58 protein-coding genes and 4 riboswitches (2 of these 62 only partly in view) are annotated in these 57671 nt (G+C 38.4%); of the genes, 43 read left to right on the top strand and 15 right to left on the bottom strand.

Going from position 1 to position 57671, the window contains the following annotated elements; genetic code table 11:
* The 10 genes from ACFX4G_RS18015 to ACFX4G_RS17970 form a co-directional block, all read left to right on the top strand.
* Positions 1 to 285 carry the final stretch of a pyridoxal phosphate-dependent aminotransferase gene (locus tag ACFX4G_RS18015; protein ID WP_097824026.1) on the top strand. Its footprint begins 888 nt before the window's first position, so only the last 285 of its 1173 coding nucleotides appear in the window; its start codon lies beyond the left edge, outside the window; it ends in the stop codon at positions 283 to 285.
* A gap of 130 nt (positions 286 to 415) precedes the next feature.
* A riboswitch (SAM riboswitch) is annotated at positions 416 to 522 on the top strand.
* A gap of 80 nt (positions 523 to 602) precedes the next feature.
* Positions 603 to 1847: a 2,3-diketo-5-methylthiopentyl-1-phosphate enolase gene (gene mtnW / locus ACFX4G_RS18010; protein WP_097824025.1), complete on the top strand. Its 1245-nt coding sequence runs from the start codon at positions 603 to 605 to the stop codon at positions 1845 to 1847.
* Positions 1844 to 2509, top strand: coding sequence for a 2-hydroxy-3-keto-5-methylthiopentenyl-1-phosphate phosphatase (locus ACFX4G_RS18005; protein WP_028407890.1), 666 nt, complete (start codon positions 1844 to 1846; stop codon positions 2507 to 2509). The genes mtnW and ACFX4G_RS18005 overlap by 4 nt, the downstream gene beginning before the upstream one ends.
* On the top strand, positions 2506 to 3144 hold the full coding sequence (locus tag ACFX4G_RS18000) for a methylthioribulose 1-phosphate dehydratase (protein WP_013082222.1): 639 nt from the start codon (positions 2506 to 2508) through the stop codon (positions 3142 to 3144). The genes ACFX4G_RS18005 and ACFX4G_RS18000 overlap by 4 nt, the downstream gene beginning before the upstream one ends.
* A 15-nt stretch (positions 3145 to 3159) precedes the next feature.
* Positions 3160 to 3675 carry a 1,2-dihydroxy-3-keto-5-methylthiopentene dioxygenase gene (locus ACFX4G_RS17995; protein ID WP_013082223.1) on the top strand — a complete coding sequence of 172 codons (516 nt, stop codon included), beginning with the start codon at positions 3160 to 3162 and terminating at the stop codon, positions 3673 to 3675.
* 122 nt (positions 3676 to 3797) lie between these two features.
* Positions 3798 to 4874: a sugar ABC transporter substrate-binding protein gene (locus ACFX4G_RS17990; protein WP_097824024.1), complete on the top strand. Its 1077-nt coding sequence runs from the start codon at positions 3798 to 3800 to the stop codon at positions 4872 to 4874.
* 16 nt (positions 4875 to 4890) lie between these two features.
* Entirely contained in the window at positions 4891 to 6396 is a 1506-nt protein-coding gene (locus ACFX4G_RS17985; protein ID WP_097824023.1) for a sugar ABC transporter ATP-binding protein, read from the top strand.
* Positions 6393 to 7427 (top strand): ABC transporter permease, encoded by a 1035-nt coding sequence (locus ACFX4G_RS17980; RefSeq protein ID WP_025749439.1) that lies wholly within the window; start codon positions 6393 to 6395, stop codon positions 7425 to 7427. Before ACFX4G_RS17985 ends, ACFX4G_RS17980 begins: the two co-directional genes overlap by 4 nt.
* Before the next feature lie 86 nt (positions 7428 to 7513).
* Positions 7514 to 8854, top strand: a complete 1341-nt coding sequence (locus ACFX4G_RS17975) for a CoA-disulfide reductase (protein ID WP_097824022.1) — start codon at positions 7514 to 7516, stop codon at positions 8852 to 8854.
* A gap of 451 nt (positions 8855 to 9305) precedes the next feature.
* Positions 9306 to 9545, top strand: coding sequence for an aspartyl-phosphate phosphatase Spo0E family protein (locus ACFX4G_RS17970; RefSeq protein WP_016763388.1), 240 nt, complete (start codon positions 9306 to 9308; stop codon positions 9543 to 9545).
* 64 nt (positions 9546 to 9609) lie between these two features.
* Here the strand turns inward: ACFX4G_RS17970 and ACFX4G_RS17965 are convergent, their stop codons facing one another.
* Positions 9610 to 10341 (bottom strand): ZIP family metal transporter, encoded by a 732-nt coding sequence (locus ACFX4G_RS17965; RefSeq protein ID WP_016763389.1) that lies wholly within the window; start codon positions 10339 to 10341, stop codon positions 9610 to 9612.
* Between the two features lie 156 nt (positions 10342 to 10497).
* Positions 10498 to 11265 (bottom strand): DUF4931 domain-containing protein, encoded by a 768-nt coding sequence (locus tag ACFX4G_RS17960; RefSeq protein WP_097824021.1) that lies wholly within the window; start codon positions 11263 to 11265, stop codon positions 10498 to 10500.
* A 199-nt stretch (positions 11266 to 11464) separates the two neighbouring features.
* On the opposite strand from ACFX4G_RS17960, the gene ACFX4G_RS17955 reads away from it, so the two are divergent.
* On the top strand, positions 11465 to 11935 hold the full coding sequence (locus tag ACFX4G_RS17955; RefSeq protein WP_025749435.1) for a MarR family winged helix-turn-helix transcriptional regulator: 471 nt from the start codon (positions 11465 to 11467) through the stop codon (positions 11933 to 11935).
* Between the two features lie 171 nt (positions 11936 to 12106).
* Complete coding sequence (locus ACFX4G_RS17950; RefSeq protein WP_097824020.1) at positions 12107 to 13801, top strand: M3 family oligoendopeptidase; 1695 nt, start codon at positions 12107 to 12109, stop codon at positions 13799 to 13801.
* A 79-nt stretch (positions 13802 to 13880) separates the two neighbouring features.
* Here the strand turns inward: ACFX4G_RS17950 and ACFX4G_RS17945 are convergent, their stop codons facing one another.
* Together ACFX4G_RS17945 and ACFX4G_RS17940 are read right to left on the bottom strand one after the other, a co-directional pair.
* Positions 13881 to 14015 (bottom strand): hypothetical protein, encoded by a 135-nt coding sequence (locus ACFX4G_RS17945; RefSeq protein WP_255255728.1) that lies wholly within the window; start codon positions 14013 to 14015, stop codon positions 13881 to 13883.
* Positions 14016 to 14138: 123 nt separating this feature from the next.
* Positions 14139 to 15722, bottom strand: coding sequence for a PAS domain S-box protein (locus ACFX4G_RS17940; protein WP_097824019.1), 1584 nt, complete (start codon positions 15720 to 15722; stop codon positions 14139 to 14141).
* A gap of 340 nt (positions 15723 to 16062) precedes the next feature.
* Here ACFX4G_RS17940 and ACFX4G_RS17935 point away from each other — a divergent pair, with 340 nt between their 5' ends.
* Entirely contained in the window at positions 16063 to 16329 is a 267-nt protein-coding gene (locus tag ACFX4G_RS17935; protein ID WP_047931154.1) for a hypothetical protein, read from the top strand.
* A 51-nt stretch (positions 16330 to 16380) separates the two neighbouring features.
* On the opposite strand, the gene ACFX4G_RS17930 is transcribed toward ACFX4G_RS17935, so the two are convergent.
* Positions 16381 to 18495 (bottom strand): ATP-dependent Clp protease ATP-binding subunit, encoded by a 2115-nt coding sequence (locus ACFX4G_RS17930; RefSeq protein WP_377575970.1) that lies wholly within the window; start codon positions 18493 to 18495, stop codon positions 16381 to 16383.
* 419 nt (positions 18496 to 18914) lie between these two features.
* On the opposite strand from ACFX4G_RS17930, the gene nhaC reads away from it, so the two are divergent.
* The 3 genes from nhaC to ACFX4G_RS17915 all read left to right on the top strand — a co-directional run bounded on the left by nhaC (position 18915) and on the right by ACFX4G_RS17915 (position 21684).
* Positions 18915 to 20297, top strand: a complete 1383-nt coding sequence (gene nhaC, locus ACFX4G_RS17925) for a Na+/H+ antiporter NhaC (protein ID WP_097824017.1) — start codon at positions 18915 to 18917, stop codon at positions 20295 to 20297.
* A 292-nt stretch (positions 20298 to 20589) separates the two neighbouring features.
* Entirely contained in the window at positions 20590 to 21471 is an 882-nt protein-coding gene (locus tag ACFX4G_RS17920) for an alpha/beta hydrolase family protein (RefSeq protein ID WP_014461062.1), read from the top strand.
* An 87-nt stretch (positions 21472 to 21558) separates the two neighbouring features.
* Positions 21559 to 21684: a DUF6254 family protein gene (locus tag ACFX4G_RS17915; RefSeq protein WP_013082238.1), complete on the top strand. Its 126-nt coding sequence runs from the start codon at positions 21559 to 21561 to the stop codon at positions 21682 to 21684.
* Between the two features lie 65 nt (positions 21685 to 21749).
* Here ACFX4G_RS17915 and ACFX4G_RS17910 read toward each other — a convergent pair whose 3' ends face one another.
* On the bottom strand, positions 21750 to 22469 hold the full coding sequence (locus tag ACFX4G_RS17910) for a 3-ketoacyl-ACP reductase (RefSeq protein WP_013082239.1): 720 nt from the start codon (positions 22467 to 22469) through the stop codon (positions 21750 to 21752).
* A 207-nt stretch (positions 22470 to 22676) separates the two neighbouring features.
* Here ACFX4G_RS17910 and ACFX4G_RS17905 point away from each other — a divergent pair, with 207 nt between their 5' ends.
* The 9 genes from ACFX4G_RS17905 to ACFX4G_RS17865 all read left to right on the top strand — a co-directional run bounded on the left by ACFX4G_RS17905 (position 22677) and on the right by ACFX4G_RS17865 (position 30435).
* Positions 22677 to 24275: a spore germination protein gene (locus tag ACFX4G_RS17905; protein ID WP_043979632.1), complete on the top strand. Its 1599-nt coding sequence runs from the start codon at positions 22677 to 22679 to the stop codon at positions 24273 to 24275.
* A 24-nt stretch (positions 24276 to 24299) separates the two neighbouring features.
* Positions 24300 to 25499, top strand: coding sequence for a Ger(x)C family spore germination protein (locus ACFX4G_RS17900; protein WP_043979630.1), 1200 nt, complete (start codon positions 24300 to 24302; stop codon positions 25497 to 25499).
* 11 nt (positions 25500 to 25510) lie between these two features.
* Positions 25511 to 25747: a hypothetical protein gene (locus ACFX4G_RS17895; protein WP_162213843.1), complete on the top strand. Its 237-nt coding sequence runs from the start codon at positions 25511 to 25513 to the stop codon at positions 25745 to 25747.
* A gap of 26 nt (positions 25748 to 25773) precedes the next feature.
* Entirely contained in the window at positions 25774 to 26895 is a 1122-nt protein-coding gene (locus ACFX4G_RS17890) for a GerAB/ArcD/ProY family transporter (RefSeq protein ID WP_230184609.1), read from the top strand.
* Positions 26896 to 26965: 70 nt separating this feature from the next.
* Positions 26966 to 27009: riboswitch (PreQ1 riboswitch) on the top strand.
* 230 nt (positions 27010 to 27239) lie between these two features.
* Positions 27240 to 27905, top strand: a complete 666-nt coding sequence (gene queC, locus ACFX4G_RS17885) for a 7-cyano-7-deazaguanine synthase QueC (RefSeq protein ID WP_043979622.1) — start codon at positions 27240 to 27242, stop codon at positions 27903 to 27905.
* Positions 27905 to 28345: a 6-carboxytetrahydropterin synthase QueD gene (gene queD / locus ACFX4G_RS17880; RefSeq protein WP_013055983.1), complete on the top strand. Its 441-nt coding sequence runs from the start codon at positions 27905 to 27907 to the stop codon at positions 28343 to 28345. Before queC ends, queD begins: the two co-directional genes overlap by 1 nt.
* Complete coding sequence (gene queE / locus ACFX4G_RS17875) at positions 28338 to 29069, top strand: 7-carboxy-7-deazaguanine synthase QueE (protein ID WP_290368878.1); 732 nt, start codon at positions 28338 to 28340, stop codon at positions 29067 to 29069. Before queD ends, queE begins: the two co-directional genes overlap by 8 nt.
* Positions 29070 to 29167: 98 nt before the next feature.
* Positions 29168 to 29665: a preQ(1) synthase gene (gene queF / locus ACFX4G_RS17870; RefSeq protein ID WP_013082243.1), complete on the top strand. Its 498-nt coding sequence runs from the start codon at positions 29168 to 29170 to the stop codon at positions 29663 to 29665.
* Between the two features lie 68 nt (positions 29666 to 29733).
* The gene (locus tag ACFX4G_RS17865) at positions 29734 to 30435 is read left to right on the top strand and encodes an NAD(P)H-binding protein (RefSeq protein WP_013055986.1); all 702 of its coding nucleotides are present in this window, start codon (positions 29734 to 29736) and stop codon (positions 30433 to 30435) included.
* Positions 30436 to 30468: 33 nt separating this feature from the next.
* On the opposite strand, the gene ACFX4G_RS17860 is transcribed toward ACFX4G_RS17865, so the two are convergent.
* On the bottom strand, positions 30469 to 30702 hold the full coding sequence (locus ACFX4G_RS17860; protein ID WP_377575964.1) for a hypothetical protein: 234 nt from the start codon (positions 30700 to 30702) through the stop codon (positions 30469 to 30471).
* A gap of 316 nt (positions 30703 to 31018) precedes the next feature.
* The gene (locus ACFX4G_RS17855) at positions 31019 to 31204 is read right to left on the bottom strand and encodes a YkvS family protein (RefSeq protein ID WP_013082245.1); all 186 of its coding nucleotides are present in this window, start codon (positions 31202 to 31204) and stop codon (positions 31019 to 31021) included.
* Between the two features lie 307 nt (positions 31205 to 31511).
* On the opposite strand from ACFX4G_RS17855, the gene ACFX4G_RS17850 reads away from it, so the two are divergent.
* From ACFX4G_RS17850 to ACFX4G_RS17835, 4 genes are all read left to right on the top strand, one after another.
* A complete protein-coding gene (locus tag ACFX4G_RS17850) occupies positions 31512 to 32357 on the top strand; it encodes a patatin-like phospholipase family protein (RefSeq protein WP_097824012.1) in 846 nt (281 codons plus the stop codon).
* Positions 32358 to 32374: 17 nt separating this feature from the next.
* Positions 32375 to 32569, top strand: coding sequence for a hypothetical protein (locus tag ACFX4G_RS17845; protein WP_013055990.1), 195 nt, complete (start codon positions 32375 to 32377; stop codon positions 32567 to 32569).
* 147 nt (positions 32570 to 32716) lie between these two features.
* Complete coding sequence (locus ACFX4G_RS17840; protein WP_013082248.1) at positions 32717 to 33043, top strand: hypothetical protein; 327 nt, start codon at positions 32717 to 32719, stop codon at positions 33041 to 33043.
* Between the two features lie 312 nt (positions 33044 to 33355).
* Complete coding sequence (locus ACFX4G_RS17835; RefSeq protein WP_377575960.1) at positions 33356 to 34060, top strand: cell wall hydrolase; 705 nt, start codon at positions 33356 to 33358, stop codon at positions 34058 to 34060.
* Between the two features lie 26 nt (positions 34061 to 34086).
* On the opposite strand, the gene ACFX4G_RS17830 is transcribed toward ACFX4G_RS17835, so the two are convergent.
* A complete protein-coding gene (locus ACFX4G_RS17830) occupies positions 34087 to 34446 on the bottom strand; it encodes a YueI family protein (protein ID WP_013082250.1) in 360 nt (119 codons plus the stop codon).
* A gap of 675 nt (positions 34447 to 35121) precedes the next feature.
* Between ACFX4G_RS17830 and ACFX4G_RS17825 the strand changes: the two genes are divergently transcribed.
* From ACFX4G_RS17825 to ACFX4G_RS17805, 5 genes are all read left to right on the top strand, one after another.
* On the top strand, positions 35122 to 35409 hold the full coding sequence (locus ACFX4G_RS17825) for a hypothetical protein (RefSeq protein ID WP_013055995.1): 288 nt from the start codon (positions 35122 to 35124) through the stop codon (positions 35407 to 35409).
* A 230-nt stretch (positions 35410 to 35639) separates the two neighbouring features.
* On the top strand, positions 35640 to 36938 hold the full coding sequence (locus tag ACFX4G_RS17820; protein ID WP_013055996.1) for an NCS2 family permease: 1299 nt from the start codon (positions 35640 to 35642) through the stop codon (positions 36936 to 36938).
* A 173-nt stretch (positions 36939 to 37111) separates the two neighbouring features.
* Complete coding sequence (locus ACFX4G_RS17815; protein WP_377575957.1) at positions 37112 to 37486, top strand: cytochrome-c oxidase; 375 nt, start codon at positions 37112 to 37114, stop codon at positions 37484 to 37486.
* A 204-nt stretch (positions 37487 to 37690) separates the two neighbouring features.
* Entirely contained in the window at positions 37691 to 37954 is a 264-nt protein-coding gene (locus ACFX4G_RS17810) for a hypothetical protein (protein WP_013055998.1), read from the top strand.
* Between the two features lie 48 nt (positions 37955 to 38002).
* Positions 38003 to 38209: a hypothetical protein gene (locus ACFX4G_RS17805; RefSeq protein WP_013055999.1), complete on the top strand. Its 207-nt coding sequence runs from the start codon at positions 38003 to 38005 to the stop codon at positions 38207 to 38209.
* Between the two features lie 57 nt (positions 38210 to 38266).
* On the opposite strand, the gene ACFX4G_RS17800 is transcribed toward ACFX4G_RS17805, so the two are convergent.
* From ACFX4G_RS17800 to ACFX4G_RS17790, 3 genes are all read right to left on the bottom strand, one after another.
* Positions 38267 to 39064, bottom strand: a complete 798-nt coding sequence (locus ACFX4G_RS17800; protein ID WP_013082254.1) for a Cof-type HAD-IIB family hydrolase — start codon at positions 39062 to 39064, stop codon at positions 38267 to 38269.
* Positions 39065 to 39445: 381 nt separating this feature from the next.
* Positions 39446 to 42889, bottom strand: a complete 3444-nt coding sequence (gene metH, locus ACFX4G_RS17795) for a methionine synthase (protein WP_377575953.1) — start codon at positions 42887 to 42889, stop codon at positions 39446 to 39448.
* Complete coding sequence (locus ACFX4G_RS17790) at positions 42890 to 44728, bottom strand: bifunctional homocysteine S-methyltransferase/methylenetetrahydrofolate reductase (protein WP_013082256.1); 1839 nt, start codon at positions 44726 to 44728, stop codon at positions 42890 to 42892.
* A 107-nt stretch (positions 44729 to 44835) separates the two neighbouring features.
* A riboswitch (SAM riboswitch) is annotated at positions 44836 to 44942 on the bottom strand.
* Positions 44943 to 45281: 339 nt separating this feature from the next.
* Between ACFX4G_RS17790 and ACFX4G_RS17785 the strand changes: the two genes are divergently transcribed.
* The 9 genes from ACFX4G_RS17785 (at position 45282) to ptsP (ending at position 55911) form a co-directional block, all read left to right on the top strand.
* A complete protein-coding gene (locus ACFX4G_RS17785; protein ID WP_237074669.1) occupies positions 45282 to 46316 on the top strand; it encodes a YkvI family membrane protein in 1035 nt (344 codons plus the stop codon).
* Between the two features lie 107 nt (positions 46317 to 46423).
* Positions 46424 to 46574: riboswitch (FMN riboswitch) on the top strand.
* A 279-nt stretch (positions 46575 to 46853) separates the two neighbouring features.
* Positions 46854 to 47513 carry a riboflavin synthase gene (gene ribE / locus ACFX4G_RS17780; RefSeq protein WP_377575948.1) on the top strand — a complete coding sequence of 220 codons (660 nt, stop codon included), beginning with the start codon at positions 46854 to 46856 and terminating at the stop codon, positions 47511 to 47513.
* A 16-nt stretch (positions 47514 to 47529) separates the two neighbouring features.
* The gene (locus ACFX4G_RS17775) at positions 47530 to 48723 is read left to right on the top strand and encodes a bifunctional 3,4-dihydroxy-2-butanone-4-phosphate synthase/GTP cyclohydrolase II (protein WP_097824380.1); all 1194 of its coding nucleotides are present in this window, start codon (positions 47530 to 47532) and stop codon (positions 48721 to 48723) included.
* 91 nt (positions 48724 to 48814) lie between these two features.
* Positions 48815 to 49285 carry a 6,7-dimethyl-8-ribityllumazine synthase gene (gene ribH / locus ACFX4G_RS17770; protein WP_013056007.1) on the top strand — a complete coding sequence of 157 codons (471 nt, stop codon included), beginning with the start codon at positions 48815 to 48817 and terminating at the stop codon, positions 49283 to 49285.
* Between the two features lie 441 nt (positions 49286 to 49726).
* Positions 49727 to 50599 carry a hypothetical protein gene (locus ACFX4G_RS17765; protein ID WP_097824004.1) on the top strand — a complete coding sequence of 291 codons (873 nt, stop codon included), beginning with the start codon at positions 49727 to 49729 and terminating at the stop codon, positions 50597 to 50599.
* A gap of 131 nt (positions 50600 to 50730) precedes the next feature.
* A complete protein-coding gene (glcT, locus tag ACFX4G_RS17760; RefSeq protein ID WP_013056009.1) occupies positions 50731 to 51579 on the top strand; it encodes a glucose PTS transporter transcription antiterminator GlcT in 849 nt (282 codons plus the stop codon).
* A gap of 271 nt (positions 51580 to 51850) precedes the next feature.
* Positions 51851 to 53905 (top strand): glucose-specific PTS transporter subunit IIBC, encoded by a 2055-nt coding sequence (gene ptsG, locus ACFX4G_RS17755; protein WP_230184604.1) that lies wholly within the window; start codon positions 51851 to 51853, stop codon positions 53903 to 53905.
* Between the two features lie 18 nt (positions 53906 to 53923).
* Complete coding sequence (locus ACFX4G_RS17750) at positions 53924 to 54190, top strand: phosphocarrier protein HPr (protein ID WP_013056011.1); 267 nt, start codon at positions 53924 to 53926, stop codon at positions 54188 to 54190.
* Positions 54190 to 55911 (top strand): phosphoenolpyruvate--protein phosphotransferase, encoded by a 1722-nt coding sequence (ptsP, locus tag ACFX4G_RS17745; protein WP_377575944.1) that lies wholly within the window; start codon positions 54190 to 54192, stop codon positions 55909 to 55911. Before ACFX4G_RS17750 ends, ptsP begins: the two co-directional genes overlap by 1 nt.
* 41 nt (positions 55912 to 55952) lie before the next feature.
* On the opposite strand, the gene ACFX4G_RS17740 is transcribed toward ptsP, so the two are convergent.
* From ACFX4G_RS17740 to ACFX4G_RS17730, 3 genes are all read right to left on the bottom strand, one after another.
* Positions 55953 to 56639: an LrgB family protein gene (locus ACFX4G_RS17740; RefSeq protein ID WP_013056013.1), complete on the bottom strand. Its 687-nt coding sequence runs from the start codon at positions 56637 to 56639 to the stop codon at positions 55953 to 55955.
* The gene (locus tag ACFX4G_RS17735; protein ID WP_013082263.1) at positions 56636 to 57004 is read right to left on the bottom strand and encodes a CidA/LrgA family holin-like protein; all 369 of its coding nucleotides are present in this window, start codon (positions 57002 to 57004) and stop codon (positions 56636 to 56638) included. Before ACFX4G_RS17735 ends, ACFX4G_RS17740 begins: the two co-directional genes overlap by 4 nt.
* Before the next feature lie 484 nt (positions 57005 to 57488).
* Positions 57489 to 57671, bottom strand: the final stretch of a protein-coding gene (locus ACFX4G_RS17730) for a LysR family transcriptional regulator (RefSeq protein ID WP_043979592.1). Its footprint extends 693 nt past the window's final position; 183 of the gene's 876 nt are visible here — the last part of the coding sequence; the start codon falls outside the window, past its right edge; the stop codon is at positions 57489 to 57491.

The following is a 57671-nucleotide window of genomic DNA, read 5'->3' as shown; positions in this document are numbered from 1 at the left end:
GTTAAGCGCTATGAATCTAGACGCAATACCTTTATTCAAGGGCTTCGAGAAATTGGTTGGGATGTTACATCTCCAGCAGGCTCCTTTTTTGCATGGCTAAAAGTTCCTAAAGGATATACTTCCGAACAGTTTTCAGATTTACTCCTTGAAAAAGCCCACGTTGTAGTTGCTCCTGGTGTAGGCTTTGGAACATATGGGGAAGGCTATGTGCGCGTAGGACTGCTGACGGATGAAGAACGAATGAGAGAAGCTGTATCTCGAATAAAAAAATTAAATTTATTTTAAAAACGCATTGACAATCCTTTTTGAGTTGGCTTAATATGTAAGAAGTTAACGAGATTAATAACCGATAAATCCTAGCGGTATTTTTTATTTAGTATATAATCTACGAATTCAATTTAAATAAATAGCAACTTTCTTATTAAGAGTAGGTGGAGGGACTAGCCCGATGAAGCCCGGCAACCGACTTAACGCATGTTAAGCACGGTGCTAATTCTTGCAGCAGCAGCTGAGAGATAAGAAGAGCAACGAAAGCCTCTTCTTAATCACAGAAGAGGCTTTTTTTATTAACGATATTAAACAGCAAGGGAGTTTTTAGCATAATGAGCGAAATCGTTGCAAGCTACTTACTACATGATAATAAAGGAAATTTTCATAAAAAAGCGGAAGGAATTGCTTTAGGACTAACCGTCGGCTCATGGACAGATCTGCCGCTTTTAGATCAGCAACAGCTTCAAAAGCATAAAGGGCGCGTCGTGTCCGTAACTGAGCTTCAAGATTGCGAACGTGTAAACGGATATTTAGGCGGAGAAATTAAGCAGGCTATTGTCAAAATTGCTTATCCAACTGCCAACTTTTCAAGAGATTTACCGGCTATTTTAGTTACGGTTTTCGGAAAACTATCACTTGATGGAAAAGTGAAATTATTAGACTTGGATTTTCCTGATGAATTATTAGCTGAATTCCCAGGACCGCGCTTTGGAATAGAAGGTATCCGAGAGAAACTAGGCGTTTATGACCGTCCGCTTGTGATGAGTATTTTTAAAGGCGTGATTGGAAGAGGTATGACGTACTTAACAACTCAGCTGCGTGAGCAAGCGCTTGGCGGAGTGGATTTGGTTAAAGACGACGAGATTTTGTTTGATAGTGAACGAACACCTTTTGAAGCTCGCGTTACAGAAGGGAAAAAAGTACTGAATGAAGTATACGAAAAAACGGGACACCGCACGCTGTATGCTGTTAATTTAACGGGACGAACGTTTGAGTTAAAAGAAAAAGCGAGAAAAGCAGCTGAGCTAGGAGCCGATGCTCTTTTATTCAACGTATTTGCTTACGGGTTAGACGTACTGCAGGCACTTCGAGAAGACGATGAAATTAACTTGCCGATTATGGCACACCCAGCTGTTAGCGGAGCGCTTACGCCATCAGAGTTTTACGGTTTTTCAAATTCATTGCTGCTTGGAAAGCTATTGCGTTTAGCCGGAGCAGATTTCTCACTGTTTCCATCACCATACGGAAGCGTAGCGCTTTCTCTTGAAGATACGACAGGCATTGCCTACGAATTAACGCGTCCTGTATACAAATATAAGCAGTCTTTCCCGGTTCCTTCAGCAGGAATTCATCCTGGAATGGTACCGCAGCTTGTGAAGGACTTTGGAATCGACAGCATTATTAATGCAGGAGGCGGAGTTCACGGTCATCCAGACGGAGCTATCGGAGGAGGAAAAGCCTTCCGTGCGGCGATAGATGCAGTACTCTCTCATCAAACACTAGCCGAAAAAGCTGAAGAATCAAAAGAGTTGCAAAAAGCTTTGCAACTATGGGGAACAGTAGAGGTGAAAGCATGACATCGTTAAAAATCTTTTGTGACTTTGATGGAACAATTACAAATAGCGATAACATTATTGCTATTATGAAACAATTTGCTCCTCCGGAGTGGGAAAGTATTAAAGACGACGTGTTGGCACAGCGCGTCTCCATTCAAGAAGGAGTTGGGCAAATGTTTGCCTTGCTCCCAGTGGAATTAAAAGAAGATATTATTTCTTATATTTTAGAGACGTCTGCTATTCGAGATGGATTTGATGATTTTATTGCCTATACAAAAGAACACCATATTCCGCTTTATATTGTAAGCGGAGGAATTGACTTTTTTGTAAAACCACTTTTGGGAAATCGAGTTGCAGAGGAAATGCTCTACTGCAACGGATCTGATTTTTCCGGTGAGCATATTTCCATTACGTGGCCTCATACATGTGATAAACAGTGTACAAATGACTGCGGCTGCTGTAAGCCAACGATTATTCGCCATCTTGCAGATGAAAGAGATCATACGGTTGTTATTGGCGATTCCATTACGGATTTGCAGGCTGCCAAATTAGCTGATACGGTCATTGCACGTGACTTTTTAATTGAAAAATGTGAAGAGCTATCTCTACCGTATCGTCCTTTTTCTACTTTTTATGATGTCATTCACCATTTACAAGAATTAACAGAAGAGGTGAAAGCATGAGTATTATGGCTCAGCAACGATTACACGAGCTTGCAGATATAAAAGATGAGCTGGCAGAGCGCGATTGGTTCTTCGGTACGAGCGGAAACTTAGCGATTAAAGTGGATCAAAACCCGACAACTTTCTTTGTATCAGCAAGTGGAAAAGATAAAAGAAAACGCACAAATGAAGATTTTTTATTAGTTGATCAATATGGAAAGCCTGCAGAAGACACGCATTTAAAGCCTTCTGCTGAAACGCTTTTACACGTTAAGATTTACGATTTAACGAATGCTGGGTGCAGTCTTCATGTACATACAATCGACAACAACGTGATCTCTGAACTGTACGGAGATGAAGGCGTTATTTCATTCAAAGGTCAAGAAATTATTAAGGCGCTAGGCATTTGGGAAGAAGATGCGGAAATTACTGTTCCGATTATTCCGAATTACGCAGATATTCCGACACTAGCAGAAGAGTTTTCTCACCATATAAAAGGCGATCAAGGCGCGATTTTGATTCGTAATCACGGGATTACGGTATGGGGGAAAAATGCATTTGAAACAAAAAAAGCGCTAGAAGCCTATGAATTTCTATTTAGTTACCACGTCAAATTACTGTCACTTAAAGGCATTAAGCCAAAGGTGCATTTATAAAAGGAGGAAACAAAAATGGCGCACATTCGCTTACATGTAAACAATAAAAGAATTGAAACTCAAGAGGAAGTATCAGCTTTTCTGGCAAACAATGAAGTTATTTATGAAAACTGGGATATTACAAAACTTCCAGAAAATCTTCGTGAAAAATATGATTTAACTGATGAAGAAAAAACAGAAATTTTAAACGCTTTTGGTGAGGATATTAAAGATATTTCGGAACGCCGCGGCTATAAAGCTCAAGATGTTATCTCGTTATCGGAATCTACACCAAATATTGATGAATTGTTAAAAAACTTTCAGCGCAAGCATATTCATACAGATGACGAAGTTCGCTTTATTGTAAGCGGTCATGGAATCTTTGTTATTCAAGGAAAAGACGGCGAATTTTTTGATGTTGAATTAGAGCCGGGCGATTTAATTTCAGTACCAGAGAACATTCTTCATTACTTTACACTAATGGAAGATCGTAAAGTAGTCGCTGTCCGAATTTTCGTGACAACTGAAGGATGGGTACCTATTTACGCATAACAATTACTTGTAAAGCATAGGTCATTTTCACCCCGCTTTTACATCTAAAAGCGGGGTATTCTTTGGATTATTATAAAACTAACTATTTTTATATGAATAATAAGTTTAATGGGAGGAACACCATGAAAAAGAGTAAAAAAATGCTGTGGCCACTTACTTTGCTCGTGCTTCTAATCTTTGCACTGGCTGCCTGCACGAAAGAACAGCCAAGTCTAAACGAGAAAGCACAGGCAGCTCCAGCGCAGCAAGCGGCTTCTGCTAAGCCTGTACAGCAAGAAGGAAAAAAGGTTACGAAAGATACAAAAATTGCGCTTATTTCTGAATTTACGTCAGGCACTCACGCTGCTCAGTACATAACAGGTGTGACAAAAGCGGCTAAAAAAGCAGGGGTACAGCTATCCGTTTCTGATTCAAACAATGATCAATCCAAAATGGCTGCTTATTTAGACACGGCTATTAACCAAAATGTTGACGGTATTATGATTGACCACGGCCGGGCTGAAACCCTTGAACCTGGCGTGAAGCGCGCGATTGCAAAAGGAATTCCCGTTATTGCAACAGACGTAGAATTAAAAGTAGAAGGCGTTACAACAATTGACCAAGACGATTATATGCTTGCGCTGCAGGGTCTGAAACAAATGATGCAGGACATTAATGGAAAAGGAAACATTGTATATGCATTTGTTGGAGGGTTTGCGCCGATGGAAAAGCGCGACAGCATTTATAAAATTATGATGAATCGCTATCCAGATGTAAAACAAATTGCTACGTTTGGAAGCGCAACGGACAACACCTCATTAGACACACAAAATAAAATGGCAGCTGTGTTGAAGCAGTATCCAAATAAAGGAGACATCGCGGCCGTTTGGGCACCTTGGGACGAATTTGCAAAAGGAGTAACAAGAGCGATTAAAGAAGCAGGACGAGACGAGATTAAAGTGTACGGAGTAGACTTATCTGATGAAGATCTACAAATGATGCAGGCAAAAAACAGCCCGTGGAAAGCGTCAGCTGCCGTAAATCCAGCTTCAGTAGGAGAAAAGCAAGTTGATCTGCTTCTTAAAAAGATTTCCGGTCAAGAGATCCCTCGTTATTATTCCTTTGATCCGGTTTTAGTCAAACAAACAGACTTGCCTAATCAAACGATTAATATGGATCAGCTTAGTCAGTATGTAGAAGAATGGGGTAAAAAAGAATAGAAGTGGAGGGACAGATATGACGAACGAGCTTTCAATGAAGAACATAACAAAAAACTTTGGTTCTTTTCAAGCGCTGAACAAAGTTGATTTTACTGTTCGAAAAGGGGAAATCCATGCTTTATTGGGAGCCAATGGTGCCGGTAAAAGTACGCTGATGAAAATATTGTGCGGAGCTTACGACGAGTACGAAGGAAAAATCTGCAAAGACGGAGAAGAAATCTCCATTTCTTCTCCTAAAGAAGCTAAGCGCCAGGGCATCGGCATTGTGCATCAAGAAGTAGATGTAGCGCTGATTCCTTCGCTGTCAGTGGCTGAAAACATTGTGTTAGACGTGCAGACTTCTAATAAAAGTAAGACATTTGTAAACTGGAAATCTATTTATAAGAAAGCGGAAAAAGCTCTTTCTTTACTTGGCTCTTCTCTATCCGTTAAAAAAAATGTCGTTGACCTAACTCTATCAGAAAAACAGCAGGTGCTTATTGCACGTGCAATTGTACAGAATGTTGATTATTTAATTTTGGATGAACCAACCGCACCTCTTAGTGTGGAAGAGACGAAACAATTGTTTTCTGTGATGAGAGAGTTAAAGAAAAGCGGAGTAGGCATTATTTACATTTCACATCGCCTTCAAGAAGTGGTTGATATTTGCGACCGCTTAACGGTTTTAAAGGACGGACGCTATGTAGCTACAAAAGAAACTGCACATACATCAATTGAAGACGTGATTACGCTCATGTTAGGAACGTCTTCTGTAAAGCAGTGGATCAAAAAATCAGTAGAATTTGGAAACGAACTTTTACATGTAGAAGCATTATCTCTTCCAGGGCGCCTTTCTAATATCTCTTTTCATGTGAAAGAAGGAGAAGTAGTCGGTATTGCAGGGCTTGTCGGAGCGGGAAAAACGGAGCTTTGCCGAAGTCTATTTGGTTTAGAGCAATATGTGAGCGGCAGCGTGCGGTTAAAAGACAAGAAACTAAAGTTGAATAAACAGCCTTATTATTATATTGCACAAGGTCTTTCTCTTGTTCCTGAAGAACGAAGAAAAGAAGGGATTTTTGTTCATGAATCGATTGCCGATAACTTAGTTTTGCCAAGTCTGTCCCGCTTTACAAAGTATTCGTTTTTAAAGCGAGGAAAGATCAAAGAAAAAGCGCAGAAAACGACTGGGCAAGTTGGCGTAAAGTCTCATTCTATCGAGCAGTCAGTTGGAACGTTAAGCGGTGGAAATCAGCAGAAAGTAGCAATCGGAAAATGGCTTGTTACGGACTCTGACGTGCTGTTGTTTGATGAACCAACTAAAGGGGTTGATGTAGGCTCCAAGCGAGAAATATTTGATTTAATTACAAATCTTGTGTCGCAGCAAAAAGGGGTTGTTTATGCAACCTGTGAATTTGAGGAGCTGCTAGGGGTAGCGGATCGAATTTATGTTATGTACAACGGAAAAATCGTGAAAGAATTATCCAAAGAAGAAGCAACTAGTGAAAAATTATTTTATTATACAGCAGGAGGAGTAAAAGGATGAGTGCGGAGTATGTAACAGAACCTGTAGCGAAACCAAAGAGAAAAATAAGTGTTTTCGACTTTTTTTATAAATATGGGACAGTCTTAATGATTTTTGTTATTATGATTATCTTCTCCATTGCCACACCTAACTTTTTAACAGGAGAAAACATTAGTGATATCCTGCGCTCTATTTCCATTGTTACTTTAATAGCGCTTGGTGTAACGATATCGTTAACCGTCAACGGACTCGATTTATCTGTAGGGTCTACGGCGGGGTTAGCCACTATTTTATCAGCCTCTATGCTTGTTTTACACAGACAAGAAATTGCAGTCGCTATCATTGTTCCGATTATTGCATCGCTTCTTATCGGGTTAGTAAATGCTTTTTTAGTAGTGAAAGTAAAGATTCCTGATATTTTAGCAACTCTTTCAATGATGTTCATCGTACAGGGGATTTTATTAACGTATACAAAAGGCTCAGCTATTTATACCAATATGCCTTTACCAAGCGGAGACAGAGCTCCGGGAATTTTTATTCCATCTTTCCTTGCACTGGGGCAAGGTCATTTACTAGGTATTCCTGTCCCGGTTATCATTATGCTGCTGACTGTGCTGCTTGTTCATATCGTTTTTTCCTATACGAAGTTTGGGCGTTTTTTCTACGTAACAGGAGGGAACATAGAAGCAGCAAGACTTTCGGGTGTCCCGGTTAATCGTTACCGTATGTATGCCTATATGTTTTCAGGTTTGCTTGCTGGAATTGGAGGAGTCGTTTTAGCTGCCCGTATTGGAGTAGGAGAAGTGAACGCCGGCTCACCATTTTTAATGGATGCCGTAGCTGCTACATACATTGGCTTTTCCGTATTTGGAGCAGGGAAACCGAATGTATTCGGGACGCTGATTGGTTCTATTTTAATTGGTGTGCTGTTAAATGGGTTAACGATGCTAAATGTTCCGTATTATATGCAAGACATTATTAAAGGAGCTGTATTAGCAGGAGCCTTGGCTTTAACGTATTACCGCTCAAAACAAACATCTACGGCTGTGTAAACAGCCGTTTTTTTTCGTTTGAAATCGGGAAGAATAAGGAAAAACAATAGTATAGCCTATTATTTATGTAGAAAGAGGGAGTATAGATGAAACGTGTCGTCATTATAGGAGGAGTAGCCGCCGGAATGAGCGCAGCTTCACAGCTTCGTCGGATGAAAGAAAAAGAAGAAGTGGAAATCCTTGTGTTTGAAAAAGGTGGAGATATCTCTTACAGCGCATGTGGCATGCCTTACTATCTGTCAGGTGTTGTAAAAGAAAAAGATGATTTGGTTGCTCGGACGAAACAAGAGTTTGAAGAGCGAAACATCTCCGTCCATCTTTTTCACGAAGTAAAAGAAGTAAATCATACAAAAAAATACATAGTAGTGCAAAATGTAAAGACGCAAACGGAAAAAGAGGTAACATATGATGAACTCATCATTGCAACTGGAACAACAGCTGTTAAACCCAATTTTATGAGTGATAACATGCCGAATGTATGCACATTAAAATCATTAGCAGACAGCGAAAGAATCTATACATATCTACAAGCTCACTCCGTAGAGAAAGTCACCATTATCGGCGGAGGATATGTCGGAATGGAAGTAGCTGAAGCAATGAAGGCTTTGGGAAAAGAAGTACGGGTTATTGAACAGGGAAAGCAGATTCTATCTATTTTAGATCAAGAAATGGCAGAGCATTTGCAAAAGCAGCTAGATGACGATATTTTATTTCATTTCGAAGAAGAAGTGGAAGCATTGTTGCATTCAGATGGTTCCGTCACTCACGTTCAAACAAACCGCCAAACGTATCAAACAGATTTAGTGATTGTAAATGTAGGAGTTCGTCCGAATACGCAATTCTTAGAAAGAAACGGACTAAGGATGCTTGAAAATGGAGCTATTTTAGTAAACGAGAAGTTGGAAACCAACGTGCCTCATATCTACGCAGCAGGAGATTGTGCAACGAGCTATCACCGCGTATTAAAAAAAGATGTTCATATTGCTCTTGGAACCATTGCCAATAAGCAAGGAAGGGTTCTTGGTTACCGATTAGGGGGAGAAAAGCGAGAATTTCCGGGTGTTGTAGGTACAAGTATTGTCAAAGTGATGGACTATGAAATTGGAAAAACCGGCATTTCAGAAAGAGAAGCAAGAGAAAATTCTCTTTTATACAAAGCCATCACAGCAGAGGCTCCGAGTCATGCTTCTTACTATCCAGGAGCTGAAAAGATTGTGATAAAACTTGTTTATCATCCTGAAACAAAAGAGATTTTGGGGGTTCAAATGATTGGGAAAGAAGGAGTAGCAAAACGAATCGATGTATTTGCGACAGCTATTACTTGCCGCCTGACAACAGATGAAATAACCATGCTAGATCTTTCGTATGCCCCTCCTTTTGCTACGGTATGGGATGCTGTACAAATTGCTGCTCAGAAAGCTGAATAGAAAAAGATATAGAGACAAGAGTATGTTAGCTGAAGGAAGATCCGAACAAAGTGATTCTTGATTAAGAATCAACTTCGTTCGGATTTTTTTATGGTGAGGGCGAACGCAGGCTTCATATATTTAGCTGCTTCTAGCTGTTGACTCGAGGGCAAGGCGAAAATTCCTGCGGGACAAGCGGTTCGGCTCATGTATCCTATTTGTTCGTTTTTAGATTGTATTGATTTCGTTATGTTTCAATCTTTTTTCGATTCGACAAGCAGCATCTTTTGTCGAAAAACAAGTTGTAAAAAAAAGATAAATGGTATTCCTATAGTAATGTAAGCGCTTGTAAATTCCGACAAAATAATTTTTTTGCAAAAAAAATGTCTATTATTGCGACTCTATTTACATATTTAGTAGAATTTGTAATAATGCGTTATAAGCTAATTTCTTTGTCATAGGAGAGGATTTTGTGTTTGGAGTGAGAAATAGAACGAAATCAGAGAGATTATTAGTAGAAATCGTCCAAAAAAGACAAAAGATGGTGCAGCTCGGAGAAGAAAAAGGTTTGACTAATGAAGAAACCGTTACCTGTAGTCAAGAGCTTGATCAGCTCTTACTCGTTTATCAAAAGAAGCGTTTAAAAGAAGAGGAAGAAAAGACATCGTTTGCCACACTGATTAGCCGCTTTTTATCTTTTTCAAAGCTGTAATACAGGACAAGCATTCGGGATCGGGCAGTAAAACAATCATGCTGCCCGTGGCCTCTCTTCACCTTTAAAAAATGTTAATTAAAAAGATCATAAACAAAATACCAAAAATAAACGAATAAGTAGCAAATCTTTCGTTTCCATCGCCGTGACTTTCTGGAATCAACTCTTTATAAATAATAAAAAGCATGGCTCCAGCAGCAAAAGCTAATCCATATGAAACGAGAGAATCAACAAAATTAGTTAAATAAAACCCGAGTAAAGACGTTACAATCTCAACGGAGCCTGTAAGGGTAGCAATTAAAAATGCTTTTATTTTACTGATATTTTGCTGAGCTAAAAATAGCGCGACCAACAGTCCTTCAGGTGCATTTTGAAGACCGATTGCAAGGGCGATTAAGTTCCCTGTATTTTCAACATTTGAAGCGTAGCTAACACCAACAGACAGTCCTTCAGGAAGGTTATGCAAAGTAATAGCGGAAACAATTAAAAGTGCTTTTTCATCAAACTGAATGCCGGTTTTAGAATGCTCAAGATCAATGTGAGGAATATTCTGCTCCAAGAGTGTTAATGTTACAACTCCAAGCAGTAAGCCAATGGCTAAGGAAAAAAAACCGCCGCTTTGAAGAGATTCTGGAATCAAGCTCATAGTAGAAGCTGCTGTCATAATACCTGCAGTGAGCGCAAGAAGTATATCTTTCCAGCGATGAGTGAGTTCTTGATTCAAAAACAGAATAGGCAAAGCGCCTACTCCAGTCGATAGCGCAGAAAGAATGCTTCCAATTAGTACCTCAGTCATAAACCGTCTCCTTTTACGTATTCTTCTTTTTATCCTCAATTCACATCGTTCTTTTAGTGTATGTTTTTTTGGTTTCTATGAGCATGACTATTTTAAAAGTGAATAGCTTTATGCAATAACCTTACAAAAAAGTTGAACCAGTGAAGGTTCAACTTTTTAGGTAAAGTACAGCTCCTGAACTTGGTTAGCAATGTGCTCAAGCTTATTGGAAACTTGAGGAATGCCATATCCTACATACAAAGGAGATGTGGCAAAGCGAGGAATGATTTTCGCCGCAATTTTGCCGTTTTTAAGATTATAAAAAAATAAGTTGTAGCTCGTGCAGCTACGATGAAAATGATTTAATAAATAGTGAGCAGCCGTTTGAAGATAATCTGCAAATGCATGCATCTCTTTGTCAAGCTGATCCGTTATCACGTTAAATTCAAAAAAGCCCATTCTAGGTTTTGCAGATAAATTAAATGTGACGTGTTCATTTTGGGCAATTGTGACTCCTTCAAACTGCTCTAGCTTCACATTTTCATTTACATCCATCTCATTTAAACCAATAATTTGCATATGAGGATGTCGTAATGATCCTCCGGACATGGGGCCGTGGTTTTTAAAGAAAAGAACAGAAGCATATTCTCCGCTGTTTATCATAGATATCCATCGTTCAGTAGCGAAGCTCAGCAAGGTGTACAGATGTTCCTTTGGATAAATAGATAGTTCCGAAGAACATTCATCGGTCTCAATAATAACCGTCTGATAAGCATCTTGCAGAACGGGAAACTTATTTTTCAGCCAAATGATAGGTCCTTGTTTTTTAATAATGCCTGTAAGAGATTCTACGTCGCAAAAGGGACAGGGATTTTGCCGGTTAACGATTGTTTCAGGCTTTTGTGAACCAATCGCGGAATTAAATAATAAATGGGTTGGTTTCATAATCATTCACCTTTTTATGTAATGGTCATATGTTTATTGTATTAAAAGCATATGTATAAATCCACTTATATACATTTTTTATCAAAAAAATTGTACAAGCGGAGAGAATAACCGCTGAAATAAGCCTGCTTTGATTGACTTTGAAGGGAAATTTTAGTATTATCTTGATATCAAGATAATATTAAAGGAACTGATTAAAATGACGAATGATGTAACTAGAGAAGAGTTAGACCAATCTCTTAAATTATTTATTGTACTATCTCGTGCCAATCGTTCAATTAATGATCATGTGCATAAATTTATTCAACAGCATGGAATGAATCCAACCGAATTTGCTGTCCTAGAGTTATTGTACCACAAAGGCCAGCAGCCTCTGCAGCAAATTGGCGGAAAAATTCTACTCGCAAGCGGCAGTATTACGTATGTAGTAGACAAGCTTGAGAAAAAAGGCTTCTTAGAGCGCGTTGCTTGTCCGAACGATCGTCGCGTAACCTATGCAGCTATCACCAAGCAAGGTAAGGAAATGATTGAAAGCATGTTTCCGAGTCACGAAAAAAGAATTCATGATATTTTATCCGTCCTGTCTAGCGAAGAAAAGGAAGTTGCTATTTCGATGCTTAAGAAATTAGGACACTATGCAGATGAATTTTTGCCGGAATCGACTGATTAATTAAGGAAAGCTCGTTTGTTTCTGTTGAACAAACGAGTTTTTTTCTATGACTTCTTTCATAACCAATCGACATAAAAAATAAAAAGTGACAAAAAATTGAAATTAACAGGAATACAGCTGGATAAAAACGAATTAGGTTACATACAGACAATAGAGAAAGGGGTACAAATGATGAAATTTGAGAATTATACATATACGCGACCTGATATGAATGAAATTGAAAAGCAGTTTGAAAAGGCCATTACACACTTTACGGAAGCAGCGTCAGTCAGTCAGCAAAACGAGGCAATTCGTTTAGCAAATGATGCGTATTCCCAGTACAGCACAATGGGGAACATCTGCTATATTCGTCATTCTATCGACACAGCGAATGAATTTTATAAGGAAGAACAAGACTATTTTGATGAAACACAGCCGCTTTTAGAAGGATATGTAGAGAAATTTTACAAAGCGTTAATCTCTTCGCCTTTTAAACAGCAACTAGAAGAAAAGTGGGGCAAGCAGCTGTTCTCTCTTGCTGAAATGCAGTTAAAAACGTTCTCTCCGGAAATAGTAAAAGAGCTTCAGGAAGAAAATAAGCTATCGTCTCAATATACGAAACTAGTGGCGTCAGCTAAAATTGTATTTGAAGGAGAAGAAAGAACGTTAGCTCAGCTCGATCCGTTTATGGAGTCACCTGATCGAGAAATGAGAAAAAAAGCAGCAGAAGCGAAATTTCAATTTTTTACCGATCATGAAGAGGAATTTGATGATATTTATGACAAACTTGTAAAAGTGCGGACCAAGCTTGCTGAAAAATTAGGCTATAAAAATTTCGTAGAAGTGGGCTATGCTCGTATGTCTAGAATAGGCTACGATGCTGAAATGGTTGCTGCTTTTCGCAAACAAGTAAAAGAGTATATTGTTCCCCTTACTGAAAAACTAAAAAAGCGTCAGCAAGAAAGAATTCAAGTAGAGAGCTTAACTTATTATGATGAACCGTTTCAGTTTGAAACAGGAAACGCAGTGCCAAAAGGTGATGAAAAGTGGATTATTGAAAATGGACGGGTTATGTATAAAGAGCTTTCTAAAGAGACGGACGAATTTTTTTCATTTATGCTTGAAAATAATTTGATGGATTTAGTCGCTAAAAAGGGCAAAGCAGGCGGAGGCTACTGTACGTTTATTGAAGAATACAAAGCACCGTTTATTTTTTCGAATTTTAATGGAACATCAGGGGATATTGATGTGTTAACGCATGAAGCAGGGCATGCTTTTCAAGTGTATTCCAGCCGAGATATGGAAACCAATGAGTATCACTGGCCTACGCATGAAGGAGCTGAAATCCATTCGATGAGCATGGAGTATTTTACATGGCCTTGGATGGAGTTGTTCTTTAAAGAAGACAAAGATAAATACCAGTTTTCTCATTTAAGCTCAGGCTTAACTTTCTTGCCTTACGGGGTAGCGGTAGATGAATTTCAGCATGCTGTATACGAACGCCCTGAGATGACGCCTTCGGAACGAAAACAAACGTGGCGAGAAATTGAAAAGAAATATATGCCTTCTAAAAACTATGACGGCCATCACTATCTGGAAAGCGGGGGCTTCTGGCAGCGCCAGCTTCATATTTACACGTCTCCGTTTTATTATATTGATTACACGCTCGCTCAAATTTGTGCATTTCAATTTTGGAAAAAAGATCGAGAAAACCATGAACAAGCATGGCAAGATTACGTTCATTTGTGTAAGCTTGGCGGAAGTAAGCCGTTTTTAGAATTAGTAGAGGCAGCGAATTTGATCTCTCCATTCGAAGAGGGCTGCGTGCAGTCTGTAGTAGATGAAATTGAAAACTATTTAAATAGTATTGATGATAAAAAGCTATAAAAAAGAGATTGAGACACAACAAAATTAATCCAATGGAAAGACGAACAAATGGGATAAACAATCTAGTATGAATCGCTTGTTACACCGCCGTTGATTTCCGTGCAAGGCTTTGCTTTCCGCGGGCGGCCGGTGAGCCTCCTCGGCGCTGATACTCCTGCGGGGTCTTACCTATTCCGCTTTTCCCGCAGGAGTCTTCGCCTTGCCCTCCAATCAACAGCTAGAAGCACCTAAATTCACCCTCATAATAAAAAAATTCGAATGAGTTTGATTCTTAATCAAGAAACAAACTCGTTCGAATCTTTCTTCAACTAACATACTTTTGTTCCAGCCTCTTTTTTTAATGATTAATTTCTTGTTCCCATAAAGGAATCGTAAGGGAAACGCTGGTTCCTTCGCCAACAGTGCTTTTAATCTCAAATGTTCCTTTATGCTGATACAAAATGTTTTTAATCACAACAAGTCCAAGACCGGTACCTGAGGGCTTCGTGGTAAAAAAGGGCTTTTGAATGTGCATAAGCAAATGTGAAGGAATGCCGACTCCTGTATCTTTAATGAAAATAGTAAGATCTTTAGTATGCTGAGTAACGTTTAAATGAATTTCTCCTCCACTAGGCATAGCTTCGAGCGCATTTTTCAACAAATTAATGAGTACTTGCTTAATTTGATTTGCATCACAGCAGATGTATGTATGCGGGGCTTCCACCTGCGTTTTAACTACGACATTTTTTAATACACATTCTGATTCATACAAAAGAATAACGTCATTTAAAATAGTAGAGAATGCGTGCTTTTTCATAACCGTGTCATGAGGTTTAGCGAGCAATAAAAATTCTCCAACGATTGAGTTAATACGATTCAGTTCGCTCAGCATGATGGTTGTATAAGAATGATAGCGGCTGCTGTCTTCATGAATAAGCTGAATAAATCCATTTAAAGAAGTAAGTGGATTTCGAATTTCATGAGCGATTCCCGCTGCCATTTCGCCCGCTAAAGATAACTTATCGGTTTGGCGAAGAAATTTTTCTGTTTCCTTTTCTTCTGTAAGATCGCGTGAAATACCAAAAAGCGCAACGACCTGTTGATCACGATTAAAAATAGGTGAAACAGTGATTTCTACATCAATTATTTTTCCGTCTTTTCGCTTATCTTGGGTTTCAAAGGCTACCAGCTTTTCTCCTTTTTTAACCCTTTCTAATCGGCTTTCAGCGTCGCCTTTTAAGCCAGCAGGAATGAATGGAATGGCTTTTCCAACAATTTCTTCCGCTTTCCATCCGTATATTTGCTCAAAAGCATCGTTTACTTTAATCACTTTGCCGTCTAGACTGAACACGGAAATGGCGTCGCGATTGTATGTAAAAAAAGATTGCAAATACTCTTGAGCTGAGTACAGTTCATCTTCGGTTTTGTTCATTTTGACCGTCGTAATAGCAATCAATTTTTTAGAGAAATGAGCACAATACAATAAAATAATCATTGTGATCAGCGTAAACAAAATGAAATAAACGATATCTAATTTCACGAAAGTCACAGATGTAAAAAGAGTGTTGCTTACATAAAAGTACAAAACAATTATTATGGACATTAATGTAGAAGTTACAATAGCAATATAGCTATTGTAAATAAAGCTAACAATAATTCCAAGAAACAAAAACAAATAATTAATAACAGCAGGTTCAATAGATGCCATGTACGCAATATAGGCATAATAACATATAAAAAAAGAATACATAATGATGGCAGGGTGAAAACGAAAGTAGTACATAGCCGTCACTACCAATAATAAAATTCCTCCGCTTATAAAAACAATCATATGAGGATCAGCTGCAATAAAGTGGTATAACACAATGTGGACAAAATATAGCAGCCAAAAAATAAGTAAAAGAATAAAATTCCGTTTTTTTATGAGGTTGTGTGATTCCATAAAAAATCCCTTTCTTAAATGGTGAATAATTTTATAGGAGAATAACTTTATAGTCAGCTAGTCGCACGATGTAGTGATATATCACTCATATTAGCATAGTTACAACTGTGTGAATAGCCGAATTGAGCACTTAGACCAAGGAAGATAGATCTAGAATACAGCTAGTCATAAACTATTAAGGAAATATGAGGGGAATATGAACGAAATGAAGGGGATGTAAAGCTTTTGTGATAACCTTGTAAAAGTGAACTTTTTTCTAATTGGATAGGCTATACTGCCAGTAGAGCCATATGAATGGTGACTACATAGAGGCTCAGATGATTCGAAAGGAGACGGTAAAATGAACAAAAGTTTATTAGTCAAGTTATTTGGATCACTTCTAGCAATTATGTTAATCACAGCATGCAACTCACAAACGGATGAAAAAGATGCCACAGAACAGCAAACAGAACAGTCGGATGATACTCAAGCGGAGGACACAACTACAGATGATTCACAGGAAACAATGAAGCAAGACGAAGCAGATGATTCATCTGGGGATGAAGCATCTGATGATCAAGAAGAATCAACGGATAGTGCTGACGAAAAAACAGATGAAAGTAAATAAACGTAAGTATTTCTATAAAAAAAAGCGACTCAAGTAGAGTCGCTTTTTCTATTAGTTTTGTACGGTGATTTCGCTTGCTTCATTTAACGTTACGTTCACTGTTGATACGTCTGCGTCATCTAAAAGTAAGTCTGTAATTCGATCTTCAAGCTGTTCTTGAATTGCTCGGCGGAGCGGTCTAGCACCGAATGCAGGGTGATAGCCAAGTTCAGCTAGTTTTTCTTTTACCTCATCTGCTACGCTCAGCGTGATATTTTGTTCTTGTAATGTTTCTTTTAATTCAGCAAGCATAAGGTCCACAATTTTAATCAAGTTGTCTTTTTCAAGATGATTAAATTCAATGATTGTATCAAATCGGTTTAAAAACTCTGGTTTGAAATAAGATGAAAGTGAATCTAAAACGGATGCCTGTTTAAGTGCGTCATTTTCTGCGTCAAATCCAACCGTAATTTTCTTTTCACCTACACCAGCGTTACTTGTCATAATGATAACTGTGTCTTTAAAGCTTACTGTGCGACCTTGACTATCTGTTAGACGTCCGTCTTCTAGAATTTGTAGAAACATATGCTGAACGTCTGGATGAGCTTTTTCAATTTCATCTAGTAAGATGATGGAATAAGGATTACGGCGTACTTTCTCTGTTAATTGTCCTGCCTCTTCGTGACCTACGTAGCCAGGAGGTGAACCGATTAATTTAGACACCGCATGTTTTTCCATATATTCACTCATATCTAGACGAACCATAGCATCTTTTGAGCCGAATAGTTCTTCAGCTAATGTTTTGGTTAACTCTGTTTTACCGACACCTGTTGGGCCGACAAATAAGAATGAACCAATTGGGCGATGCTTCGCTTTTAATCCAGCACGAGAACGTCGAATCGCTTTTGCTACTTTTTCTACAGCTTCCTGCTGTCCGATTACTTTTTGAGCTAAGTGCTCTGCTAAATGCTTCATTTTTGCTGATTCATTTTCTTGAAGTTTACCAACAGGGATACCCGTTTTCTTTTCAATAATTGCTTGAATGTCAGCAATATCCACATTCATTTTTTGCTGTTCTTCGTTTAGTTGTTTTTCAAGAGCAGCTTCTTCATCGCGCAGTTTTGCCGCTACTTCATATTTTTCATCCTTTAGCGCCTGCTCTTTTTCTTTTGTAATTTCTTTTAAGCGAGCGGCCGCGTCGTCTTTATTTGTAATGCCTGCCTGCAAGTTCATTTTTGAACCTGCTTCATCTAGCAAGTCAATTGCTTTATCAGGCAAGAAGCGATCTTGAATGTAGCGGTGTGATAAATTTACACAAGCGCGGATCGCTTCATTTGTATAGCTAACGCCGTGATAATCTTCATATTTACTTTGGATTCCTTTTAGAATTTCAACGGCTTCTTCTACAGACGGTTCGTGAACCATAACCGGCTGGAAGCGTCGTTCAAGAGCCGCATCTTTTTCAATGGAACGGTACTCTTTTAAAGTTGTAGCTCCGACTACTTGAAGTTCGCCTCGTGCAAGAGCTGGCTTTAAAATATTGCTTGCGTCCATTGAACCTTCCGCTGAACCAGCTCCTACAAGAAGGTGAATTTCATCGATAAATAAAATCACGTTTTTTCGCTGTTGAAGCTCAGAAATTAACTGCTTCATGCGCTCTTCAAATTGACCGCGAACCCCGGTATTAGCTACGAGAGATGCTACATCTAACAGATATACATCTTTATTTAACAGCTTGGCAGGAACTTTTCCTTCCGCAATTTTTAAAGCTAATCCTTCAACAACAGCTGTTTTACCAACACCGGGTTCTCCGATTAGTACCGGGTTGTTTTTGTTTCTTCTATTTAAAATTTCAATGACACGCTCTACTTCTTCTTCTCGGCCAATAACAGGGTCAATTAATCCCGTTTTCGCAATTTGAGTTAAGTTTCGACCGAACTGGTCTAAAAAGCCTCCGCCGCCATTCCCTTGCTGTGGCTGTTCTGGTGCAGCTTGTTCGTGCGCCATTTGATTGAATAAATCATCGATGTTCATAAAGCCGCCACCTCCAAAACCTGATGGGATTTTATGTTCTTTCATTAGTGCTTGATAACATGTATGACATAAACGATATTGAGATTTTTGGTTATTTGTTTGTACATTTAATTGAATAGATGCTTCACGTTTATTACAGTTTTGACAAATCATTTAATTAGCCTCCCTAAATGATTTTAATCGAAGATCAGCAGGTGTTTGACCTTTCTTGACCTTTCGTAATTTCATTATACTTTGACCTTTTTTGACTTTCAAGTCTTTTGCTTAAAAAATTTTTGAAGGAAGTTCCTCGCTTATGTACAAAAGGTAGTACATTAAAAAAAGATGTGTTTTATGTGTACCCGTTCTATACATGTAAAAACATAAGAGGCATTTTGTACAATGATCTGCTTGGAGAGGGAATTAATATTAATAAGAAGAAAAGTGGAAAAATGAGTGCAGAGCTTACCTTTGGATAAAATAAGTTATTGACAGCAAGAAGGATAAAAATTATACTCAAGAAGGTTTGCACTTAACTGCGTAAAAGCATAAAAGCGTTTAAGTGAAAAAGAAAGATAGAAAGGGAATACCTCATGAAAAAAGAAATTTCATTTATACAATCAATAGCGGTGGTTTTGGTGCTATTAGCTATTATTTTTGTTTCATTATTTACGTTAAAGCTGCCGCCTCATATTCCGCTGATATTTGGTGTAGCATTTATTAGTGTGATTGGCTTTTTGTTGAAATATAAGTGGACAGAAATGGAGAAAGGGATTTTAGACGGTGTCAGACTGGGCATTAAGCCTATCCTTATTTTAATGCTGATCGGGATGCTTATTGCGATTTGGATGGTAGGAGGAACGATACCGACGATTTTATCCTACGGCTTCCACTGGATTTCACCCCAGTACTTTTTAATTAGTGCTTTAGTTATTACCGTATTAGTTTCAACATTCACAGGAAGTTCATTAACAACCGTCAGTACGGTAGGGGTCGCTTTATTTGGCGTAGGAACTGCTATTGGTGTACATCCAGGGCTAGCAGCGGGGATGATTGTTTCAGGAGCTGTGTTTGGAGATAAGATGTCTCCCTTGTCTGATACAACAAATTTTGCTTCTGGTATCGTTGAAGTCCCGCTTCCTAAACATATTCAGCACATTACGTGGACGACGGTTCCAAGTATTGTTATTACAGCAATCATTGCACTGGTAATCGGAATCAACGGAAATCAGGAAAGCGTCAATTACGGGGAAATTCAAGGAATTCAAGACGCATTAAAACATACGTTTAATTTACATGTGTTAACGTTGCTTTCTCCACTTTTAGTTCTTATTTTTTCGATGAGAAGAGTCGATGTACTGCCAACGTTAGTTTTAGGTATTGTAACGGCCATCATTACAGGAATGATTACACAGCATGAATTTACGCTGAGTCAATTGCTAGGCGTTCTTCAAAGCGGGCCGGCAGTAGAGTCAGGAAATAAAGTAGTGGATGCGATTGTGAATAAAGGCGGACTGCAGTCCATGATGTTTTCTATTTCCCTTATCATGATTGCCTTGTCGCTAGGTGGCTTGATGAGAGCTGTTGGAATTATTGATGCTTTGTTAGAAGGATTAGCAAAACAAATTCGCCGCAGCGGAGACGTTATTTTTGCTACGCTTCTATCTTCAATTGGAGTGAACGTTATTACAGGCGAACAGTATTTATCGATTCTCTTGCCTGGACAGACGTTTAAGCCGCTGTATGAAAAATGGAATTTAGATCCAAAAAACTTATCACGAACGCTTGAAGACGGCGGAACGGTTATTAATGCTATTATTCCGTGGGGTGTCAGCGGTGCTTTTATTTCAACTGCATTAAATATTCCCGCAGCTGACTATATTCCATTTACATTCTTTAGTATTTTATGTCCTATTTTTTCAATTATTTTAGCATATACAGGCATTGGCATTGCCAAGAAAAAAGCTCAGTCTTAACTGGGCTTTTTTTTTTGGAAAAAGGACAGGTAAAAAACGACAAAAAAAGTATCATTCCACTTTTCAAATCTATAATTTAATAATACAATTTACTATACGTCTTTCTTGTTAATGTATTTGGATGAATTCTTATTTCTTTATTGATGAAGAAATTTGAGTTTTGCGGTATGATAAATAAGCTGTATTGGCGATGGGATGAATGCCCTTTTTAGCAAACATTTAAGAAGGGTAAAGCCAAATGAAAACACTCATTATAAAAGAGAAAAGATATTTATTGAGGAGAGGGTTTCTGTTGAAAAAATGGGGCATCATTGCATTAATCACTGTAGCTGTGCTCGGTGTGACAGCGGTTTTCAACCGAGCTGAAAGTGATGATGTAAATAAAGAAAAATTGAATTTATTATCGCCTTATTCAAATAAAGTAGATGTATATAGCATTACGTATCCTAGTGATAATTTAAAGATAAAAGGGTTTTTAGTACAGCCTAAAGACATTGCAGACAAACATTATCCGCTTTTAGTATATAATCGCGGAGGAAATCGCGAACATGGCATGATTCGCGCAAAAACACTGCAGTACTTATCATATTGGGCAAGTAAAGGCTACGTCGTGGTTGCGACTCAATACAGGGGAAATGGCGGAAGTGAAGGTACAGAGACGTACGGCGGTAAAGATATTGACGACGTGTTAAATCTTATTAAGTGGGGAGAACAGCTTCCTTATGTAAATCACCAGCAAAAGGTAGCGCTAGGATATTCACGCGGCGGCATGATGACGTATTTAACGATGAAAAACGGCGTTAAATTTGATGCAGTTGTCGTACAATCAGGTATTACAGACATGTTTCAATTCTATGATCAAAGAGGACCTGAAATGAAACAAGTGCTGCGGACGATTGTAGGAGATCCGGCGCAGTATCCGGAGAGGTATAAAAGTCGTTCTGTTGTCTATTGGAGCGATAAAGTAAATTCACCTCTTTTGATTTTACAGGGTGATCATGATCGTAAAGTTCACCATACGCAGGCTGAAAAGCTTGTGAAACAATTAGATGAGCAGGGAAAAGAATACAAATATGTACTGTACAAAAACGGAGACCATCCGCTAACTGCTTATTATGATCAATATAACGCGGAAATTGATAAGTGGTTTAAAATACATTTAGCTAAGCAGTAAAGAAATTGGAAGCAGTTTTGATGAATGGAAAAGAGCAGCTTGTTTTATCCTACTACATGTAAGCATATAAAAAGGGGATGAAGCAAAATGACTCAGTCTAAAAGTCAAAAAGAGCGTCAGTGGAATGTGCGAAAACAATCACAAAACCCATCGCATGGAAAAGTGAAATCTTTTGAAGAACTATCAGAAGAAATCACGCCTAAACGTAAATAAGGTAACCACCATATAAAGGAAGACACAAAAAAGGAGAGCTGAAGCTCTCCTTTTTCTATGTTTGTTTATGGATTTGTGGACCACATGCCCGCAGATTTGATAAAAATACGAGGATGCAATTTTAATTGTGCGACCATAATTTCTGCTAGGTCTTCAGGCTGCATCACTTTATCAGGATTGCCATCCGTTAAGTTTTCTTTATACGCTAATTCCGTTGCTACTGTACTTGGTGTTAGAGCTGTTACACGAATATTGTGTTTGCGTACTTCTAACGCTAGAGATTCAGTTAAGCCGAGCACGCCAAATTTTGAAGCGCTGTAAGCACTTGTAACGGGAGCGCCTTTTTGACCAGCAGTGGATGAAATATTGATAATGTCTCCACCATTTTTTTCGATTAATTGAGGTAGAACGGCGCGCGTTACGTAGTAAACGCCCATTAAATTCACATCAATGATTTGTTTCCACTCAGCTGGGTCTAGCTCTAAAAAGCTTCCGAATTTACCGATTCCTGCGTTGTTGATTAAGATATCTGTTGCCCCTAATTTTGTATGTAGATGCTCAACTGCTGCATTTACTTCTTCCATAGAAGAAACATCTGCTGTTGCATAAGCAACTTGTACATCAAATGCTTCTAGTTCAGAAGCAACAGCCTTTAAATCTGCCTCTGTACGAGCAATTAAACCGATATTTACGCCTTCCTTTGCTAATTCAATCGCAGTTGAACGACCGATGCCTTTTCCTGCTCCTGTAATAAGAGCTACTTTGCCTTTAAGTGATTGTGCCATGTATAGACTCCTTTCAATGTTCCGCATAAACATTCTTCATAATAACAAAGAATTATCCATTACTATCCTATAGAAATGCACAAATGATGTCAAAAATAAAGATTATTAAAATGGCTTCAAGTATAAATTTCCTTTTCATACAAAAACTATAGAGACTAAAAAGAAGAAATTCCGTTTCTTTTCGTTCAATGTAGTGGAGGATGAACAATGCGTATAAAAAAACTATCTGAGTTAACGAATAAATCCAAACAGCGGAAAGAAAAAGCTGATGAATCGAAGGACTCTAAGGACACTAGTGCTTCTTCTACACAGGAAGAGCAGAAATTATCTGAGAGGGTGGGAGATAATTTATCCCGCATGAAAAAAGCATTGGGACAGAGCACGGATTTAGTTGTGCGAGAGTTTCGAATTTCGATTGAAGAAAAATTTACTTTAGGTGTTGCTTACATCGACGGATTAGTAAATAAAGACGAAGTTGAACACTATGCGCTGGACTCCATTATGCACTATCACGATGAACATTTAACACATGATGATGGCATCGTTAATATGTACGAATTGATTAAAAGCTATAGTTTGGCAGCCGGTGAAATCATGGAAGCAAAGACATTGGATGATGCTCTTCTTCATGTTTTATCAGGAGATACCGTACTGTTTTTAGAAGGGTATCAAACGTGTATTGTGGCAAGTACCAGAGGATGGAGAGACAGGGCTGTTTCTGAACCACAATCTCAGACCGTTGTAAGAGGGCCTCGAGACAGTTTCACAGAAACACTGCGAACGAATACCGCATTGATTCGGCGCCGAATAAAATCTCCAAAACTTTGGATTGAATCTCAGCAAATAGGAGAGTTTACAAAAACGGATATTGCGCTCGTTTATATAGACGGCATTGCGGATGAACAGGTCATTCAAGAGGTAAAGGAGCGTCTTTCCAAAATTGATATAGACGGTATTTTGGAGAGCGGATATATCGAAGAGTTGATTCAAGATGAAGATTATACACCTTTTCCTACTATGCATAACACGGAGCGTCCAGACTCGGTGGCAGCAGGTCTTTTAGAGGGGCGGATAGCCATTTTAGTAGACGGTACACCTTTTGTATTAATGGTTCCTGCCCTATTTATTCAATTTTTTCAAGCGGCCGAAGATTATTACCAGCGCGCAGATATTAGTACATTGATTCGCTTAATGCGCTACATGGCATTTTTCTTAGCTCTTTTAACACCTTCTGCTTATATTGCTTTAACTACTTTTCATCAAGAAATGCTTCCTTTTGCTTTGTTAATTAGTATTGCAGCTCAAAGGGAAGGTGTTCCTTTTCCTGCTATTATTGAAGCGTTTATTATGGAAATCACGTTTGAAATTTTGCGAGAAGCGGGAGTCCGATTGCCTCGAGCAGTAGGTTCAGCTATTTCGATTGTGGGAGCACTCGTTTTAGGAGAAGCCGCCGTACAAGCGGGATTAGTTTCACCTGCAATGGTTATCGTTGTATCCATCACCGCTATTAGTAACTTTGTGTCACCTGTGTATGATATGGCTATTGCAGTAAGGATGCTACGCTTTGTTTTAATGGTTTTAGCAGCTACTTTTGGCCTGTTCGGTATTATCCTGGGGCTAATTTTAATGATTTTACATTTATGCAGCTTAAGGTCATTTGGAGTCCCTTATATGACACCTATGGCTCCATTTGTGAAGCGTGATCAAAAGGATGTGCTGATTAGACGTTCGATCAAAAAAATGAAAACAAGGCCAAAGCTTATTAATGAGAAGAATATTTCACGTCAAAAGACGCAAAAAAACTAAACTGTGTGAAGGTGGCCGTTTACTATGAAAGCATTTCTAATGTTATGTATCTGTTCAGTGCTATTAAGCGGCTGCTGGAGCAGTCGAGAGTTGAACGAGCTAGCCATTACGGTTGCTGTCGGAATTGATAAAGTAGAAGATGGCATTATTGTGACAGTTCAGCTAATTAATCCGGGTGATATTCAGGCGAAAACGCCTACAAACGGGCCTTCTGTTACCACATTTTCTATTAAGGCTTCGTCTGTAATGGAAGGATTAAGAAAAATAACGACAAAATCTCCGCGTAAAATTTATCTTTCTCATTTACGAATGCTAGTTATTAGCGAAAGCATGGCGGAAGACGGTATTGCTGAAGTGCTTGATTTCTTTGCTCGGGATCATGAAGTGCGTACCGATTATTTTGTTGTTGTTGCTAAAAACACAAAAGCATCGAGCGTTTTGAACGTATTAACAACCATCGAAAAAATACCTGCTAACCATATGTTTGCTTCATTAGACGTGTCACAGCGTATTTGGGCACCTACTAGAGGAGTGAAGTTAAATGAACTGATCAGTAACTTAACCAGTGAAGGAAAGCAGGCGGTGTTATCAGGAGTGTTAGTGAAAGGCGACGTGAAAAAGGCAGGAGACATGTCTAGTATTTCTCGCACCAATCTTTCCACCCTGCTCAATTTCAAAGGATTAGGTGTCTTTCAAAATGATAAGCTTCTCGGCTGGTTCAATGAAGACGAAAGTAAAGGATATAACTATATTACCGGACATGTAAAAAGTACGTTAATTGTTATTCCATGCGAAAAAAAAGAAAAACAGCATGATATCATCGGAGTCGAAATGCTTCGAACGAATGTCAAGGTGACAGCTACTATGAAAAATCATAAACCTCATATTCACGTTGATTTAAAAGGAGAAGCGAACGTAGCTGATGTAGAGTGTCAAGTGAATTTACAGGACCCAGCTGTAATCAATATGCTCGAACGAAAAACAGCAGCCGACGTAAAAGAAAAAATGAATGATGCAGTAGAAAAAGCTCAAAAAACTTATAAAAGCGATATCTTTGGTTTTGGCGAAGCGTTTTACAGACAAGATGTAAAGAGATGGTACAAAATGAAAAGAGACTGGAACAGAATTTACGCAGAGGATTTAACCGTCGATTTAGATGCAAAAGTTCAAATCCGTCGCTTAGGCACGTTAAATAACTCATATATGAAGCAAATGAAGCATTAAGGAGAAAGAAAATGGAGGGATTTATCGCCTTACTTGTACTGCTTGCTTATTTGACTAAAAAAATAATGATCAACTTCCGAAAGGAAAAGTATTATCGTGAGATAGTCGTCTACCTTTGTCTTATAGGTTTGGGTCTATTCTTTTGGGGAGCGATTACACTCCGTAAAGAAGTTCCTACGCCTCTGTACTTTTTAGAGGCACTCGTTAAGCCTCTTACTAGAACCGTTCATCATTTGTTATTCACGTGAGCACGCATGTAGGAGAGAAGGTGTGTATGATGCAAATAAAAGAATTTATTAGTCCGAAACAATTTCTTTTTCTCATTTATGTTTTTTGTATCGGAAGCGCCATCTTGGCAGTTCCGGCTACATTATTAGAGACGAATAGACAAAATGCGTGGTTTTGCGGTGTGCTTGCTATTGGCTTTGCACTTTTAATCGTTGCGGTGCTTTTATGGCTGATTCAGCGTTACCCTCAGCAAACATTCATTCAAATAGCTAAAAAGGCGCTAGGTCCTTATGCAGGAACGTGTATTTCTCTTATTTACATTTTCTTTATGTTCATTCAGTCTACGTTTTCGCTTCGAGATATCAGTACATTCATGACGACTCAAATTGTCCCTGAAACGCTGCCTACATGGATTCATGCTCTTGTTCTTTTAGCTGTTATATACGGAGGGTATCTAGGTATTGAAGTGGTAGCAAGAACCGCGGAAATCTTTTTGCCTTGGATTGTGGTCCCCTTTTTATTGTTAATTATTTTAAATATTCCTCAGATGAAAATTGATCGTCTTTATCCTTTTTTTGAATTCAGCATGGGTGATTTAGTATTAGGGACCACTTATTTTTTAGGAAACCCGTTTATGGAATTGGTTTTTATTCTGATGATTACGCCTCATATAAAAGATGGAAAAAAGATAAAAAGAATGTTTGTTATCGGCACTGTCGCATCGGGCTTGACGATTACGATTGCAGTTGCGGCTTGTATATTAGCTCTTGGCGCGAATATTGCATCGATGCACAGCTACCCAGTTTATTTATTAGGAAAAATGATTTCGTTAGGTGCAACGATTCAGCATGTTGAAGTATTAGTAGCTATTATTTGGATGTTATCTATCTTTTTTAAAGTTGTCATTGTGTTCTATGCTATTCAGTTAAGTATCGTCCAATTGTGTAATTTACGGGTGCGCAATTTTTTAAGCTTTCCTTTAGGTCTAATTATTACAGGCGTGGCATATTACATTATTCCCAACACAGCGTACTTCAATTATTTTGAAAAATATTACTGGCCGTTTTATTTATTTGTATTAAGCGTCTGTTTTCCGTTGTTATTTATTGCGCTTTCTTATATGAAGAAAAATAAGGCAGCTAAAGGCGATAGAAGTCAACAAACATAGCATTATTTATACGCATGTGGTATAATACGATGACAATTCAAGAAGAAACGCCGTACACGTTTGGATACGTACGGGAGAGGTTCGAAAACTCCCTCTATAAAAAACTAAGATCATCGTTGATGACAAAAGACACGGTTTTAGCGTGTCTTCTTTCACGTGCTTTTCTATCAACGCGTCTTTTTGACGTGTATGCTGGCGAGGACGTGTATCTTAGTTGCTTTTTAGGGAGATTGCTGGAAAAGAGCAGTCTCTTTTTTGTGTTATAAAATTAGTCACAAAGGGAACGAACGGTTCAATAAAGTTTCTTCTTCTTTTGATTTCAATCAAAAAGGAGACGAACAATAATGATGAAAAATGAAAAAGCTATTGTTGTATTTAGCGGAGGTCAAGATAGTACAACATGTCTATTTTGGGCTTTGAAAAACTTTAAAGAAGTAGAAACGGTTACTTTTCAATATGGTCAGCGCCATAGTCAAGAGATAGAGGTAGCAAAAGCTATCGCAGCTGATTTAGGTGTGAAGCATACCGTACTAGATATGTCACTTTTAAATCAATTAGCACCAAATGCCTTAACGCGAGATGATATTGAGATCGAGCAAAAAGAAGGAGAGTTGCCTACAACGTTTGTTGACGGCCGCAATCTTTTATTTTTATCATTTGCAGCCGTACTGGCTAAAAACAGCGGAGGCCGTCATATCGTAACAGGCGTTTGTGAAACTGATTTTTCGGGATATCCAGACTGTCGAGATGTATTTGTAAAATCGTTAAACGTCACGCTTAATTTATCAATGGACTTTGAATTTGTGATTCATACGCCCCTTATGTGGATTGATAAAGCAGAAACGTGGGCGTTAGCGGATGAGCTAGGGGCGCTTGAGTATGTGCGTGAAAAAACATTAACATGCTACAACGGTATTGTTGCTGATGGATGCGGCGAATGTCCCGCATGTCAATTGCGAAAACGCGGGTTAGATCAATATATGCAAACGAAAGAAGGAGGAGAGAAATAATGCTGCAACAAATGTATCCTCAAGTATTTCATGACTATGAATATGAACTGAACAAAGATATGCAGTTTGCTGCGGCACATTTTGTTCCTCACACAGAAGCAGGAAAATGCCGTCAAGTTCATGGACATACGTATTTCGTAAATCTAACTGTTGCCGGAGATACATTAGACGAAGCGGGCTTTTTAGTAAACTTTGCGCTATTGAAAAAAATTGTTTCTGGTCAATTTGATCATACATTATTGAACGATCATTCTATCTTTAACGAAGAAAATCCAAATGATTTTCCTACAACTGAAGTTGTTGCCCGTAAAATTTATGAGTTGGTTCAAGAATATCTAGACACACTACCAAATAAGCCTTCTTGCGTACAAGTATTCGTGCGGGAAACGCCGACAAGTTACGTAGTTTACCGCCCAAAGAAGGTGAAAAAACGTGGCTAATACAATTCCAGTACTTGAAATATTCGGACCAACGATTCAAGGGGAAGGAATGGTTGTAGGACGTAAGACGATGTTTGTTCGTACCGCGGGCTGTGATTATTCCTGCAGCTGGTGTGATTCAGCTTTTACATGGGATGGATCGGCTAAAAACGATATTCGTCAGCTAACAGCAGAACAAATTTGGACGGAGCTAAAAGAAATTGGAGGAGAGTGCTTTGATCACGTCACCATTTCTGGAGGAAACCCTGCGCTTATCAAGGCGATTGGTTCACTTGTAGAGCTTTTGCACAGTCAAGGGGTAAAAGCAGCTCTTGAAACACAGGGGAGCCGTTATCAGGATTGGTTCCTAAAGATCGATGATTTAACGATTTCTCCTAAGCCTCCAAGTTCATTAATGAAAACAAATTTCTCCGTATTAGACGATATTATAGAGACATTAATAAAGGAAAAACGCAAGGCGCACATAAGCATAAAAGTCGTTGTATTTAATGATGAGGACTTTGAGTATGCAGCGTCTGTTCATGAACGTTATCCTGAGGTTCCATTTTTTGTTCAAGTAGGAAACGAGGACTTAACGACAATCGATAATGCGTCGTTAACACAAGAATTGCTTAAAAAGTATGAGTGGTTAATCGATAAGGCAGTGGCAGCAAAAAACATGAACGATGTAAGAGTTCTGCCGCAGGTTCACGCCCTTGTTTGGGGAAATAAACGAGGCGTGTAAGCGCATAGCAAAAAATTTACAAAGAAAAATAAAAACAGATATATACAAAATAAAAAAACGCTGTTAGAATGACAATCGTAGAAAGAGAGGAAATGCAAATGAGCGGTCGAAAAGATGAAGAATTAGAAGGTGTATCACTCCTTGGAAATCAAGGAACAAACTATTTGTTTGAATATGCACCAGAGATTCTAGAAGCATTTGATAACAAACACCCAAATCGTGATTATTTTGTGAAATTCAACTGTCCGGAATTTACGAGCTTATGTCCAAAAACAGGTCAGCCGGATTTCGCAACCATTTATATTAGTTACATTCCAGATGAAAAAATGGTAGAAAGCAAGTCGTTAAAGCTTTATTTATTCAGCTTCCGTAACCATGGAGATTTCCATGAAGACTGTATGAACATTATTATGAATGACTTAATTAAACTGATGAATCCAAGATATATTGAAGTATGGGGAAAATTCACACCACGCGGCGGAATCTCAATTGATCCATATACAAACTATGGCCGTCCCGGTACGAAGTATGAAGAAATGGCTAATTATCGCCTGATGAATCATGATTTATACCCAGAAACAATTGATAATCGTTAATTCGAACAAACAGGTTGTGTATGCAACCTGTTTTCCATTGCAAAAACAACAGGTGAGAAGGTGAAAGAATGTCACAGAGATCAGCATTAGTATTAGGTGCAAGCGGACTTGTTGGTCAAGAACTTTTAAAAATGTTATTAAGCAACAGCTTATATAACCATGTGACAGTGTTTGTTCGAAAAAAGCTACCAATCGAACACACAAAGCTACGTCAGCTTGAAATTGATTTTTCAGAGCTTGATAAGCACGAAGAATGCTTTGCAGTTGATGATGTATATTGCTGTTTAGGCACGACAATGAAAAAAGCAAAAACAAAAGCGAAATTCATTAAAGTGGACTACGAATTTCCTTTAAAAGCGGCTAAATGTGCAGAAAAATATCGCTGCAAAAACTTTTTAACGATCACAGCAATTGGTGCTGATCTTCGTTCGCCATTCTTTTACAGTAAAGTAAAGGGGCAAGTAGAAGAAGATATCGCAAGTTTGTATATCCGTTCTACTCACTTTTTCCGCCCATCGTTATTATTAGGCAAGCGCCAAGAGTTTCGCCTATTTGAAAAGATTGGGGGATACACGTTAAAGTCGTGTTCATTTTGCCTTGTAGGAAAGTGGAGAAAGTATCGTCCAATTAAAGCTTATAACGTAGCCAAATCGATGATGAAAGCTGCTCTTGAAGATAAATGTGGGGTTCATGTACATGAAAGCCAAGACATTTATACAGGTGAATGCTATTATTCGTTTACCAACGGCAAGCGAGTATTATCAAAATAAAGAAAAGCCTCTTCATAAGAAGGGGCTTTTTTTCTATCTTCCGTCACCATCCGCATCTCCATCTCCACCGCTATCTCCATCGCCATCATGATCGTGGTTAGAAACAGTTTCACTCCAGCTTGTGTAGGAGTTAGAATCTTCTTCGGCATAATTCATGGGTTCAACGGATGTTTTTTTATTTGAAGTTTGTTTGCGTTTAAAAACGAACTGCACGATGAAAAAAAGAATGACAATAAGAGCAACGATAAACAATACAGTATCAAACATGCTAGTAATTCCTTTCGGTAAGAAGATAGTAGTAGCTTGTTCTTATTGTCACACGAAAATAAGCCCCTTTCAAGAAAAAATGGGGCCTGTTTTTGTTTCTTTAAGGAAACTTTTTTTATCTCAGCCATATATTATTGTATAAAGAAACATTTTAGAAAAGAGGGAGTACAGTGAAAAAAAGTTCGAAGGATGTTAAGGTGCAACAGTATATTTACCTCATGTATAAGCTGGGGATTATTACAGAAGAACAAAAGAATCAATTCTTTCAAAATCAATAAAAAAGCAACCGCTTTTGCTGTGCGGCTGCTTTTTTCCTTTACATAGCTGGATTAATGATGATGTAGTTTTTGTGGTTGACAACAGTTCGCTGCTCTAAGTCTAAATCGCGGTAGTTTGTCATGTAAGTCAAATCTACAATCACGGAGTTTTCATTTACTTTTTCGACAATGCCCTGTAAGCCATTTTTAAATTCTATCAAGTTTCCTACCTCTGCTATTTTCATGATTCATCGCTCCTTTGTTTTAAATTAGTTCATTATAAATTTTTTAAATAATTTTAATTTTAAAAATAGTAAAACTAGTTAGCGTTTTCTTTTTTACAATTTTGCCTTAAAACTGGGAATTAGTAAAGGGTTTTTTGAAAAAATATAAAATAAAATTGAAAAAATAAGTAAAATGTGCTGAGAAATAAAAGGAATTGGTAGCTTTAACGAAAGAGAGAAGCAGGACAGTTCCATCTTTGTTCACCTTTCGTTATAATAAACGAGGTATAATCTTGTCATAAATTATAAGAATTAGAAGGTGTAGAAATTGAAAGATACTGGACTCGTGCTCGAAGGAGGCGGTATGAGAGGCCTTTATACAACTGGAGTTTTAGATTACTTTATGGAAAGAAATCTGTACCTTCCGTATGTAATTGGCGTTTCAGCCGGCGCTTGTCATGCCACTTCTTATTTATCTAGACAAATAGGAAGAAGTCGCAAAGCTAATTTAGATTTTTTAGAGGATCCTCGCTACTTGTCGTGGAAAAATTATTTTAAAACAAAAGAGATATTTGGAATGGATTTCGTTTTTGATGAAATTCCTAATCAGCTTCTTCCATTTGACTTTGAGGCATTTGCTGAGCGTACAGAGAAGCTTGTAGTAGGAGCAACGGACTGCTTGACGGGAGAACCCGTTTATTTTGATGAATATGACCGGGACATTTTGACAGCGGTTCGCGCTTCTAGTTCCCTTCCATTTTTAGCACCTGTCGTTACATATAAAGGAAAAGAGCTGTTAGACGGAGGAATCAGTGATCCGATTCCAATCAAAAAAGCAGTGCAGGATGGATATAGAAAAAATATTGTTGTGCTAACGCGAAACGAAGGATATCGAAAAAAGAAATCAAATATGCTTTGGTTATTGAAGCGCAAATACCGTCATTATGATGGGCTGACTCGTGCGCTTGAGAACCGCTATAAATTGTATAATGAAACATTGTCATATATTGAAGAACAGGAAAGACAGGGGAATATCTTTGTGATTCGTCCGCAAACCCCTCTTGTAGTAGGGCGAATTGAGAAGAATCGTGAGCGTCTCGACGCTCTTTACAACCAAGGATATAAAGAAGCAGAAGCTCAATTTGCATCTCTGCAAAATTGGCTGAACAGTTAAAAGCGAGGTGAAACTGAATGGATGAACAAACAGCAATAAACATGTTGAATGAGTTAAGTGAAGGAAAAGTAACCGAAATTAAAGTTAAAAAAGAAGACTTTCTTGCTTTTCGCCCTTTTTTAGTAAATCGCCCTGATTTCAAACATTTTCGTGGAATAGCTGGACGCGGTGGAGATTTCACCTATACGTATCTAGAAATTCCTAGGAGCTAAACGAAATGATGGCATTATTTGATTATGCCTTATATAATGGATGTATGAGCCTGTACAGTAGAGAATATACTGTTACAAGTGCTTGTGCGTTTATTTAGTAACGTACGGTAAGAGCGAATAAACGTGTTTAGTTATAGGAGGGATATTATGGATGAGTTTCGAAAAAGTACAGCACCTTTTTATTTTGCAGATCATATATGGAAAGATAAAAATGGAATGACGACTTATGGGATGCTGTTAACGAACCGGCCCGAAGATGACGGGGACTATGACCTCCATTCGTTATTAGAAGAAGCATATGTAGATCATAAAAAAATTCTAATTACTACTGTTTACGACAACAGTGAACAGCAGTTGACCGGATACGTGATACATTTATCAGATGATCAAGACGTCTTTACGTTTATGGATGATACGGGTGCTAAGCTAGTGATTGATTTCTATGATGTTGTAGAAATTGAGATCGAAGATTAAAAAGAGCTGAATGTTGATTACAACATTCAGCTTTTTTGTGTAAAAGTAGATGAATTTAAATGTTTATCATAAGAATTATAAGGGAAAAATGAATGAAGAAATTTCTGATTAAACTGAAATAAACCGGGAAAATATACCTGTATTTTAGAAAAATTACCGTGATTATGACAAAAAACAAGGTACAATGTCATAATTGTGTTCCGAACGTAATTTTGTTCATCAAACTTAAAGAAATGTAATTGAATCGTTCGGTGAAACCCCTATATAGCTATGATAGAGTAATACCATACGAAATTTCAGGAGGTATTACCTATGAAACATAGTTATATGAAATCAATGGTAGTAGCTTGTTTAGCTACTCTTTCATTTATAGGTTTTAATGCAACAGCTACGGCTGCAACTAATTATAAAGTAGTCAAAGGCGATAGTCTTTGGAAGTTAGGTAAAAGATATAGTGTAACAATTGACGATATTAAAAAATTAAACAATCGTCAAGGAGATATGATTTATATTGGTGAAACATTAGCGATTCCGAGTAAGACAAAAGTGCTGGCTGCTGAAACAACGGAACCTTCAACGGCAGCCCCGGCTAAGCCAGAAGCAAAACCAGAAGCAAAACCCGCGGAGCAGGAAACACCTGCAGTTTCGATTTCAGCAAATGAAAAAGATTTATTAGCTCGCTTAGTAGAAGCTGAAGCAAAAGGCGAATCATATGAAGGAAAAGTAGGGGTAGCAACAGTGGTGTTAAACCGTGTAGATTCTCCGAAGTTTCCAGATACGGTAACAGGAGTTATTAAACAAGTTGTCGGAAAAGCATACGCTTTTTCACCGGTCCAAAACGGATCAATTAACAAACCTGCTTCAGAAGATTCGAAAAAAGCAGTAGAGCAAGCATTGACTAGAAAAGATCGTTTAGACGATTCCATTTACTTTTATAATCCAAAAACAGCTACCGATAACTGGATTCGTTCACGTGCTGTAATTAAAACAATTGATCATCATGTATTTGCCAAATAAAAAAGAGCCGTTCTGGCTCTTTTTTTTTAGTCTAAAAAAATATCTCGTTCCAAACTGCCTTCAGAACCTGTTAAAACCAGACCAATATCGGTATCAGCTTCTAAGTTCTGAACGATAGTAAAAGGCACTTTATGTTGGTTAGCCGCTTGAATATAGGGGGAGAGGTATGAGTAAGACAAGGAGCCATTTAAAAACAAATGACCGTCTTTCACTTTTTTTAAAAGAGGCTTTATTTTTGCTGCATCCTTTTTCATGACTTGCCCTTTTTTTAGCGCAAGTTCAATATTCTCACGTAGAGCAGTTAAGAAATATCTTCTTTCGTCTCTTTTTGTTTCCTTTGCTCCGTACATTCCTCGTTCTAAGTATTCTTCTAGTTGATCAGACATTGCGTCACTTCCTTTCGTTATAAACTATAAACGATTATGGCTATAAGTAAAAGGGACAGGAAAAAAGGAAAATCACTGTGCTATATCACCTGTTTTTTTGCTGAGTACAAAGAAAAACAAAAAATGTGTTGAAATTTAGCCTAAAATATTGTTTAATGTAAATAGATAGAAAATCATATCGGTTTTTTATTAAAGGTTTGTAAGCGATTACAGATATACATACATAGCAGCGTTTGGGGAGACGCTCCTATGATTTTATGTTCAAAGCGCATTGTATAAAAAGGGGATTATATAGCTTTAGGGCATATACGGTCAAGCAAAGGGTCAGATAAATTAATAAAAAATCGTTATGTATTTTCATAAGAAGAACGGTCAACATTTTTGTTGAGCGTTCTTTTTATGCGTTCATATTATGTTTATTCCTCATTGCAGCAGGTGCTGAAAATCGTAAAGGTCCATTCCTCGTTTCATCTCTCTTATTTTACATAAGTTACATGTAGTATGTTTCAAAGTCTTAAAAAATATATGTCTCTACGCTTGTTTAATCCTAACGAGGTGGTAGAAAAGGAATATTTTTTAAGAAATCACAAAAAAAGAGGCGATTGCCTATGCAAGAAGTAGGTGAATAACATATGTAATAAAGAGAATGAAATATAATTTGAGGAGGCATGTATCATGCAAGAATTTGATATTAATGACATAAGAAGACCATTCGGTGGTTTTGGAGGCTTTGGTCGTCCAGGATTCGGTTTCGGTCGCCCAGGTTTTGGTTTCGGTCGTCCTGGTTTTGGCTTTGGCCGTCCTGGTTTTGGCTTTGGCTTTGGTCGCCCTTGGGGTTGGGGCTTTGGAGCTCCATTTCTTGGAGGATTAGTTCTTGGAAGTGCATTAGGAGGTCCAGGTTATTATGGTTATCCAGCACCATATTATCCGCCGTACCCACCATATTATCCTTATTATTATTAAAACAATGAGCGCTGATAAAGCGCTCTTTTATTATGTCCAGTCCAAGATATATATAGAATGAATGCAAGACGTTACATTTAGAAAATGATAACAGTTTTAAATAAGGAATGAACGCTTAAGCTAAAGGAGACAAGTTTTCCTTGCAACAATTGTTGATTTTGCTATAATAACTTCGGTGGCATTTTTGGTCACTGGGTGGGCGAGGGATAGATGAAAAGAAGGAAATTAGATTGAACGCATTATTTGAAAAGTTGTTTCGTTTAAACGACCACCAAACAACTGTTGGAAAAGAAAGTTTAGCTGGGGTCATTTCATTTCTTTCCATCGTGTATATTATTGCCGTTAATTCAACCATTTTGTCTGATGCTGGTATTCCGCTTGAAGCAGGAATATTCGCAACAGTAGCTTCGGCTTTTGTAGGCTGTGTTATTATGGCTTTTTGGGCAAACGCGCCTCTTATTTTGGTGCCAGGTATGGGGATTAATGCATTGTTTACGTATACGATGGTTCAATCAATGGGGTTATCTTGGCAAGAAGGGTTATTAGCAGTAGTGATATCCGGCTTTCTTTTTATAGCATTAGCTTTCTCACGACTGTCTGCCAAAATTGTCTCTTCGATTCCGCATTCGCTAAAAGAAGCGATAACAGTCGGTGTTGGCTTATTTTTAACATTTATCGGTTTGCAAAAAGGGAAGCTTGTAGTTCCAAGCGAAAACACTTTTGTAGCACTTGGAGACTTGTCAGATCCGTTTGTGATCAGTACGCTGTTGACGTTAATTATCACAATCGTACTGTTTATCCGAAATGTGAAAGGTAACTTTTTGTTAAGCATGATTGCTGGATCAGTCCTTGCCTTCTTACTTGGTGTAAGAAGCGGTGCAGAAAAAGGACAGTCCGCTGGTAGCGTGAACGACTTCTTTAGCAGCTTTGGCACATTGTCTTTTGGAGCTATTGGAGACGTTGCGTTTTGGGCAGCTGTCTTTTCATTAACAATGGTATTGATTTTTGAAAATATCGGTTTGCTGCATGGTCAGCTAGGTATGATGAATCAAGATAGCAAATTTCCGCGGGCCTTTCAAGCAACAGCCGCCTCAGCTTTGCTAAGCGGCGTGTTTGGAACAAGTCCAACGGTGTCTTCTGTAGAAGGAGCATCTGGTATTGCAGCTGGAGGGCGAACGGGTTTAACATCGCTGATTACAGGAGTTTTATTTTTAAGTTCACTTCTGTTTATTCCATTTATCAAGCTGGTTCCAGATAGTGCTATTGCACCTATTCTTATTGTTATTGGAGCATTGATGATTCAAAATATCAAAAACATCAATTTACAGGACTTAACAGAAGGTTTCCCTGCATTTTTAATTATTGCGCTTATTCCTCTTACGTACAGCATTGCTGATGGAATTGCATTTGGGTTCATTGCGTATCCACTGCTTAAATTATTCCTTGGTAAAATGCGTGAAGTATCGATGTTTATGTATGTAAGCGCGCTGTTGTTTTTCTTGAATTTTGTGCTGCATTATATTGCTTAAAATAGACAGCTGAGTACTTTTGCTCAGCTGTTTTTTGTGTTTGCGGTAAAGAATCCTCTTTTTAGATATCATACTCTGTATTTCGTGTCCTTTGGCTAACTTCCGCTTCTAAAATGACGTTTCCTGCGTAAAGTAGTACAGAAGTCGGAGGGGGATATAAGGGGGAGAAAATGATGGGAATTAAATTAATTAAAATATCAGCCGTTTATTTTGGACTTGGCATCATATTGGGGTATTATATGTCAATTGTTCACAGCTACGCTTTGACTCCTGTTCACGTGCACATCAATTTATTAGGATGGACGTCGCTTACGTTAGCGGGACTTATTTATTATTTGTTTCCTGCGTTTAGCGAAAGTAAATTAGCCAAACTGCACGTATGGTTGCATAATATAGGATTACCGGTCATGATGATTGGTTTATTTTTCATGATCGTACTAGAAAACCAAGCTTTTGCACCCGTAGTGGCAGCAGGGGCAACACTTACGGCTATTGGCGTTTTAATTTTCGTATACCACATCCTTAAAAATTTGAAATCTGAACGATAAACGAAGAAGGTCGTTGACGATGACTGCTAATTTCAAAAGGAAAAAGAACCAGCTATAGCGAATATACATGTAAACAAGGTGAAAGTGTGATTTACATAAAGGTGTGCTAGGCATCTTTATAAGGAGGGGTAAGCTGCAAGGATTTCTAGCTCTTATAAAAGCCAATAAAAGGGCTGATTATAAGTTTCTTGCGGCGGAGATACTATGGGAGAACATCAACAATTAGTGCGTGTTAGGGAGCTAGCAAATGAAATTATTCGACTTCGTCTTCAAGACCGTACGACTTATGACGAATTAGAGTTGCAAAATAATGTAGAGTTGTTGTCTCGTTCTGTGGTTGACTTAGTAAACATTATGTTAGCCGAAGATGTGGATTCGTCTACGTCTTTAAAAGCTACAGCTTCTAAAATGAAAATGGTGTATAATAACATGCATCAAGCTGAGAAAAAAGATTATTTGCATTTCTAATTGCTAGGCTCCTTTTCGCCACAAACGAAATGGAGGTGTACGAGGCAGATGCTATCGTCACTAACGACTTCTGAAGCTATTGTAGCATCCGTTCTTGCACTGGTTGTCATTGCCGTTTCCATTATCTTTTTTGCCACTCTTATTATGGTTGTTGTTCGACGAGAAAGAATCAGCAGCTTGGTTAATCACGGAGAGCATGCAGATGGAAAGCAAAAAAGCTTAGGTGAATTTTTTCGTTCTTTACGGAAAAAATAACTACCGTTTTCTTATTAAATAGATAAAAGCGGTCAATTTAAATGTTGACCGCTTTTTTTAGATGGTTTGCTTATTTTTTTCTAAAACAATACCCGCTGCTTCACTAACAGATGACACAACAGCAGAGGCGTGGCGCTGCACAGCTTCAGGGGCTGTAGCCATAGCGAAACTGTTCGGCGTTAATTGAAACATAGGAATATCATTAAATGAATCCCCCACACATGCAATTTCCTCTGGTTTTAGCTGAAGATGATTTAATAAAATTTCAATGGCATTTCCTTTGCTGATATGTTTAGGCATAATATCCAAACACTGCTTGGCAGAAATATATGTATCAATATAATCACCAAACTCTTCGTTCACTTCTTTTTGCAGAGCTACCATTTCATCATGATCTCCAAGAACCGTGATTTTAGATGGAGAAAGAGCATGACCAAATGAATCCGTCATTTCAATTTGTTCTTCGATAGGGAAAAACATGTGAGTTTCAATCGCTTCAATAATTTCATTTCGCTGCTCTACATAATTCGTGTCGTTTGAACAGACAAGTGTGATACGGTTAGGATCTATCGTTTTTTTATAAAGTTGAACCGCTAAATCATCTTCAAACACTTTTCCATGAAGTTCTTGATTTTCTTTGGTCCACACAAATCCTCCGTTTTGGCTAATGCGATGAAATGTATTATTAATATCAGTAGAAATCTTTAAAATTTCCGTATCCATTCGTCCAGACGCAAGACAAACCTCTACTCCTTGGCGCTGAAGTTCACTAAGTGCGTCTGCATTATGCTGTTCTACGTATTTTTCTTCGTGTAAAAGAGTGCCATCTAAGTCGCTTACAAATAATTTAATCATTGCTTGAAAATTCCTTTCCCTGAAAAATTTGCTGTGACAAGAGCGTTACAAATTTATTACATTCCTTATTCTATCAGTGTTTCCCAAGAAACTCATAAAAAAAGCTCAGACCGGCGGTGAATTCAAAGAGATTAAGACATAACTGCATCAATTTTTTCCGCAGGAGTCTTTGCCTTGCCTTTCAGTCAACAGTTAGAAACAGCTACATGAAATCCAGTTCACGATCACAATGAAAAAAATCCGAACGCAGTTGATTCTCAATTAAGAATCTGGATTTACGGTTCGGATCTTTCTTCAGCTAAAATCCATTTTTCGCAGCCTTTTTTTCAGGTTTGTTCACTGTAAAAAAACAGCCGCGGTCTAAAAGACCGCGGCCATATTTTACAATACGTTAAAATATTTCGCTTCAGGATGTGCAAAAACAAGGGCTGTAACAGAAGCTTCTGGTTCCATCATGAAACCGTCTGTTAACTGAATGCCGATGTCTTCTGGTTTAAGTAATTTAAACAGTTTTGCTTGGTCCTCAAGGTCTGGACATGCAGGATATCCGAATGAAAAACGCTGACCTTGGTATTTGGCTGAAAAACGCTCCGCCATTGTAAAGTCAGGCGAATCGGGGAATCCCCAGCGGTCACGAATTTGCTGATGAACACGTTCTGCTAATCCTTCAGCTAGTTCAAGCGCAAGAGCTTGGAACACGTGACTCTTTAAAAACTCGCCGTTTTCTTTGAATTTCGCCGCGCGTTCGCGAATGCCTGTTCCTGCTGTTACAGAGAAGAAACATACATAGTCCATCTCTTTTTCTTTAGGCTTTGCAAAATCAGATAAGCACAAGAACTGTCCTTTTGCTTGTCGAGGGAAGGTAAAGCGTTCAATTTCTGTTTTTTCATCAGCAGGATCATAAATAATTAAATCATTTCCGTCTGCTTGAGCAGGGAAGAACTGATAAATAACCGCTGGCTTAATTAAGTTTTCTTTTAGTGCCAGTTCGAGCAGGTCATCAACGGTTTCTTTTAATTGAACAGCACGCTCATCTTTTTCAGCAAGCAGCTTATTCACTTTTCCTTTTAGTCCTAAGTGATGGCCTAAAAGCATCTGCCAGTTAATATACGGAAGAACCTGTGCCAAATCGTAGTGTTTAACAACGTGGCGCTTTAAATCAGTAGGTACAAAAACAGGAGCGTCCGTTGAAATGGCGGATCTTTCTAAAACAGCCGTAGCTGCTTGAGCGGTTTGAGGCTGGCGTTCTCGAACCGTTACTTTCTTTTCTTGCCGCGTTTTTAAATCTGCTAAAAGCTGAATAACTTCTTCTTTGTTCTGCAGCTTATTTGCTAACGCTAATCCGTCCATCGCATCTTTGGCGTAGAGGACCGCACCTTCATATTCCGGGGCAATTTTAAAGTCAGTAAATTTACGGGAAAGGGCAGCGCCTCCTACCATAATTGGAACATCAATGCTTGATTGCGTTAAATCTTGGGCAGTCAAAACCATTTGCTGAGCTGACTTTACTAGAAGACCTGACAGGCCAATGATGTCTGGCTTTTCTTCTTTTACTGCTTCAATCAGCTGCTGGGGCGTTACTTTAATTCCTAAATCTATTACTTTAAAACCATTGTTGCTTAAAATGATGTCTACTAAGTTTTTACCGATATCATGCACGTCGCCTTTAACCGTTGCAAGAATCACTTTGCCTTTTCCAGAATCATTTTCAGTTGCTTCCATATGAGGTTCTAAAAAGGCAACGGATGCTTTCATCACTTCCGCACTTTGAAGCACTTCTGCTACAATCAGCTGGTTGTCATTAAACAAACGTCCAACTTCCGCCATGCCCTTCATAAGCGGTCCGTTAATAATATCTAACGGATCATCATATTGAGCTAAAGCCTGTTCTAAATCAGGAAGCAATCCTTCTTTTGTACCTTCGACAATATACATTGCCAATCGTTCTTCGAGTGTTAACGTAGAAATTTCTACTTTTGCTTCTTTCTTTTTATCACGATAAAAGTCGGTAAACGTGCTTAACGTTTCATCAGTTGTGTTAAATAACAACGCATTAGCAAGCTCAATTTCAGCTTCTGGAATAGAAGCATAGCGCTCTAACTTTTCGGTATTAACAATGGCATAATCGAGTCCAGCCTGCGTACAGTGATAAAGATAAACCGCATTTAGTACTTCACGTCCGACTGGAGGAAGACCGAATGACACGTTACTTACGCCAAGAATGGTCAGGCAATCAGGCAGGGCTTCTTTAATCATTTTAATTCCCTTAACTGTTTCTTCAGCAGAACCAATATATTGTTCATCACCAGTCCCTACAGGAAACACAAGAGGGTCAAAAATAATATCTTTTGGATTAAAGCCATGTTTTTCAACAAGCAAATCATGTGAGCGTTTAGCAATCTCTACTTTTCGTTCTGCAGTAACGGCCATGCCTGTTTCATCGATTGTACCCACAACCAGAGCTGCACCGAATTTTTTTACTAGCGGTAAGATTGCATCAAAACGCTCTTCACCATCTTCTAAGTTAATGGAGTTAATAATGACCTTACCTTGCGAGTATGTTAAAGCTTTTTCAATAACTTTCTCGTCCGTTGAATCGATTACAAGAGGAACCTTCACTTTTTTTACAACTTCTTGAATAAATTCCTCCATGTCTTCCATTTCTTCACGGTCCGGATCTGCCAAGCAAATATCAATAACGTGAGCACCATTTTTAACTTGAGCACGCGCAATTTCAGATGCTTCTTCAATTTTTCCTTCCGCAATCAGACGCTTGAACTTGCGAGAACCGATTACATTCGTACGTTCTCCCACAAAAAGAGGGCGCATAGAATCGTCATATACAAGCGGTTCAATACCGGTTACAGCATGGTTATGCTCGGAGCGATCAAGCGAACGGGGCGCAACCTCTTTTACCGCTTCCGCCAGTGCTTTAATATGAGCAGGCGTTGTACCGCAGCATCCGCCTACAAAGTTCAGCCAGCCTTTATCAGCAAACCCTTTAATTTTTTGAGCAAGCAGCTCAGGGGATTCATGATAATTGCCTTCTTCATCCGGAAGTCCAGCGTTTGGATAACAGCTAACTGCTGAAGTGGCTAGGTCTGAAAGAGAGCGAATATGATCCGTCATAAATTCAGGGCCTGTCGCGCAGTTAAGTCCGACTGAAAGAGGCTTCATGTGTTCCAGTGATAAGTAAAAAGATTCGATATCTTGACCAGCGAGAGTTGTTCCCATCGGCTCAATTGTTCCTGAAATCATAATAGGAACTTCGATTTTAAGTTTTTCAAACGCAGCTGTAATGCCTAAAAATGCGGCTTTTACGTTCAGCATGTCTTGACAGGTTTCGACTAAAAGCAAGTCAACGCCGCCGTCTAACAAACCTCGAGCTTGCTCTTCGTACGATTCTACTAACTCAGGGAATGTAATACCTCCGGTAACAGAGAGAGTTTTAGTGGTAGGACCGATAGCTCCAGCTACGAACCTAGGCCATTCGGGAGTTGAATATTTATCGCGGGCTGCACAAGCAAGCTTCACAGCTTCGATATTCAATTCATACGCCAAGTGACCTAAATCGTATTCATCAAGTACGGTAGATGTTGAGCCAAACGTATTGGTTTCAATGATGTCAGCACCTGCTGCAAAGTACTCTTCATGAATGCGCTGAATCACATGAGGCGCTGTTCGAGTCAAATATTCGTTGCAGCCTTCATATTCTTCGCCGCCAAAATCTTCAGCGGTTAAATCAGCATCTTGAATCATCGTTCCCATTGCTCCATCGATGACGAGTATTCGCTTCTTTAGTTGTTGTTCGATAAGTGAGCTCATTTATATCTTCCTTTCTGATGTAACAAGTTGCTTGTCATGAATATAGCGTGTTAGAATTTCGGTCATTTCATAGCGCATAAACGGCGTAATTAAGTAAATACCGTCAAATAACTCATATGCTGTATCAATTAAGTTTTTTGCAATCGCAAGACCTTCGACTTCACCGCGGATTCGGTCATTTCCCGTTGCATCCATGCGTTCTAGAATATCTTCTGATAATTTAATTCCAGGTACTTCATGGTGAATAAATCGAGCATTTCTTGCGCTTGTTAACGGCATGATACCGATATATACCGGTGTTGTTAAATGTTTGGTTGCTTCATATACCTCTTCAATTTGCTTAGTTGAATAGAGAGGCTGAGTAATGAAATAGTGAGCCCCGCAGTCGATTTTCTTTTCCAAACGCTGAACGGCTCGGTCTAAGTGACGCACGTTTGGGTTAAAGGCAGCTGCAATGGAAAAATTGGTTTTTTGACCAAGTGGTTTGCCGGAATAAGATAGTCCTTCATTAAACTGAGCGATTAAACTAATCAAGTCAAATGAAGATAAATCGTAGACCGAAGTGGCGCCAGGGAAATCGCCAACTTTTGACGGATCACCGGTAATTGCAAGTACTTGATTCATTCCTAGCGTATGAAGTCCCATTAAATGAGATTGAAGTCCAATTAAATTTCGGTCGCGACAGGTAATATGAATAAGCGGTCGTGCTTTTGTTTCTTGCTGCATCAGTGTTGCCATTGCTAAGTTGCTGATGCGAGGTGAGGCAAGAGAATTATCAGCTAATGTAATAGCATCTACGCCGACTTTATCAAGTGCTTTTGCGCCTTCTAAAAATTTCGTCGGACCAAGCTGTTTAGGCGGATCTAGCTCGACGATAACCGAGCGGCGCTTCTTCACAATTTCATGCATATGAGGTTTATCCTGCTGCTCACGCTCTTGAACCGTAACGGCAGGTCTCATTTTAACAACTTTGCTTGTAATCGGAGGCAGGTCTTTTAAGGCAGATGACATTGCGCGTACGTGAGCTGGTGTTGTACCGCAGCATCCTCCAATTAAGCGAACCCCTTGTTCGCGGAATAAACGCGCGCTTTCTACAAAGTAGTCTTCATTTGTTTCATATTCCAGCTTTCCTTCCACATACGCCGGAAGGCTGGCATTAGGGTAAGCAGATAAGAAAGCACGATCAGGAAGCGGTACTTCTTCAAGAGACTGAATCATATGATAAGGACCTAAACGGCAGTTTAGCCCGACAACATCTGCTCCCAGCGCCTCTAATTCTTTTAATGCATCTGCTAAAGGACGGCCATCTTGCAGTACGCCAATATCATGCAGGGAAACGTGAGTAATAATAGGCTTATCCGTTTCTTTTCTTGCCAGTGTAAGAACGGTTTTTAATTCTTCGAAATCATAGTATGTTTCAAACAAAAGGCCATCCACGCCTTCATTTAAAAGCCAAAACATCTGTTCACGAATGCTTCGCTTAACCTCTTCTAAACTAATAGCGTTTTTTTGGAAAGAACGAATTCCGCCGAGTGTACCAACCACGTAAGCTTGATCTTTTGCAGCTTGTTTCGCTAATTTTACACCAGCAACATTGATGTCTTTGACTGAATCTTCTAATCCATAACGGGCAAGTTTTTGATAATTAGCAGCGTACGTATTTGTTTGAATAACGTTTGCACCAGCTTCTACATAGGCTCTGTGAATACGAGAAACCTCTTCTGGTTTGGTGATGTTTAGTTCTTCAAAACAGCTGTCAATACCGTGTGAGTAAAGGAGGGTACCAGTGGCACCATCCCCAATTAAAATTTTAGACTTTAAATCTTCAAGTAACCCCATGTCAAAACCTCCTTAAATTGTTCCGCTTCTATTTCACGAGTGATTCGTTTTATGCAATATGCCGATAAAATAGAAAAAGTCTTCTTAAGAAGAAGACTTTTTTCGCCTTCTTATCTTCCAAGCAATAAATTGCTTGCTGGATTTAGCACCATGTCTCTAACGACTGGTTGCTGAGGTTTCAAAGGGCCAGTCCCTCCACCTCTCATGATAAGAATCAATTGTATATAATTGAAACATATTTTTTTAAATAGAAAGAATACTTATTTAATAATTTATCTGATTTTTAGAAATTATACAACAGTAAATTGTGAATTTCCAGCAAATATTGAGGGAAATTTAAAAGCTAAAGGGAAAATATCCGTATATTTTGTTTGAAAATGACTGTTATGTTAGGGGTTAAGGAGTTTTTTGTGAGAAATACAAAAAGAAAATGAAAAAAATAAACCAAAAGGCACAAGCACTGGGATATGCGTAGATTTACACGTAAAAAGGCTCGTCTTTTTTTTATCGTTTCTACATATAGTGAACTATGAAGGGTAGAAGGGTGATGGGCATGAAAAGGTGGAAACTCACGCTGCAGGTTGCTGCTACGTATGTAGGCACCGTTGTAGGAGCCGGTTTTGCAACAGGCAAGGAAATCGTTCAATTTTTTACACAGTACGGGGAACTTGGAATGGTCGGAATTTTGGTCAGCGGCTTGTTTTTTATTTGGCTAGGTTCAAAAATGATGCTGCTTTCGCACGCAATTGGGGCTTCTTCTTATCAGCAGCTTAATACATATTTATTTGGTGATGTGCTTGGAAAAGTGGTAAACGGTGTAATGATTGTCATTTTATTTGGAGTAACTTCAGTCATGCTAGCGAGTACGGGAGCAATAGGAAAAGAACAGTTTGGGCTGTGGCCTCCTGTTGGAATGATTTTTACAATTGTTTTAACTTATATATTTATCGCAAAAGGAATTAACGGTATTTTAATGGTTAATTCTCTTGTTGTACCGATGATGCTTTCATTTGCTTTTATCATCTTTATGCCGAATATCAGCTATTTCTCACTGATTCAAACGAAGCCGGATTTAACGCTCGTCACGCAGTGGAAGTGGGCGGTTAGTCCCTTTTTATATATTTCCCTGAATCTAGCTTTGGCTCAGGCCGTTTTGGTCCCATTAGGAAGCTCGGTGAAAGATAGGAGCGTGATTACAAAAGGGGCCTTAATAGGAGGATGTGTACTTACGTTTATGCTTGTTTCTACTCATCTTGCCCTTTCCAATTTGCCTTATTCATTTCAACTTGATATTCCGATGAGTGCCGTTGTTAAAAATATCTCAGCGTGGGTGAATGTTTTATTTACGGTAGTTGTGTTGGGCGAGATTTTTACTACATTGATTGGAAATGTATTTGGCATCGCTAAGCAGCTTCAGTCATTTCTTCCCCTCAATGACAAACAAGCTTTTGCGTTTATTATCTTGGCTTGCTTTATTATTGGGCAATTCGGATATGCCCAGCTTCTTGAGTTTTTGTATCCGATATTTGGCTATATTGGACTAGCTTTTGTATGGATGCTATGTATTAAAAAAGAAAAAATAAGCTAAAAGCTGGATTTTAAAGAATAGATGTGAAAAAACGAAGTTAAATGATGTGACAAGTCGATTTTACTTTGCTATAATGTAAAACAAATAAGACTATAGCAGTCGAATATATTATCCTTCGGGGTCGGGTGTAAGTCCCAACCGGCGGTGATAAAGCGTATGCTTTTAAGCCCGTGACCCGTTTTCATACGATGTATGTTAGCGGTGGATCTAGTTAAAATCTAGAGCCGACAGTAAAAGTCTGGATGGGAGAAGGATCAGGAAGCACAGTTGTTTTTTTTGTGTTGAATTAATAAGGGGCACGCTTGCCTTTTTTAAAGCTACCCTTGTTTTTATACGCAAAATATAACTGTTTATTTCGTATACAATTAGCGGAATTTTGCATAGATAAAACTGATTCAGCTCAGCCGACCCCTTGGACATTTGTTCAAGGGGCTTTTTTATTTTCAGTGGTTGGGGGAAAGATAAATATGAAAAAAAAGCAGCTGCTATTTCAAAACGGTATAAGAAGTTGGAATAGCGCCAAAGCAGGTGAAGAAAATGTTCACAGGTATTATTGAAGAAATTGGAAAAATAAAACGTATTCAAAAGGCTACAGAAGCAATTGTTCTTACGATTGATGCGAAGACCGTGTTAGAAGATGTGAACTTAGGAGACAGTATTTCAGTTAACGGCGTTTGTTTAACCGTAACGGCTTACTCTCAAAATGAATTTACGGTCGACGTCATGCCGGAGACGATTAAAGCAAGTACCCTTCAGCTTCTAACCATTGGATCACGTGTTAACTTAGAGCGGGCGATGGCTGCAAATGGCCGGTTTGGAGGGCATTTCGTTAGCGGACACGTTGATGGAATTGGGACTATTGTAAGCAAAACACGTAAAGGAAATGCTTTTTATTATGAAATTCAAGTCGATCCTGAACTTCGTGAATTTATGATGTTAAAAGGATCTGTTTCCGTAGACGGAACAAGTCTTACTATTTTTGATGTCAGCAACCAATCATTTACTATTTCTCTTATTCCTCATACGGTGCTCCACACAGTCGTTGGAGACAAACAGCGAGGAGACAAGGTGAATATTGAATGCGATATGTTAGCTAAATATATGCATCAGATGATGATAAATAAGTCAACTCCTGGCGCCTCGAATCGTTCAGGTAACATGAAGGATTTATTGCAGCAGCATGGTTTTACAAATTAACAGTGAGGTGAAAGAGATGTTTCATAAAGTAGAAGAAGCCATTGAAGAGTTAAAAAAGGGAAAAGTGGTTATTGTATGCGATGATGAAGATCGAGAAAACGAAGGAGATTTTATTGCATTAGCCGAAAAAACGACGCCTGAGGTTATTAACTTTATGGCTACTCATGGAAGAGGATTAATTTGTACACCTGTTAATGAAGAAATTGCGCATAAATTGAACCTTCACCCGATGGTAGCGAACAATACGGATGTACATGGCACAGCATTTACAGTAAGTATTGATCATATTTCAAGTACAACAGGTATCAGTGCATACGAACGTTCTGCTACCGTTATGGCTCTTGTAAATGAAGCGACGGTAGCAAGTGATTTTCAACGCCCAGGACATATTTTCCCATTGATTGCAAAAGACGGGGGCGTTCTGCAGCGTGCAGGTCATACAGAGGCTGCTGTTGATTTAGCAGTATTAGCAGGAGGAAAGCCTGCGGGTGTTATTTGTGAAATTATGAATGAAGATGGAACAATGGCACGTGTACCGGATTTAACAAAAATTGCAGAGCAATTTGATTTAAAAATGATTACAATAAAAGATTTGATTGCCTACCGCCGCAAACATGACCAGCTTATTAGCCGTGAAGTAGAAGTGAGCTTACCTACGGCATTTGGTGAGTTTAAAGCTGTAGGATATACAAATAAACTTGATAATAAAGAACATGTGGCTCTTATCAAAGGTGATATTGATCATAATAGCCCCGTTCTTGTTCGCGTTCACTCTGAGTGTTTGACTGGAGATGTGTTTGGTTCTGAACGCTGCGACTGCGGTCCTCAGCTTCACGCAGCTCTTACGCAAATTGAAGAAGAAGGACGCGGCATTCTGCTGTATATGCGTCAAGAGGGCAGAGGTATTGGCTTACTAAATAAGCTAAGAGCATATAAGCTGCAGGAAGAAGGATACGATACCGTAGAAGCGAATGAAAAACTCGGGTTTGCTGCAGATTTACGAGAGTATGGAATCGGTGCTCAAATCTTAAAAGACCTTGGAGTCAAACAAATGAAGCTTTTAACGAATAACCCTCGTAAAATTACTGGGCTAAAAGGCTACGACCTTGAAGTGGTTGAGCGAGTGCCTCTTCAAATGCCGGCAGTGGATGCCAATAAAAAATACTTAGATACAAAAGCTAAAAAATTAGGTCATTTATTACATTTATAATTTTACACTTTTTTTCGTTATAACAAATGAAGCTAATTCATGAAAAGAAATGTAAATAACTATATATTAATACTAGCAGGAGGAACAAAAGATGAATCATTTATATGAAGGAAATTTAGTAGGCACAGGATTAAAAATCGGAATCGTGGTAGGGCGTTTTAATGAATTTATTACAGGCCGTTTACTTAGTGGAGCAGAAGATGCGCTCAAACGTCACGGCGTAGCTGATGAAGACGTAGACGTGGCTTGGGTGCCGGGCGCTTATGAAATCCCATTAATCGCCAAAAAATTAGCTGAATCTAAAAAATATGATGCAGTGATTACGCTAGGAACCGTTATTCGAGGAGCTACTCCACACTTTGATTTTGTATGTAATGAAGTAGCAAAAGGCGTTGCATCTCAAAGCTTACAAACAGGCGTGCCAATTATCTTTGGTGTATTAACAACTGAAACAATTGAGCAAGCAATTGAACGTGCAGGAACAAAAGCAGGAAATAAAGGATGGGAAGCTGCAGCATCAGCTATCGAAATGGCTAACCTTTCAAAAATGATTGAAGGATAATAGATACCATTCCAGTTTTTATAAGCTGAAGAGTTAAAAGAGGCTGAAACAAAAGTATGTTAGTTGAAGGAAGATCCGAACGATGAGTCGTTCGGATTTTTTCATTGGTAGGGTGAACGCAGGTTTCAGGTATGTAGTGGCTTCTAGATGTAGATTAAAAGGTCAGGCGAAGACTTCTGCGGGAAAGCGGAAGAAGTGTGCCCCCGCAGAAGCGTAGGCAACGAGGAGGCTCAGCGGCCGCCCGCGGAAAGCGAAGTCTTGCACGGAAATCAACTGCAGTGTAGAAAGCGATCTATACTGTCTCATGTATCCCGTTTGTTCGCCTTTAGATTGGATTGATGTAGTTTTGTCTCAAGCTCTTTTGAATAGAAGCTAGCTATGTATAATTTGGCTAAAACGTCTTACTCTAAGTAATAATTAGGTCGTAAAAGGGAGACGTCTATGCCTCATTATACTGCTTTTTTTGCATTGATTATTATCAGCACAGCCGTTTTGCTTACAGTATTCATACGTAAAAAAGATAAAAAGCTAGTCGTTTTGCTTTTTTTTATCATTGGAATGGCTTATGTACTAGAATATATTGTATTTGTGTTGTTTGAAAGTTACGATTACGATCCTGATTTTATGACCAATGAATATTTTGATAATTTGTTTGGGTCCTTAACTTCTCAAGCGTTTGCTTTTCCCATCATGGCTATGGTGGTAGCTGCTTATCAATTAAAATTTCGCTATATTTTATTCATTTCAGCTATGTTTATGGGGATTGAAGAATTATTTTTACACTGGGATATTTATACACATCACTGGTGGAAAACAGTTTATACAGGCGTTTTAATGACTATAGGCTTTAGCATTTCAAAGATTTGGTATGTATGGCTAACAGAACGGTATATGACATTTGTGCATTACGCTACATTTTTTCTCGGAACGCTCGCCATTACTTCTACTATTATGTTTATGCTGTTAGCATATTTTCATAATAATTGGTTTTATACGGGATGGTTTGCGTCCGCTACTCATGATTCCGTAAATGCAACGATGATTTACGTTTGTATTGTTACAATTCTCCTCGTTTGGAGTGTAGCCAAAGAATTTTTTGTTGGAGCTGGAATGATTATAGCGGGGCTGCGTATAGTAGATATTTTGCTGATTCACTATGGGGTGTTGCTGGTATCTATTACCACTTCACTTGTTCTTTTTACGCTTTTACAAGCGGGTGTATTCATTCTGAGCGTTATGCTTCAAAACTTTATTATGAAAAATTGTTATGGGACGAGCAAAAAAGACGTTGCGTTTCCAGTAAAGAACTACTAAGATAATACGTAACTCAAATAGTTTAGTTCAATAATATTTGAAACAAAGAAAAATGAATTGACGGTTATGCGTATTATTTGTAAGATAGGAAAGCAAATAATAGAAAGCCGAAACAGGGGAGTGAAGGATTCGTGAAAGAGTCCTTTTTTGTAGAAAAGGTACTTAATAATAATGTATTAATTGCTAAACACCTTACCTATGATGAAGTTGTGCTAATTGGGAAAGGAATAGGGTTCAATAAGAAAAAAGGCGATGAAATCGATGCAAAAGCCGTGGAGAAAATGTTTTTGTTAAAGAGTGAAGAAGAGCAAGAACAGTACAAGCAGCTTTTAGCGCAAGTGGATGAAGACGTGATTGAAATGATGAATGATATTGTAACGCACATTCAAAAGCGTGTTAACATTCCTTTGAACGAGCATATACACATTTCATTGACGGACCATATCGCGTTTGCGATAAAACGTTTTCAACAGGGAATGGGGCTTAAAAATCCATTTTTACTTGAAACCAAAGCTTTATATCCAGAGGAATATACGATCGCATCTGAAGTGGTAGAAATTATTAGTCGCAAAATAGGCGTGCAGCTTCCAGTAGGAGAAATTGGTTTTATTGCACTTCATATCCACAGTGCGCTGACTGAAAAAAACCTGCTGGAAGTGAATCAAGACTCGCAGCTTATTCAAACGATTATTAATGTGATTGAAGAATCGCTTCATCTGCAGGTAGACAAAGAATCTGTGCACTATATGAGATTGATTCGTCATTTGCATTTTGCGATTGATCGAGTAAAAACAGGAGAAAAAATAGAAGAGCCAAAAAAAATTGCTTTGCTATTGAAAGAAGAATATCCTCTGTGTTACAATGTGTCTTGGAAAGTGATAAAAGTAATGCAGCAAGCGTTACATTTACCTGTGTATGAAGCAGAAGCAGTTTATTTAACGATGCATCTGCAGCGACTTATAACAAAAACGGATTTATAAAATCATTTCAATACGTGTTACTGATACGATCAGGCATGAGTGAGAAATGAAGCGATGTGTAATTGGATGAGTGTATCCATTTATCGTTTCTTTTTCCTCATGCCTTTTTTTGTTATAAGAAAGCGCAATCATTTAAAGCTTAGGCTTCAGGACACCAGGAGATGTAAGGAGTTTTCTAGTTAAAGAAAGCGTTTTATGAAAGCGCGTTAATGATTCACGTATCAAATAAATAGCTTGTTGCACACTAAATATATAAAAGGAGGTAAGCGCCATGTTTAAAAAACTTTTTGGAGTATTACAAAAAGTCGGAAAAGCGCTTATGTTACCGGTTGCGATTTTACCGGCAGCAGGGATTTTACTTGGAGTAGGGACAGCGCTTCAAAACCCTACATTGTTGGATGCAGTACCGGCACTTGGTGCAGACTGGGTTCAATTGGTTTCAAATGTTTTGTCGCAAGCGGGTCAAATTGTATTTGACAACTTATCGCTATTGTTTGCGGTTGGTGTTGCCGTTGGTTTAGCTGGTGGTGACGGTGTAGCAGGTATTGCTGCAATCGTAGGCTACTTAATTATGAACAAAACGATGAGCACAATCTTAGTTGCTACAGGACAACTAGATCCTGACAAAATGGGTGCCAATCCAGCTTACACTAGCATCTTAGGAATTCCTACGTTAGCTACAGGTGTATTCGGGGGTATCATAGTAGGTATTTTAGCTTCATCCATGTATAATCGTTATTTCAATATTGAATTACCATCTTATTTAGGGTTCTTTGCGGGAAAACGATTTGTACCAATCATTACTGGGGTATTTTCAATTGTTTTAGGTGTTATTATGATTTTCATTTGGCCGCCAATTCAAAGCGGATTAAATGCTTTCTCTACTAACATGATTGATGCAAACCCAACTTTATCAGCTTTTGTATTTGGATTGATTGAACGTTCATTAATTCCATTTGGACTTCATCACATATTCTACTCTCCGTTCTGGTTTGAGTTTGGTGATTACGTTAATAAAGCAGGTCAACATATTCACGGTGACCAAAAGATTTTCTTTGCTCAATTAGCAGATGGCGTGCCTTTAACAGCAGGAACATTCCAAGTTGGTAAATTCCCGTTCATGATGTTCGGATTGCCAGCAGCAGCTCTTGCGATTTATCACGAAGCTCGTCCTGAAAACAAAAAATATGTAGCTGGTATCATGGGTTCAGCTGCTTTAACATCTTTCTTAACGGGTATTACAGAGCCGCTTGAGTTCTCATTCTTATTCGTAGCACCAGTACTATTTGCAATTCACGCAGTATTTGCTGGTTTATCATTTATGGTTATGCAATTATTAAATGTTAAAATCGGTATGACATTCTCAGGTGGGGTTATCGATTACGTTCTATTTGGAGTTATGCAAAACCGTACAGCATGGTGGCTAGTTATTCCAGTAGGTTTAGTTCTAGCAGTTATTTACTACTTCGGTTTCCGCTTTGCAATCCGTAAATTTAACTTAAAAACACCGGGTCGTGAAGATAAAGAAGAAGGAGAAGAAGATGTAAAAGTAGAAGCAGCAGAGCTTCCAACAAATGTTTTAGCAGCACTTGGCGGTAAAGAAAACATTACACATTTAGATGCTTGTATTACGCGTTTACGTGTATCAGTAGATGATGTGGGTAATGTTGATAAAAACCGCTTGAAAAAACTTGGAGCAGCTGGTGTTCTTGAAGTTGGTAACAATATTCAAGCTATTTTCGGTCCGAAATCTGACACGTTAAAAGGTCAAATTCAAGACATTATGAATGGCAAAACACCGGTTGTCACAAAAGAAGAGACAAAAACAATTGAAAAACCTGTTGCAACATCTGAAGCAGGAAGCGATAATGGTAATGATATTGTTTCACCGATTGAGGGAGAATTGGTACCTTTATCGGAAGTACCAGATCAGGTATTTTCACAAAAATTAATGGGTGACGGTTTTGCGATTATTCCGAAAACAGGCACAGTAGTTGCACCAGTGGACGGAAAAATAGTAAACTTATTCCCGACGAAACATGCTTTAGGTATTGAATCAACGACTGGACGTGAAATTTTAATTCACGTTGGTATTGATACAGTTAATTTAAAAGGCGAAGGTTTTGAAGCTTTAGTTGCCCAAGGCGATGAAGTGAAAAAAGGACAGCCTCTATTGAAAATTGATTTAGACTTTGTAAAAGAAAATGCGCCATCGACGATTACGCCGATCATTTTCACGAATTTACAAGCTGATGAAAAAATTGATATCTTAAAGCAGGGCCAAGTTTCTCAACAAGAAGCAAATATTATTAACATTTCAAAGTAAAAAGGAGATTGATTTAACATGGCACAAAAAACATTTACAGTAACAGCAGACTCAGGAATTCACGCACGTCCAGCAACAACTTTAGTACAAGCAGCAAGCAAATTTGATTCTGATATCAACTTAGAATTCAACGGTAAAACTGTAAACTTAAAATCAATCATGGGCGTTATGTCTTTAGGTATTCAAAAAGGCGCTACAATCACTATCTCTGCAGAAGGTTCTGACGAAGCAGATGCACTTGCTGCTCTTGAAGATACAATGAGCAAAGAAGGATTAGGCGAATAATGACAAAGGAAATTCAAGGCATTGCCGCTTCTAGCGGCATTGCTATTGCTAAAGCATTTCGTCTAGAAAATCCAGAATTAACCGTTGAAAAAAAATCAGTAACTGAAGTTGAAGCAGAAGTAGCACGTCTAGAAGCTGCGCTAGAAAAGTCAAAATCAGAACTTGAAATTATTAGAGAGCATGCTCGTAAAGAACTTGGAGATGACAAAGCAGAAATCTTTGAAGCTCACTTATTAGTTCTAAGCGATCCTGAACTTATTAATCCAATTAAAGATAAAATTACAAATGAAAATGTAAACGCTGAACATGCACTTGATGAAGTAGCGGCAATGTTCATTAATATGTTTGAGTCAATGGACAACGAATATATGAAAGAACGTGCTGCTGATATCCGTGATGTAACAAAACGTGTATTAGCTCATCTTTTAGGTGTAAACGTTTCAAATCCAAGCTTAATCTCAGAAGAAGTTGTCATTATCGCAGAAGATTTAACGCCGTCTGATACAGCACAGTTAAATCGTAAGTTCGTAAAAGGATTTACAACAGATATTGGCGGACGTACTTCTCACTCAGCAATTATGGCGCGTTCCATGGAGATCCCAGCTGTTGTAGGTACAAAAACAGTTATGGAAGACATTCAAAACGGCGTATTAGTAATTGTTGATGGTTTAGATGGCGAAGTTATCGTTGATCCAAGCGAAGAAACGGTAAAAGCTTACGAGAAAAAAGCCGCTGAGTATGCAGAACAAAAAGCTGAGTGGGCTAAGCTTGTAAATGAAAAAACGCTTTCAGCTGATGATCATCACGTTGAACTTGCAGCTAACATTGGTACACCAGAAGATGTAAAAGGCGTATTAGAAAACGGCGGCGAAGGCGTTGGCCTTTATCGTACAGAATTCTTATATATGGGCCGCGAAGATCTTCCGACGGAAGAAGAGCAGTTTACTTCTTATAAAACAGTTCTTGAACGTATGGAAGGCAAACCAGTGGTTGTTCGTACTCTTGATATTGGTGGAGACAAAGAGCTTCCTTATTTAAATCTACCAAAAGAAATGAACCCATTCTTAGGATTCCGTGCCATTCGCTTATGTCTAGAGATGCAAGACATGTTCCGTACACAGCTTCGTGCGCTTCTACGTGCAAGCGTATACGGTAATCTGAAAATTATGTTTCCTATGATTGCTACTGTTGATGAGTTCCGTCAAGCAAAAGCTATTCTTTTAGAAGAAAAAGCTAAACTTCAACAAGAAGGCGTACAAGTTTCGGAAGACATCGAAGTAGGGATGATGGTAGAGATTCCTTCCTCAGCGGTAATCGCAGATTTATTTGCTAAAGAAGTAGATTTCTTCTCTATCGGAACAAATGATTTAATTCAATACACGCTTGCTGCTGACCGCATGAATGAGCGCGTGTCTTATTTATATCAACCGTATAACCCAGCGATTCTTCGCTTGGTGAATATGGTAATCAAAGCGGCTCACAAAGAAGGTAAGTGGGTAGGCATGTGTGGAGAGATGGCAGGAGATGAGATTGCAATTCCAATTCTTTTAGGTTTAGGCTTAGATGAATTCTCAATGAGTGCAACATCTATTCTGAAAGCTCGTTCTCAAATCCGTCAATTATCAAAAGCTGATATCGAACCTCATTTAGATACAATTCTATCAATGTCTTCTACGGAAGAAGTTATTGAGTTCGTAAAATCAACTTTTCATATTGGATAATAAAAAGGTGTGATCATATATGATCACACCTTTTTTATCTTTTAAGCGAAAATAGTAGGCAGAAGCATATTCGCAAATAGCATTGTAAGAAGTGCTGCTACGATCATGCCAAGGCTAGAAAAAGTACCTTCAATTTTTCCGAATTCAAAAGCTCTTGCTGTACCTGTCCCATGAGAAGCTACTCCTAAAAGAAGACCTCTTGCTAGAGAAGAGTGCAGTGCGAGGAGCTTAATCAGTTTTGGAGCGACCATACATCCTACTACACCGGTTATAATCACAAACATAATGGTAATATTCGGATCTCCTCCTAGCGTCTGAGATACATTAACAGCAATAGGAATCGTAACCGATCTTGGAATCAAGCTATGAACCAGAGTTGATTGTAAATGAAACACTAATGCTAACAGCATGGAAGATATCATGGCGGCAAACGTGCCGAGCCCTACGCTTAAGCTGATTTCAACACGGTGTTTTTTGAGTAAATCAAAATACTTAAACATAGGAACAGCAAAAGCAACGGTTGCTGGTCCAAGCATAAAGCTAATAGCACTGGCACCTTGCTTATAATGATCATAAGAGCCATTCGTCACTAATAAGATGCCAATTAAAAGAATGGGGGCTAGTAAAATAGGGGAAACTAGCATAGACTTATATTTTTTATAGAGCACTTTTGTACCGACATAAACGAGCAGTGTAAGCGGAAGAGCAATCCATGTGAGTAATGTCATTTTAGCGAACCTTCCTTTCTTCTTGAAATATGTTCTGCAATGATTCCCGTTATAGACATCACAATAATCGTACTGATTGTGATAATAATCACAATCTGGATTCCAAAATGCATCAATACATCTCCATAATTGATGAGTCCAACGACGGCTGGTATGAAAAATAGTAATAGTTCTCCCACTAACAGTGTTCCACCTTGTTCAACCCAGCTTAATTTAATTACTTTAAAGTACAGTAAGAAAAACAGTAAGAAAAATCCGATGATACTACCTGGCACTGGGAGGTCAAACCATTGTGAAATACTTTCTCCTATTAAAAACAGAGCCGTTAGTAATAAAATCTGTAAAATCACCATAATCAGTTTCATGATTAGCCTCCTTTATTTATGTTTTTATTCATTCATTCCTAGTTTGTTGAGACAATAATGGAGTCGTCTATGCTGAAAAGACGACTCCATCATGGGAAAAGAGAAACTATTTGGATTTTGCAAATGGGGATACAACTTCAGTAAATGAATGCTACACACTTATCTTACAAAAAATCGACTATAATATGAAATATATAATAACTATGATAACTATTCTTTTTAGTTATAGTTGAAAGAAATCTCTTTACAAATGCGTTGGTAACCTTTTCAAAAAAGAGTTTGTGAAATATAAGGTCTAATTATTTAATAAAAGAGATGGAGACATGCCTAAATCAATTCAATTTAAAGACGAACCAATGGGATAAATGATTTAGTATGAATGACATGTTACACCGCCATGAAAAAAATCCGAACGAGTTGGATTTTCTATCAAGAATCAAACTCGTTCGGATTTTTAATTAAACTACTTTTGGTCTCCGCTTTGTTAAACTGTACTTTTAATATAATCAATAAAAGCCTGTGTAGCATAAGAGATATAGCGATCTTTTTTTACGATTAAAGCAATTTCCCACGGAATAGCATTCTCGAGATTAATTACTTTCACATGCTCCAAATCAAGCTTTTCACATAATGAATAAGGGAAAAGAGCAATGCCGAGATTAGCAGC

The organism is Priestia sp. YIM B13486, from assembly GCF_042787865.1.
GTDB lineage: Bacteria > Bacillota > Bacilli > Bacillales > Bacillaceae_H > Priestia > Priestia megaterium.
This window is presented reverse-complemented; position numbering and strand designations above follow the sequence as displayed.

Bases quoted from the DNA above. Each gene is read 5' to 3' on its own strand.
- ACFX4G_RS17955 (WP_025749435.1), top strand. From the start codon at position 11,465: ATGACGAATGATGTAACTAGAGAAGAGTTAGACCAATCTCTTAAATTA.
- ACFX4G_RS17835 (WP_377575960.1), top strand. From the start codon at position 33,356: ATGAAACATAGTTATATGAAATCAATGGTAGTAGCTTGTTTAGCTACT.
- ACFX4G_RS17865 (WP_013055986.1), top strand. From the start codon at position 29,734: ATGTCACAGAGATCAGCATTAGTATTAGGTGCAAGCGGACTTGTTGGT.
- ACFX4G_RS17990 (WP_097824024.1), top strand. From the start codon at position 3,798: ATGAAAAAGAGTAAAAAAATGCTGTGGCCACTTACTTTGCTCGTGCTT.
- ACFX4G_RS17855 (WP_013082245.1), bottom strand. From the start codon at position 31,204: ATGAAAATAGCAGAGGTAGGAAACTTGATAGAATTTAAAAATGGCTTA.
- ACFX4G_RS17840 (WP_013082248.1), top strand. From the start codon at position 32,717: ATGGATGAGTTTCGAAAAAGTACAGCACCTTTTTATTTTGCAGATCAT.
- ACFX4G_RS18005 (WP_028407890.1), top strand. From the start codon at position 1,844: ATGACATCGTTAAAAATCTTTTGTGACTTTGATGGAACAATTACAAAT.
- ACFX4G_RS17735 (WP_013082263.1), bottom strand. From the start codon at position 57,004: ATGAAACTGATTATGGTGATTTTACAGATTTTATTACTAACGGCTCTG.
- ACFX4G_RS17950 (WP_097824020.1), top strand. From the start codon at position 12,107: ATGAAATTTGAGAATTATACATATACGCGACCTGATATGAATGAAATT.
- ACFX4G_RS17750 (WP_013056011.1), top strand. From the start codon at position 53,924: ATGGCACAAAAAACATTTACAGTAACAGCAGACTCAGGAATTCACGCA.
- ACFX4G_RS17765 (WP_097824004.1), top strand. From the start codon at position 49,727: ATGCCTCATTATACTGCTTTTTTTGCATTGATTATTATCAGCACAGCC.
- ACFX4G_RS17900 (WP_043979630.1), top strand. From the start codon at position 24,300: ATGAAAGCATTTCTAATGTTATGTATCTGTTCAGTGCTATTAAGCGGC.
- ACFX4G_RS17825 (WP_013055995.1), top strand. From the start codon at position 35,122: ATGCAAGAATTTGATATTAATGACATAAGAAGACCATTCGGTGGTTTT.
- queD (WP_013055983.1), top strand. From the start codon at position 27,905: ATGCTGCAACAAATGTATCCTCAAGTATTTCATGACTATGAATATGAA.
- ACFX4G_RS17985 (WP_097824023.1), top strand. From the start codon at position 4,891: ATGACGAACGAGCTTTCAATGAAGAACATAACAAAAAACTTTGGTTCT.
- mtnW (WP_097824025.1), top strand. From the start codon at position 603: ATGAGCGAAATCGTTGCAAGCTACTTACTACATGATAATAAAGGAAAT.
- ACFX4G_RS17980 (WP_025749439.1), top strand. From the start codon at position 6,393: ATGAGTGCGGAGTATGTAACAGAACCTGTAGCGAAACCAAAGAGAAAA.
- ACFX4G_RS17905 (WP_043979632.1), top strand. From the start codon at position 22,677: ATGCGTATAAAAAAACTATCTGAGTTAACGAATAAATCCAAACAGCGG.
- ACFX4G_RS17910 (WP_013082239.1), bottom strand. From the start codon at position 22,469: ATGGCACAATCACTTAAAGGCAAAGTAGCTCTTATTACAGGAGCAGGA.
- metH (WP_377575953.1), bottom strand. From the start codon at position 42,889: ATGAGCTCACTTATCGAACAACAACTAAAGAAGCGAATACTCGTCATC.
- ACFX4G_RS17805 (WP_013055999.1), top strand. From the start codon at position 38,003: ATGCTATCGTCACTAACGACTTCTGAAGCTATTGTAGCATCCGTTCTT.
- ACFX4G_RS17960 (WP_097824021.1), bottom strand. From the start codon at position 11,265: ATGAAACCAACCCATTTATTATTTAATTCCGCGATTGGTTCACAAAAG.
- ACFX4G_RS17800 (WP_013082254.1), bottom strand. From the start codon at position 39,064: ATGATTAAATTATTTGTAAGCGACTTAGATGGCACTCTTTTACACGAA.
- ACFX4G_RS17965 (WP_016763389.1), bottom strand. From the start codon at position 10,341: ATGACTGAGGTACTAATTGGAAGCATTCTTTCTGCGCTATCGACTGGA.
- ACFX4G_RS17860 (WP_377575964.1), bottom strand. From the start codon at position 30,702: ATGTTTGATACTGTATTGTTTATCGTTGCTCTTATTGTCATTCTTTTT.
- ACFX4G_RS17775 (WP_097824380.1), top strand. From the start codon at position 47,530: ATGTTTCATAAAGTAGAAGAAGCCATTGAAGAGTTAAAAAAGGGAAAA.
- ACFX4G_RS17930 (WP_377575970.1), bottom strand. From the start codon at position 18,495: ATGATTTGTCAAAACTGTAATAAACGTGAAGCATCTATTCAATTAAAT.
- ACFX4G_RS17890 (WP_230184609.1), top strand. From the start codon at position 25,774: ATGATGCAAATAAAAGAATTTATTAGTCCGAAACAATTTCTTTTTCTC.
- ACFX4G_RS18000 (WP_013082222.1), top strand. From the start codon at position 2,506: ATGAGTATTATGGCTCAGCAACGATTACACGAGCTTGCAGATATAAAA.
- ACFX4G_RS17845 (WP_013055990.1), top strand. From the start codon at position 32,375: ATGGATGAACAAACAGCAATAAACATGTTGAATGAGTTAAGTGAAGGA.
- ACFX4G_RS17830 (WP_013082250.1), bottom strand. From the start codon at position 34,446: ATGTCTGATCAACTAGAAGAATACTTAGAACGAGGAATGTACGGAGCA.
- ribE (WP_377575948.1), top strand. From the start codon at position 46,854: ATGTTCACAGGTATTATTGAAGAAATTGGAAAAATAAAACGTATTCAA.
- ACFX4G_RS17790 (WP_013082256.1), bottom strand. From the start codon at position 44,728: ATGGGGTTACTTGAAGATTTAAAGTCTAAAATTTTAATTGGGGATGGT.
- ACFX4G_RS17915 (WP_013082238.1), top strand. From the start codon at position 21,559: ATGACTCAGTCTAAAAGTCAAAAAGAGCGTCAGTGGAATGTGCGAAAA.
- nhaC (WP_097824017.1), top strand. From the start codon at position 18,915: ATGAAAAAAGAAATTTCATTTATACAATCAATAGCGGTGGTTTTGGTG.
- ACFX4G_RS17815 (WP_377575957.1), top strand. From the start codon at position 37,112: ATGGGAATTAAATTAATTAAAATATCAGCCGTTTATTTTGGACTTGGC.
- queC (WP_043979622.1), top strand. From the start codon at position 27,240: ATGATGAAAAATGAAAAAGCTATTGTTGTATTTAGCGGAGGTCAAGAT.
- ptsP (WP_377575944.1), top strand. From the start codon at position 54,190: ATGACAAAGGAAATTCAAGGCATTGCCGCTTCTAGCGGCATTGCTATT.
- ACFX4G_RS17740 (WP_013056013.1), bottom strand. From the start codon at position 56,639: ATGACATTACTCACATGGATTGCTCTTCCGCTTACACTGCTCGTTTAT.
- queF (WP_013082243.1), top strand. From the start codon at position 29,168: ATGAGCGGTCGAAAAGATGAAGAATTAGAAGGTGTATCACTCCTTGGA.
- ACFX4G_RS17895 (WP_162213843.1), top strand. From the start codon at position 25,511: ATGGAGGGATTTATCGCCTTACTTGTACTGCTTGCTTATTTGACTAAA.
- ACFX4G_RS17935 (WP_047931154.1), top strand. From the start codon at position 16,063: ATGAACAAAAGTTTATTAGTCAAGTTATTTGGATCACTTCTAGCAATT.
- ACFX4G_RS17810 (WP_013055998.1), top strand. From the start codon at position 37,691: ATGGGAGAACATCAACAATTAGTGCGTGTTAGGGAGCTAGCAAATGAA.
- ACFX4G_RS17785 (WP_237074669.1), top strand. From the start codon at position 45,282: ATGAAAAGGTGGAAACTCACGCTGCAGGTTGCTGCTACGTATGTAGGC.
- ACFX4G_RS17940 (WP_097824019.1), bottom strand. From the start codon at position 15,722: ATGGAATCACACAACCTCATAAAAAAACGGAATTTTATTCTTTTACTT.
- ACFX4G_RS17995 (WP_013082223.1), top strand. From the start codon at position 3,160: ATGGCGCACATTCGCTTACATGTAAACAATAAAAGAATTGAAACTCAA.
- ribH (WP_013056007.1), top strand. From the start codon at position 48,815: ATGAATCATTTATATGAAGGAAATTTAGTAGGCACAGGATTAAAAATC.
- ACFX4G_RS17975 (WP_097824022.1), top strand. From the start codon at position 7,514: ATGAAACGTGTCGTCATTATAGGAGGAGTAGCCGCCGGAATGAGCGCA.
- ptsG (WP_230184604.1), top strand. From the start codon at position 51,851: ATGTTTAAAAAACTTTTTGGAGTATTACAAAAAGTCGGAAAAGCGCTT.